The 55,594-nt window shown below is 46.4% G+C and carries 65 protein-coding genes (2 of these 65 only partly in view); 25 read left to right on the top strand and 40 right to left on the bottom strand.

Annotated elements, in window-relative coordinates; all coding sequences use genetic code 11:
- Positions 1-413: the 5' portion of an IMP dehydrogenase gene (gene guaB, locus QZZ54_RS06435; RefSeq protein WP_290700467.1), read on the bottom strand. It extends 1,057 nt beyond the left edge of the window; only the first 413 of its 1,470 coding nucleotides appear in the window; it begins with the start codon at positions 411-413; its stop codon lies beyond the left edge, outside the window.
- 298 nt (positions 414-711) lie between these two features.
- Between guaB and xseA the strand changes: the two genes are divergently transcribed.
- From xseA to QZZ54_RS06415, 4 genes are all read left to right on the top strand, one after another.
- On the top strand, positions 712-2,055 hold the full coding sequence (xseA, locus tag QZZ54_RS06430) for an exodeoxyribonuclease VII large subunit (protein ID WP_290700465.1): 1,344 nt from the start codon (positions 712-714) through the stop codon (positions 2,053-2,055).
- Between the two features lie 9 nt (positions 2,056-2,064).
- A complete protein-coding gene (locus QZZ54_RS06425; protein WP_290700463.1) occupies positions 2,065-2,895 on the top strand; it encodes a peptidoglycan DD-metalloendopeptidase family protein in 831 nt (276 codons plus the stop codon).
- Between the two features lie 50 nt (positions 2,896-2,945).
- Entirely contained in the window at positions 2,946-3,572 is a 627-nt protein-coding gene (locus tag QZZ54_RS06420; protein WP_290700460.1) for an FKBP-type peptidyl-prolyl cis-trans isomerase, read from the top strand.
- A gap of 81 nt (positions 3,573-3,653) precedes the next feature.
- Entirely contained in the window at positions 3,654-4,415 is a 762-nt protein-coding gene (locus QZZ54_RS06415; RefSeq protein ID WP_290700457.1) for an alpha/beta fold hydrolase, read from the top strand.
- Between the two features lie 2 nt (positions 4,416-4,417).
- Here the strand turns inward: QZZ54_RS06415 and QZZ54_RS06410 are convergent, their stop codons facing one another.
- The 7 genes from QZZ54_RS06410 to QZZ54_RS19175 form a co-directional block, all read right to left on the bottom strand.
- Positions 4,418-4,999: a restriction endonuclease gene (locus QZZ54_RS06410; protein ID WP_290700455.1), complete on the bottom strand. Its 582-nt coding sequence runs from the start codon at positions 4,997-4,999 to the stop codon at positions 4,418-4,420.
- A gap of 859 nt (positions 5,000-5,858) precedes the next feature.
- Positions 5,859-6,293, bottom strand: coding sequence for an ATP-dependent zinc protease (locus QZZ54_RS06405; protein ID WP_290700452.1), 435 nt, complete (start codon positions 6,291-6,293; stop codon positions 5,859-5,861).
- A 46-nt stretch (positions 6,294-6,339) separates the two neighbouring features.
- A complete protein-coding gene (locus tag QZZ54_RS06400) occupies positions 6,340-7,380 on the bottom strand; it encodes a succinylglutamate desuccinylase/aspartoacylase family protein (RefSeq protein ID WP_290700449.1) in 1,041 nt (346 codons plus the stop codon).
- A 24-nt stretch (positions 7,381-7,404) separates the two neighbouring features.
- A complete protein-coding gene (gene rimK / locus QZZ54_RS06395; protein ID WP_290700446.1) occupies positions 7,405-8,316 on the bottom strand; it encodes a 30S ribosomal protein S6--L-glutamate ligase in 912 nt (303 codons plus the stop codon).
- A 260-nt stretch (positions 8,317-8,576) separates the two neighbouring features.
- The gene (locus QZZ54_RS06390; RefSeq protein ID WP_290700443.1) at positions 8,577-9,920 is read right to left on the bottom strand and encodes a magnesium transporter; all 1,344 of its coding nucleotides are present in this window, start codon (positions 9,918-9,920) and stop codon (positions 8,577-8,579) included.
- A 218-nt stretch (positions 9,921-10,138) separates the two neighbouring features.
- The gene (locus QZZ54_RS06385; protein ID WP_290700441.1) at positions 10,139-10,366 is read right to left on the bottom strand and encodes a hypothetical protein; all 228 of its coding nucleotides are present in this window, start codon (positions 10,364-10,366) and stop codon (positions 10,139-10,141) included.
- A gap of 150 nt (positions 10,367-10,516) precedes the next feature.
- Positions 10,517-10,780, bottom strand: a complete 264-nt coding sequence (locus tag QZZ54_RS19175; RefSeq protein WP_366645185.1) for a hypothetical protein — start codon at positions 10,778-10,780, stop codon at positions 10,517-10,519.
- A 218-nt stretch (positions 10,781-10,998) separates the two neighbouring features.
- On the opposite strand from QZZ54_RS19175, the gene QZZ54_RS06380 reads away from it, so the two are divergent.
- The 4 genes from QZZ54_RS06380 to merF all read left to right on the top strand — a co-directional run bounded on the left by QZZ54_RS06380 (position 10,999) and on the right by merF (position 13,449).
- Entirely contained in the window at positions 10,999-11,877 is an 879-nt protein-coding gene (locus QZZ54_RS06380) for a LysR family transcriptional regulator (protein ID WP_290700438.1), read from the top strand.
- 630 nt (positions 11,878-12,507) lie between these two features.
- On the top strand, positions 12,508-12,903 hold the full coding sequence (locus tag QZZ54_RS06375) for a MerR family transcriptional regulator (RefSeq protein WP_290700435.1): 396 nt from the start codon (positions 12,508-12,510) through the stop codon (positions 12,901-12,903).
- Between the two features lie 110 nt (positions 12,904-13,013).
- Entirely contained in the window at positions 13,014-13,229 is a 216-nt protein-coding gene (locus QZZ54_RS06370; RefSeq protein WP_290700431.1) for a GDCCVxC domain-containing (seleno)protein, read from the top strand.
- Between the two features lie 19 nt (positions 13,230-13,248).
- Positions 13,249-13,449 carry a mercury resistance system transport protein MerF gene (gene merF, locus QZZ54_RS06365; RefSeq protein WP_290700428.1) on the top strand — a complete coding sequence of 67 codons (201 nt, stop codon included), beginning with the start codon at positions 13,249-13,251 and terminating at the stop codon, positions 13,447-13,449.
- 130 nt (positions 13,450-13,579) lie between these two features.
- Here merF and QZZ54_RS06360 read toward each other — a convergent pair whose 3' ends face one another.
- The 10 genes from QZZ54_RS06360 to bioB form a co-directional block, all read right to left on the bottom strand.
- Entirely contained in the window at positions 13,580-15,094 is a 1,515-nt protein-coding gene (locus tag QZZ54_RS06360; RefSeq protein WP_290700425.1) for an HD domain-containing phosphohydrolase, read from the bottom strand.
- 326 nt (positions 15,095-15,420) lie between these two features.
- Complete coding sequence (locus QZZ54_RS06355; protein ID WP_290700422.1) at positions 15,421-15,666, bottom strand: glutathione S-transferase family protein; 246 nt, start codon at positions 15,664-15,666, stop codon at positions 15,421-15,423.
- Positions 15,667-15,701: 35 nt separating this feature from the next.
- Positions 15,702-16,028 (bottom strand): glutathione S-transferase N-terminal domain-containing protein, encoded by a 327-nt coding sequence (locus QZZ54_RS06350; RefSeq protein WP_290700419.1) that lies wholly within the window; start codon positions 16,026-16,028, stop codon positions 15,702-15,704.
- Between the two features lie 169 nt (positions 16,029-16,197).
- Positions 16,198-17,046, bottom strand: a complete 849-nt coding sequence (locus QZZ54_RS06345; protein ID WP_290700417.1) for a putative metalloprotease CJM1_0395 family protein — start codon at positions 17,044-17,046, stop codon at positions 16,198-16,200.
- 67 nt (positions 17,047-17,113) lie between these two features.
- Positions 17,114-17,359 carry a hypothetical protein gene (locus tag QZZ54_RS06340; RefSeq protein ID WP_290700415.1) on the bottom strand — a complete coding sequence of 82 codons (246 nt, stop codon included), beginning with the start codon at positions 17,357-17,359 and terminating at the stop codon, positions 17,114-17,116.
- A 140-nt stretch (positions 17,360-17,499) separates the two neighbouring features.
- Entirely contained in the window at positions 17,500-18,192 is a 693-nt protein-coding gene (gene bioD, locus QZZ54_RS06335; protein ID WP_290700413.1) for a dethiobiotin synthase, read from the bottom strand.
- A complete protein-coding gene (gene bioC, locus QZZ54_RS06330) occupies positions 18,185-18,970 on the bottom strand; it encodes a malonyl-ACP O-methyltransferase BioC (protein WP_290700410.1) in 786 nt (261 codons plus the stop codon). The genes bioD and bioC overlap by 8 nt, the downstream gene beginning before the upstream one ends.
- Positions 18,970-19,731, bottom strand: a complete 762-nt coding sequence (locus tag QZZ54_RS06325) for an alpha/beta fold hydrolase (protein ID WP_290700408.1) — start codon at positions 19,729-19,731, stop codon at positions 18,970-18,972. The genes bioC and QZZ54_RS06325 overlap by 1 nt, the downstream gene beginning before the upstream one ends.
- Complete coding sequence (bioF, locus tag QZZ54_RS06320) at positions 19,731-20,912, bottom strand: 8-amino-7-oxononanoate synthase (protein ID WP_290700405.1); 1,182 nt, start codon at positions 20,910-20,912, stop codon at positions 19,731-19,733. The genes QZZ54_RS06325 and bioF overlap by 1 nt, the downstream gene beginning before the upstream one ends.
- A 50-nt stretch (positions 20,913-20,962) precedes the next feature.
- Positions 20,963-22,009 carry a biotin synthase BioB gene (gene bioB, locus QZZ54_RS06315; RefSeq protein WP_290700403.1) on the bottom strand — a complete coding sequence of 349 codons (1,047 nt, stop codon included), beginning with the start codon at positions 22,007-22,009 and terminating at the stop codon, positions 20,963-20,965.
- A gap of 84 nt (positions 22,010-22,093) precedes the next feature.
- Between bioB and QZZ54_RS06310 the strand changes: the two genes are divergently transcribed.
- The 5 genes from QZZ54_RS06310 to bioA all read left to right on the top strand — a co-directional run bounded on the left by QZZ54_RS06310 (position 22,094) and on the right by bioA (position 28,173).
- Complete coding sequence (locus QZZ54_RS06310) at positions 22,094-22,822, top strand: ComF family protein (RefSeq protein ID WP_290700400.1); 729 nt, start codon at positions 22,094-22,096, stop codon at positions 22,820-22,822.
- Between the two features lie 111 nt (positions 22,823-22,933).
- The gene (locus QZZ54_RS06305) at positions 22,934-24,664 is read left to right on the top strand and encodes a Na/Pi cotransporter family protein (RefSeq protein WP_290700397.1); all 1,731 of its coding nucleotides are present in this window, start codon (positions 22,934-22,936) and stop codon (positions 24,662-24,664) included.
- 51 nt (positions 24,665-24,715) lie between these two features.
- Entirely contained in the window at positions 24,716-25,432 is a 717-nt protein-coding gene (gene tsaA, locus QZZ54_RS06300; protein ID WP_290700394.1) for a tRNA (N6-threonylcarbamoyladenosine(37)-N6)-methyltransferase TrmO, read from the top strand.
- Between the two features lie 372 nt (positions 25,433-25,804).
- A complete protein-coding gene (locus QZZ54_RS06295) occupies positions 25,805-26,779 on the top strand; it encodes an SLAC1 anion channel family protein (RefSeq protein ID WP_290700391.1) in 975 nt (324 codons plus the stop codon).
- 101 nt (positions 26,780-26,880) lie between these two features.
- A complete protein-coding gene (gene bioA, locus QZZ54_RS06290; protein ID WP_290700388.1) occupies positions 26,881-28,173 on the top strand; it encodes an adenosylmethionine--8-amino-7-oxononanoate transaminase in 1,293 nt (430 codons plus the stop codon).
- 157 nt (positions 28,174-28,330) lie between these two features.
- On the opposite strand, the gene QZZ54_RS06285 is transcribed toward bioA, so the two are convergent.
- Positions 28,331-28,642, bottom strand: a complete 312-nt coding sequence (locus QZZ54_RS06285; RefSeq protein WP_290700385.1) for an EthD family reductase — start codon at positions 28,640-28,642, stop codon at positions 28,331-28,333.
- Positions 28,643-28,827: 185 nt separating this feature from the next.
- Positions 28,828-29,472, bottom strand: coding sequence for a class I SAM-dependent methyltransferase (locus QZZ54_RS06280; protein WP_290700382.1), 645 nt, complete (start codon positions 29,470-29,472; stop codon positions 28,828-28,830).
- A gap of 67 nt (positions 29,473-29,539) precedes the next feature.
- Here QZZ54_RS06280 and QZZ54_RS06275 point away from each other — a divergent pair, with 67 nt between their 5' ends.
- A complete protein-coding gene (locus tag QZZ54_RS06275) occupies positions 29,540-29,974 on the top strand; it encodes a thioesterase family protein (protein ID WP_290700379.1) in 435 nt (144 codons plus the stop codon).
- A gap of 276 nt (positions 29,975-30,250) precedes the next feature.
- Here the strand turns inward: QZZ54_RS06275 and dnaB are convergent, their stop codons facing one another.
- From dnaB to QZZ54_RS06245, 6 genes are all read right to left on the bottom strand, one after another.
- Positions 30,251-31,633 carry a replicative DNA helicase gene (gene dnaB / locus QZZ54_RS06270; RefSeq protein WP_290700376.1) on the bottom strand — a complete coding sequence of 461 codons (1,383 nt, stop codon included), beginning with the start codon at positions 31,631-31,633 and terminating at the stop codon, positions 30,251-30,253.
- Positions 31,634-31,770: 137 nt separating this feature from the next.
- Positions 31,771-32,217, bottom strand: a complete 447-nt coding sequence (gene rplI, locus QZZ54_RS06265; RefSeq protein WP_290700373.1) for a 50S ribosomal protein L9 — start codon at positions 32,215-32,217, stop codon at positions 31,771-31,773.
- Positions 32,218-32,323: 106 nt separating this feature from the next.
- Complete coding sequence (rpsR, locus tag QZZ54_RS06260; RefSeq protein ID WP_290700370.1) at positions 32,324-32,551, bottom strand: 30S ribosomal protein S18; 228 nt, start codon at positions 32,549-32,551, stop codon at positions 32,324-32,326.
- Between the two features lie 32 nt (positions 32,552-32,583).
- Positions 32,584-33,075: a 30S ribosomal protein S6 gene (rpsF, locus tag QZZ54_RS06255; protein WP_290700367.1), complete on the bottom strand. Its 492-nt coding sequence runs from the start codon at positions 33,073-33,075 to the stop codon at positions 32,584-32,586.
- A 204-nt stretch (positions 33,076-33,279) separates the two neighbouring features.
- Positions 33,280-33,747, bottom strand: a complete 468-nt coding sequence (locus QZZ54_RS06250; RefSeq protein ID WP_290700364.1) for a hypothetical protein — start codon at positions 33,745-33,747, stop codon at positions 33,280-33,282.
- 253 nt (positions 33,748-34,000) lie between these two features.
- Positions 34,001-35,005, bottom strand: coding sequence for a helix-turn-helix domain-containing protein (locus tag QZZ54_RS06245; protein WP_290700361.1), 1,005 nt, complete (start codon positions 35,003-35,005; stop codon positions 34,001-34,003).
- Positions 35,006-35,122: 117 nt separating this feature from the next.
- Between QZZ54_RS06245 and QZZ54_RS06240 the strand changes: the two genes are divergently transcribed.
- The gene (locus tag QZZ54_RS06240; RefSeq protein WP_290700358.1) at positions 35,123-35,689 is read left to right on the top strand and encodes a cysteine hydrolase family protein; all 567 of its coding nucleotides are present in this window, start codon (positions 35,123-35,125) and stop codon (positions 35,687-35,689) included.
- 226 nt (positions 35,690-35,915) lie between these two features.
- Here QZZ54_RS06240 and QZZ54_RS06235 read toward each other — a convergent pair whose 3' ends face one another.
- Genes QZZ54_RS06235 through QZZ54_RS06220 form a run of 4 tightly spaced genes read right to left on the bottom strand, consistent with a single transcriptional unit; the run spans position 35,916 to position 38,802 of the window.
- Positions 35,916-36,323 carry an OsmC family protein gene (locus QZZ54_RS06235; protein ID WP_290700355.1) on the bottom strand — a complete coding sequence of 136 codons (408 nt, stop codon included), beginning with the start codon at positions 36,321-36,323 and terminating at the stop codon, positions 35,916-35,918.
- 30 nt (positions 36,324-36,353) lie between these two features.
- Positions 36,354-37,169: an indole-3-glycerol phosphate synthase TrpC gene (gene trpC, locus QZZ54_RS06230; protein ID WP_290700353.1), complete on the bottom strand. Its 816-nt coding sequence runs from the start codon at positions 37,167-37,169 to the stop codon at positions 36,354-36,356.
- The gene (trpD, locus tag QZZ54_RS06225) at positions 37,169-38,194 is read right to left on the bottom strand and encodes an anthranilate phosphoribosyltransferase (RefSeq protein ID WP_290700351.1); all 1,026 of its coding nucleotides are present in this window, start codon (positions 38,192-38,194) and stop codon (positions 37,169-37,171) included. Before trpD ends, trpC begins: the two co-directional genes overlap by 1 nt.
- Before the next feature lie 23 nt (positions 38,195-38,217).
- Positions 38,218-38,802: an aminodeoxychorismate/anthranilate synthase component II gene (locus QZZ54_RS06220; RefSeq protein ID WP_290700349.1), complete on the bottom strand. Its 585-nt coding sequence runs from the start codon at positions 38,800-38,802 to the stop codon at positions 38,218-38,220.
- 532 nt (positions 38,803-39,334) lie between these two features.
- On the opposite strand from QZZ54_RS06220, the gene QZZ54_RS06215 reads away from it, so the two are divergent.
- The 7 genes from QZZ54_RS06215 (at position 39,335) to QZZ54_RS06185 (ending at position 44,990) form a co-directional block, all read left to right on the top strand.
- A complete protein-coding gene (locus QZZ54_RS06215) occupies positions 39,335-39,799 on the top strand; it encodes a YHS domain-containing (seleno)protein (protein WP_290700346.1) in 465 nt (154 codons plus the stop codon).
- Between the two features lie 42 nt (positions 39,800-39,841).
- A complete protein-coding gene (locus QZZ54_RS06210) occupies positions 39,842-40,351 on the top strand; it encodes a hypothetical protein (protein WP_290700343.1) in 510 nt (169 codons plus the stop codon).
- Between the two features lie 83 nt (positions 40,352-40,434).
- A complete protein-coding gene (locus QZZ54_RS06205; protein ID WP_290700340.1) occupies positions 40,435-41,283 on the top strand; it encodes a hypothetical protein in 849 nt (282 codons plus the stop codon).
- An 11-nt stretch (positions 41,284-41,294) separates the two neighbouring features.
- Positions 41,295-42,203: a cyanophycin synthetase gene (locus QZZ54_RS06200; protein WP_290700338.1), complete on the top strand. Its 909-nt coding sequence runs from the start codon at positions 41,295-41,297 to the stop codon at positions 42,201-42,203.
- Entirely contained in the window at positions 42,203-43,561 is a 1,359-nt protein-coding gene (locus QZZ54_RS06195; RefSeq protein WP_290700336.1) for a hypothetical protein, read from the top strand. Before QZZ54_RS06200 ends, QZZ54_RS06195 begins: the two co-directional genes overlap by 1 nt.
- Before the next feature lies 1 nt (position 43,562).
- Positions 43,563-44,123, top strand: coding sequence for a DinB family protein (locus QZZ54_RS06190; protein WP_290700334.1), 561 nt, complete (start codon positions 43,563-43,565; stop codon positions 44,121-44,123).
- A gap of 18 nt (positions 44,124-44,141) precedes the next feature.
- Positions 44,142-44,990: an NRDE family protein gene (locus QZZ54_RS06185; RefSeq protein WP_290700331.1), complete on the top strand. Its 849-nt coding sequence runs from the start codon at positions 44,142-44,144 to the stop codon at positions 44,988-44,990.
- Between the two features lie 33 nt (positions 44,991-45,023).
- Here the strand turns inward: QZZ54_RS06185 and folX are convergent, their stop codons facing one another.
- Positions 45,024-45,401, bottom strand: coding sequence for a dihydroneopterin triphosphate 2'-epimerase (folX, locus tag QZZ54_RS06180; protein WP_290700328.1), 378 nt, complete (start codon positions 45,399-45,401; stop codon positions 45,024-45,026).
- Positions 45,402-45,561: 160 nt separating this feature from the next.
- On the opposite strand from folX, the gene QZZ54_RS06175 reads away from it, so the two are divergent.
- The 3 genes from QZZ54_RS06175 (at position 45,562) to QZZ54_RS06165 (ending at position 47,386) form a co-directional block, all read left to right on the top strand.
- The gene (locus QZZ54_RS06175; protein ID WP_290700325.1) at positions 45,562-46,284 is read left to right on the top strand and encodes an NAD(P)-binding oxidoreductase; all 723 of its coding nucleotides are present in this window, start codon (positions 45,562-45,564) and stop codon (positions 46,282-46,284) included.
- A gap of 120 nt (positions 46,285-46,404) precedes the next feature.
- A complete protein-coding gene (locus QZZ54_RS06170) occupies positions 46,405-46,956 on the top strand; it encodes a VF530 family DNA-binding protein (protein WP_290700322.1) in 552 nt (183 codons plus the stop codon).
- A 16-nt stretch (positions 46,957-46,972) separates the two neighbouring features.
- Positions 46,973-47,386: a group II truncated hemoglobin gene (locus QZZ54_RS06165; RefSeq protein WP_290700319.1), complete on the top strand. Its 414-nt coding sequence runs from the start codon at positions 46,973-46,975 to the stop codon at positions 47,384-47,386.
- A 33-nt stretch (positions 47,387-47,419) separates the two neighbouring features.
- On the opposite strand, the gene QZZ54_RS06160 is transcribed toward QZZ54_RS06165, so the two are convergent.
- The 9 genes in view from QZZ54_RS06160 to cobO are tightly spaced (at most 41 nt apart) and all read right to left on the bottom strand, a layout consistent with a single transcriptional unit that may run on beyond the window.
- Positions 47,420-48,172, bottom strand: a complete 753-nt coding sequence (locus QZZ54_RS06160) for an adenosylcobinamide-GDP ribazoletransferase (RefSeq protein WP_290700316.1) — start codon at positions 48,170-48,172, stop codon at positions 47,420-47,422.
- The gene (locus tag QZZ54_RS06155; protein WP_290700314.1) at positions 48,169-48,741 is read right to left on the bottom strand and encodes a histidine phosphatase family protein; all 573 of its coding nucleotides are present in this window, start codon (positions 48,739-48,741) and stop codon (positions 48,169-48,171) included. Before QZZ54_RS06155 ends, QZZ54_RS06160 begins: the two co-directional genes overlap by 4 nt.
- A gap of 1 nt (position 48,742) precedes the next feature.
- Positions 48,743-49,867 carry a nicotinate-nucleotide--dimethylbenzimidazole phosphoribosyltransferase gene (gene cobT / locus QZZ54_RS06150; protein WP_290700312.1) on the bottom strand — a complete coding sequence of 375 codons (1,125 nt, stop codon included), beginning with the start codon at positions 49,865-49,867 and terminating at the stop codon, positions 48,743-48,745.
- A 41-nt stretch (positions 49,868-49,908) separates the two neighbouring features.
- Positions 49,909-50,430, bottom strand: a complete 522-nt coding sequence (gene cobU / locus QZZ54_RS06145) for a bifunctional adenosylcobinamide kinase/adenosylcobinamide-phosphate guanylyltransferase (protein WP_290700310.1) — start codon at positions 50,428-50,430, stop codon at positions 49,909-49,911.
- Complete coding sequence (locus QZZ54_RS06140) at positions 50,427-51,911, bottom strand: cobyric acid synthase (protein WP_366645212.1); 1,485 nt, start codon at positions 51,909-51,911, stop codon at positions 50,427-50,429. Before QZZ54_RS06140 ends, cobU begins: the two co-directional genes overlap by 4 nt.
- Before the next feature lie 5 nt (positions 51,912-51,916).
- A complete protein-coding gene (gene cobD / locus QZZ54_RS06135) occupies positions 51,917-52,954 on the bottom strand; it encodes a threonine-phosphate decarboxylase CobD (protein ID WP_290700304.1) in 1,038 nt (345 codons plus the stop codon).
- A complete protein-coding gene (locus tag QZZ54_RS06130; protein WP_290700300.1) occupies positions 52,951-53,991 on the bottom strand; it encodes a CobD/CbiB family cobalamin biosynthesis protein in 1,041 nt (346 codons plus the stop codon). Before QZZ54_RS06130 ends, cobD begins: the two co-directional genes overlap by 4 nt.
- Positions 53,988-55,352, bottom strand: coding sequence for a cobyrinate a,c-diamide synthase (locus QZZ54_RS06125; RefSeq protein ID WP_290700297.1), 1,365 nt, complete (start codon positions 55,350-55,352; stop codon positions 53,988-53,990). The genes QZZ54_RS06130 and QZZ54_RS06125 overlap by 4 nt, the downstream gene beginning before the upstream one ends.
- A protein-coding gene (gene cobO, locus QZZ54_RS06120; RefSeq protein ID WP_290700295.1) for a cob(I)yrinic acid a,c-diamide adenosyltransferase crosses the window boundary here: on the bottom strand, positions 55,349-55,594 show its 3' portion. The gene runs 396 nt beyond the window's last position; 246 of the gene's 642 nt are visible here — the last part of the coding sequence; its start codon lies off the right edge, out of view; the stop codon is at positions 55,349-55,351. Before cobO ends, QZZ54_RS06125 begins: the two co-directional genes overlap by 4 nt.

Genomic DNA, 55,594 nt, shown 5'->3' with positions numbered 1-55,594 from the left:
GCATCACGACCGGTAACGATACCGACCAATTCACCATTATCAATAACAGGAAAACCAGAAAAGCCAAGATGAGCCGACATGGCATTCAATTCACCGACGGACGTATCAGGACTACAAGTCACAGGGTCACTGACAACACCTGCCTCATACTTCTTCACCAGGCGAACCTGTTCAGCTTGTTCTTGGACGGTCAGATTCTTATGGATAATACCGATACCACCTTCCTGAGCCATAGCGATGGCCAGACCGGATTCAGTAACAGTATCCATTGCAGCGGAGACCAGAGGGATGTTCAACTCAATGCCTTTAGTCAGGCGTGTCTTCAGCGATACGTCTTTAGGTAAGACCTCGGAGTAACCGGGAACCAGTAGAACATCGTCAAAAGTAAGGGCTTCTTCAGCGATTCGCAACATGAGTGAGACTGCCTGTAATGTCTAAAAAAATAAGACGCGGGATTATAGCCTTTTGTCGAACTATCGACAATCAAAATCCGTCGAGATAATGTGAATAAATTCCAACCACTCTCTCTACTACCAAACAGTATCCAGAGAGCATGCTAAAACGCAGGAAGTTCGCTCAGATCACCGGTAAATTCCAACCATTTTTAATCTATTTACCAATTCTGCCAAACGCAGGTTACAAAGCGATGATCGGTTAGTTTAAGATACCTCTATGCAATCGTATTCTAAGCCCTAAAGTAAGCCCCAAAACATGACCGAACACAGACCGGACAGCAAGGCCTTCAGCGTCAGCGAACTCAACCGCCAGGTTAAATCTCTGCTGGAAAGCTCTTTTCTCACCATCCATGTAGAAGGTGAACTGTCAAATGTCGTCCGTCCCAGCTCCGGGCACTGGTATTTCACCCTGAAAGACAGTGATGCTCAGGTACGTTGCGCCATGTTCCGCAATCGTAATCAGTATCTGAAATATCAACCGAAGAATGGCGATCAGGTGATCGTTCGGGCAAAAGTCAGCCTCTACCCTGGTCGAGGTGACTACCAGCTAATCTGCGACTTTATGGAAGACAGCGGCGTTGGCTCACTACAAAAAGCCTACGACGAGCTGAAATACAAACTCCAACAGCAAGGCCTGTTCGATCCTGCTTTTAAAAAGCCGATCCCAGAAACACCTCGACACCTTGGCATTATTACTTCAGCCACCGGTGCCGCGGTTCACGACATTCTGACCGTCCTTAAACGACGCTTCCCATCGCTGCCGGTTACTCTGTTCCCTACCGCAGTACAGGGCACAGAAGCCGCTGGACAGATCGCCAATGCGATTCGACTGGCCAATGAGGATGGCCGATGCGACGTTCTGATTGTCGGTCGTGGCGGCGGCTCACTTGAAGACCTCTGGCCTTTTAACGAAGAGATCGTTGCCCAGAGCATTTTCCACAGCGAGATTCCAATCATCAGTGCCGTAGGACACGAAGTCGATGTCTCTATTGCCGACTTTGTTGCTGACCTGAGAGCCCCGACACCCTCGGCGGCCGCAGAACTCATCAGCCCAGACCAGCAACAGATACTGATACGTCTGAATCAACTTCAGCAACGGCTCGAACGGGCCTGGCATCGCAGCCAGACCCAGCGCTTGCAAAAATTAGAATGGACCCGAGCAATGCTCCGCCATCCCGGAGACAAACTGAAAGAGCAGGCACAAAAACTGGATGACCTGGAACTGCGGATGCAAAGAGCAGTCAAAACGTCAGTCTTGCAACAAAAAGTCCGCCTCAACGGCGTTCAGCAACGTTATCTGCGGTGTGCCCCAGCACCTCGCATTGATACAGCAATACAGAGAACTACAGAACTAGAGAAGCGGCTGCATACACTGATTCAATCGATCCTGAAGCAGAACAGCCTCAGATTATCCGGCATGGCCGCGACGCTCAACAGCGTCAGTCCGCTGGCAACCCTAGACAGGGGTTACGCTATTGTTCAGGATCAGCAAGGCAAAGTGGTACAGGACATTACCCTGTTATCACCCGAAGATAGCGTTGAAACCCGACTCAGTAACGGCCGTTTTGTTAGCCGGGTCACAAAAATTATAAAGGACTAAGGAAATCCCATGCGCCTCGCCATTTTAGTATTCAGTCTGATTATCAGTATCAACGCTTTTGCCTTTGAACTTCCGGAAGAATCACGGGTACCTGGAGGTATCGCTATGATATCTCTAACCGGGCTTAACACTAAGACCGCCCCCTCAGCCTGGTATCGCGGCAACCGGGTAATGGTCGTATCCAGCCAGAATACCGAGTATGCGCAACAATCTCCCTGGCTAGCGATCATCGGCATTCCGTTATCTGCTAAAGCCTCAGCCGAGCAACTAATGAAAGCCGATGGCCAGCGCTTCCCTTTCCGCATTAAAGATAAAACTTACGAAGAGCAACGACTCACGGTCACCAATAAACGTCATGTGAACCCAAACACGCAAGACCTGGAACGTTATAAACGGGAAAAGAATGAAATGGTTACAGCATTCACATCCTGGACCAGCCCAAAGATCGAAAGCCTTAACTTCAATCTTCCCGCCAGTGGTCGCTTTAGCAGCCCCTTCGGACTCAAACGTTTTTTCAATGAGCAACCTCGTAATCCACACAGCGGTTTGGATATAGCAGGGGGACAAGGCGGTGCGATTAATACTCCCTCCCCGGGCAAAGTCGTCGCCGTTGGAGAGTACTTTTTTAACGGCAACACCGTGATTATTGATCACGGTTATGGCCTAACGACTATGTACTGTCACATGAGCAAGATCGATGTAAAGATCGGCGACCAGCTCAACACGGGAGACCGCATTGGCGCTATCGGTAAGACAGGCCGGGTGACAGGCCCCCACCTTCACTGGAGCGTTAGCCTGAATAACACCCGTGTAGACCCGCTTCTTTTTGTTAAAGAGTAAGGGAATATGATAGGCTTCGCCGTTCTTAAAACCGAAACGACAGAGTAATCATGTCTGAAATAAAATTTGAAACAACTGAACAGATCGCCAGCTACGGTATCGGCCGTCAAATGGGCGATCACTTGGCAACTCAAAGCTTTGAAGGCGTAGAGCTGGAAGCTGTCGTCGCAGGCATCAGAGAATCTTTTGCAGGCGCAGAGCTGAGTATTGAAGGCGATAAGATCCAAGCTGCATTCAACGAAATTCAGGGCCGCATGCAAGAGCAGGCTGAAAAGCTGGCGAAAGAAGCAGCCGCTGAAGGTGAGATGTTCCTGGAAAAGAACGCTCAGCGTGAAGAAGTATTCGTTACCGATTCTGGCCTGCAGTACGAAATCATCAATGCCGGCGAAGAAGGCGGCGAAAGCCCAACACCTGAATCGACTGTACGTACTCATTACCACGGTACATTCACCGACGGTAAAGTATTCGATAGCTCTTATGACCGTGGCCAGCCTGCTGAATTTCCTGTTGGCGGCGTAATCGCTGGCTGGACAGAAGCTCTTCAGCTGATGACTAAAGGTGCCAAGTGGCGTCTGACAGTTCCATATCAGCTAGCATACGGCGCACAGGGCTCTCCAGGCGGCATCCCTCCATACGCTACGCTAGTATTTGATGTAGAGCTGCTAGACCTTCTGTAAGCACTTCATCTGAAAAGATTTGATATGATCAAATAAAGGCCGGTAGCGTTAACGCCCCGGTCTTTTTTATGGAGAGAAATAATGCAACTGAATGTACAGATCTCCGGTAGCGGAGCCCCACTGATCATCATGCACGGTCTGTTTGGCACCCAGTCAAACTGGAGTGGTCAAATCAAAGCCCTGGCAGATCACTTTACTGTCTACGCCATCGATCTGCCCAACCATGGCCGCTCTCCCCATACAAACAGAACCAGTTATCCTCTGATGGCCGATAACATTATTGAGCTGATGGACCAGCACAATCTGGACAGCGCCCATATCCTGGGTCACTCCATGGGCGGCAAAGTCGCCATGCAACTGGCGATGAACAATCCCCAGCGGGTCAGGAAGCTAATCATTGTGGATATCGCCCCCGTTCAGTACCCCAATCATCACGGTGATGTTTTTACCGGTCTCAACGCCGTCGATCTAAACAACCTAAAATCCCGTGGCGATGCTGACAAACAACTAAGTCAGCATGTAGAGGAGCTCAGTGTCAGGCAGTTTCTGCTTACTAACCTTTATCGCACTGAAGCAAAAGACTTCGCCTGGCGAATGAACTTGCCAGTACTGGAAGCCTGCTACGATGAGATCAGCAAAGCACCGACAGGCCCCGCGTTCGAAAATCCGATGCTGTTTATCAAAGGCGAAAATTCAGACTACATCACCACCGATTACCGCGACCAGATACTAAAACTGTTTCCAAAGGCGGATTACCGGCTAATAAGAGAAGCAGGGCATTGGCCACATGCTGAGAAGGCTACGGTTTTTACAAAATTGGTTTTGAATTACCTGAATAAGTAAATTCAGTTAATCTTCGCCTTGCCATCAAACAACATCGCGAGTCTGCTTGACTGAATTATCTCGATGTTATTCTTTTGAGCATAATTGTGTGCAGAGGCTGAAACGTCACCCAGCGTTAAGTAAAGGTAGCCTATTGCCTCTGTTGTTTCACCTGCTGCCACTAACAGCTTCAACGGCTCTATTCCCGTATTCGCCGCTTTAAATCGCTTACTGCACAACAACAGCTTTCGATGACCCCGGACGAGCTCTAAATCCGCACCATTACCTTTAAACGCACTCGACTGGTAACCGCTTTTTATATAGTTAGCCGCTATTTTTTCAGAGATATCCCCTGCCGACATATTTCTCGCTTGCTGAGATACTTCCAACACCCGTTTATGTGAAGGTTGCTGCAATTGCTTAAATCCAGCGAAACCGCCTATTACAAAAAACGGCATTGAAGCGACAATGCTCACAGTCACATATTGCGCATCTGTTGCAGCCAAACTGATCAATAAAATGAATAAACCAATGAGTACGCTATACCACCAAGTGGATCGCAATAACACTGCGAACAACGACCCTTTAGCCATCTTAAACTTCATAAATTAATCACCTTTTAAAATACTGCTGCTCGTTTGATAAAGCAGAGAATATAGAGCTTAAATATGCGAGCGTATACTACTATTCTTCTTACCTAAACCCGCAGTGTGTTCAGTTGCACATCTCCCCCGCACCAAAGCTACTGGTCCACGCCCAATGATAATCTTGCCCATCTAAGTGACCTGTCACATTATGCACTCACCGACAAATACAGCACCGGCCTCAAAGGTCTTAGAGCTAACCTCATTAATGTCGATACCATCTAAAGTCAAATCCGCTGTGAGATAGCCTTCGTGCCGCTGGGCTGTATTTCCCAGTCGCGAAATCGTTGCGCCAGCTGCTATAACTTTTCGTTATTCATTTGTCCTAGCATTGGCTTCTATACGCCTTCATCATCGCTACATCTCTATCTTTATACTTTTCATCACAACGGACACAATGCAAGACTGATCCTAGATTCTGCAGAAAGAGGCGGAGGTTGGGGACTAGAGAAAGAATAAGTGGCTAAAACGCTGCTTCGCGGCTTGCTCGTTGCTCGTTGCTCGTTGCTCGTTGCTCGTTGCTCGAAAAAGCGAAGCGCAAGAGCCCTGAATAGTTTACTGTTCTGAAGTATAAGATTTGTCTCTAGCTATTAAATCTACAACAATCAGTACAGACATTACCGTTTCAATCAACGATCACATCAGCTATCGGTTGAAGCAATTTATGCTCTTTTGGGTTCTTAATTACCCTTTTTGTAAAATCAATGTATTGGGGTAAGTTATCAGTTCATCCTCTCTCTTTATAAGTACATGAAAAAGAGTGATATCCTCAATCACACAATATAACTATATGGCTCAAAATCAGCCATATGTGCTGCTATCAACTATAGTCAGTTAATAAAAATGTTGCCGATGGGTCTACCAGAACCTTGTCACCCATCCCTTCCCGACCAAACAACATTAAATAACTCATATCTGAGCGATCTGTCAGTGTTATCTCTATCGACCACGATTCTTGACCCAATGACACCATTGTTTTAATAACATAACGCTCTTCCACTGTGCCATTCGAAGACTTTATTCGCCTAATATCCTGAATAGGGGCATTACATTCGACCACTTCAGCCACTTTATGAATATTTGGGTGAATCTCAAACTTAACCCAAGGCTTACCTGCCTTCTTGTAGCGGGATAAATTATCAACGTGAAGCGATGAAGTTTTTGCACCTGTATCAATACGCACTTGTAGGTCAAAAATGCCCAGATCAGGAAGGTCGCAATTCTCAATATTGCCGATGATCATTTTATTATTCATGGTCATATGATTCTTATGTAAATTGGGTTGGTTGCCGATCTAATGTTTATAAAGTATCACCTAAGGTATCTTCATCGCTCGGAGTGAAGGTTTCCTGCATAACCCCAATATTCTCAGCAATTTCTGCATCAGACTCTGAGAAAAAGGCAATATGAAACATCGCATCACCTTCCTGTACTAAAGGGATATTTTGTTTGCCAATAATAATCCCAGATTTGTTTGCCGTAATAGTACTAAGAATTTCACCAAAAGGGCTGCCAATCTCCGCTAGCGGCGTTCCCTTCTGGACCTGATCTCCCAAGTTTTTCAGGTTATGCACTATACCGCTGGAGTTAGCCCTTACCCAAGAGCTGTTATTAGCAATGTAAGGCGTGACCGCTTTTCGTCGAGATTTGCGCCGAACTAAACCTAAGTGGGTGATGACATTTAAAATACCCCTTACGCCTGCGCGTATTGATACTTCGTCAAACCTAAGCGCCTGGCCTGCTTCATAAAGTAGTATCCGGGTATCGGACTCAACAGCAGCCTGGCGTAAAGAGCCATCCCTAAGGTCTGCATTTAACAACACAGGCACACCAAAAGCTTCGGCAAGTGATCGGGTCTCAGGATCATTCAAATTTGCTCTTACCTGAGGCAGGTTGGAGCGATGTATTGCACCGGTATGAAGATCAATCCCGTAATCACAGCGCCTAACAATTTCAGCTAAGAACTTGTCCGCCACACGCCCAGCTAAAGAGCCTTGCGCAGAACCAGGAAAACTTCGGTTTAGGTCTCGCCTATCTGGCATATACCTACTTTGATTAAGCACCCCGTATACATTAACCATAGGCACCAGAATCAAGGTTCCGCTACTAATTTTTAATGATTTCGATTGTATTAACCGTCGAATGATCTCTATGCCATTTAATTCATCACCGTGAATAGCTGCTGAAACAAAAACAGTAGGCCCTGGTTTCTTGCTGCGCATTACATGTACGGGAATACAAATATCCGTATCTGTATAAAGCTTAGCAACGGGCATTTCAATCTGTTTGGTCTCACCGGGTTTTATGGTGATACCGCCAATAGTAAGATTGTCAGTATTCATGAGTTATTCCCATTCCGCCCGGAACTAGCCTTTGCCACGAGTACGATTCATATTAGGCTTCGCCGTAGCTTTCGCTTCAATAAAGTCATATATCAGTCCAGCAACATCTTTTTTAGTTGCAGTTTCAATACCTTCGAGCCCGGGAGAGGAGTTAACTTCCATAACCACCGGTCCATTTTTAGATTGTAAAAGATCAACCCCACATACATTTAAGCCCATAATTTTTGCCGCATTAACCGCAGTTGCACGCTCTTCTTTAGAGAGTCGAACGACTTTAGCGGACCCGCCTCGATGTAAGTTTGAGCGAAATTCCCCTTCGGCACCTTGACGCTTCATTGCCGCAACAACTTTGTTACCAACTACGAAGCAGCGAATATCAGCACCGCCTGCCTCTTCAATATATTCCTGCACTAGAATATTGGCTTTTAATCCCATGAACGCCTCAATGACACTTTCTGCAGCCTTACTATTTTCAGCCAGCACTACACCTATGCCTTGAGTTCCTTCAAGAAGCTTAATGACGACCGGAGCCCCACCGACATTTTTAATAAGGTCTTTGATGTTATCTGGCTTGTTGGCGAAACCTGTTCGGGGCAACCCAACATCACTCCGTGATAACAGTTGCAATGAACGCAACTTGTCCCGTGAACGGCTAATAGCTACTGATTCGTTGACTGCAAAGGTACCCATTACTTCAAATTGACGAACAACAGCAGTACCGTAAAAAGTAATCGATGCACCAATTCTTGGAATAACCGCGTCATAATATGGAAGCGCTTCTCCGTGATACCTGACCGCTGGACGACTACGTGTTATATCCATATAGCAATGAAGCGTATCAATAATATCAACTTCATGCCCACGCGCTTCACCAGCCTCTTTCAGACGGCGGGTAGAATAAAGGTTTTTATTTCGAGAAAGAATAGCGATTTTCATGTTGAATCCTTTGTAAATCTATACCGCCGTCTGAAAGCTCAGATAGCGTGTAATATTTTAGTTATAGCTCGTGTCTTAGTGATAAGCAGTAATCAGCTATTCATTTAACGCCAGGTAAACGAGCCGTATATACAGCGCTGAGCCTGAAGTTTAGAGTTCCATTAGCCGCTGTTTAATAGACAAATTAGTGACATCCAGGGAATGAGTCACCTGTACATCAGAGTCAAGCGTTCCACTTTTCTCGAGTTCATATAAGCCACCTAAACCAGCCACAAGGTGCCCAATCCTAAAAATGTCAGAAAACCAAATACATCGGTAACCGTGGTTAAAATAACTGCGCCAGACAGCGCTGGATCAATTTTTAAACGGTCCAGAACCACTGGGATATAAACTCCCGACAATGCAGCAATCACAATATTCAATAAAACAGCAATAGCGATTGTCACTCCAATCACTAGACTTCCAAACCAGTAGTAGGTGATAACTGCTATCAAAACAGACCACCCAACTCCATTAATCACAGCGATACCTAGCTCCTGTTTAGCCAGCGCTAAGGCATTAGCAAACGTTACTTGTCCAGTCGCTATACCTCTGATGATTAATGTTAAAGTCTGAGTTCCTGAAATACCTCCCATTGATGCAACTACAGGCATAAGAACAGCAAGTGCAACAACCTGACTTAAGACACTCTCAAACAAACCAATAGTCCATGAAGCTAAGAAGGCTGTTAACAAGTTGATGCCCAGCCAAACAGCTCTGCTACTCGCCCCTCGCCAAACTGGAACAAACAGATCTGCTGATTCTTTCAATCCTGCTTGCGCCATGAGCCTCGACTCTAGAGCCTCTTTCTGGATCCATAGAGCGGTACGTTGCGTAATTCTGCCGACTAACCGGTTATATTCATCTACCACTGGCAGCGAATCTAGACCGGAATGCTCAAGTTCATCAGCAGCCTCCATTAACAAGGTATCAGCCTTTACCGCTTGCACCTGGCTATCAATCATTCCTCTGATGAAGGTTTTTTCATCCGTTTCAGAAAAAATATAACTTAAGTTAAGTAGCCCTATATACATCCCTAACCGATCAACTACATAAATATGGTCAATAAACTCTACACCGCTTCGCCTGATAGCTAGCATCACATCCTTTAACTTAGAATTTGGTGGTACTGTAATAATTTGATGGTCGACATAACGACCTATCGCAGTTGGATCAAATCGACTGGCATCACGATATAACTCTTTTTCTTTAAGGCTTAAAGACCTAAAAGCTGTATTAATGAGGTCATCAGTCAGGTTATCTGAAAGCTCAATCAAGCTTTCAGCATCCAAACCTGTGAGCAACATATTTAAGCTTTCTGAACTCAGAAAAGAGATGACCACATCTCGAGCTTGGTAACGCATACCTACCAGTACCTGAGCCTTTAGCTCCTCGGGTATCTGCATCCACCTTTGACAGCGTTCATCAATAGGCAAGGCCTCTAATAGAAGGCTCAGTTCGGATGGCTCTAGGTGCTCAATGGCCTGTACAAAAATATCCGCTGGAGACTGCTCTGCTGAATGTATCTGAGATACATAACCTTCAAGCTCTTCATGTTTAACCATATTAAGACCCAAGCATAAAAAAATACCCCAAAGGCAAAACCAATGGGGTGCGTTAAAAACAATATATTCTTGTAAACCGCATGAAATTTAATGACAGGATAAGAAAGCCTGTTAATTATTGGCTGTTAACCCAATCAAGTAAAACAAGTTTTTTTGACTAATAACGAACAGTTTTACTGATCGTCTTCGCTATCCTTATCCAATGAAAATGCACCTAGTTAGTCATCAAAGGTCCACTCTATATTCTTATAAAGCAGCTTGCGCTCAAGCCGCTCTTCAATATCTTTCATCCGCCCTTTTTGTTTAGTTCTTTGTGGTATATCTTCCTCATCCCAATCCCCAAGCTCTTCCTTCGGGTTTTTCTGATGTTTTGAGTTACGCTTCTTTATATGCGGGAGATTTTGTTCTAGCTCCCAGCCTGCTTCATCAGCCATTTTTCCATTCATATACTTGCCCTCAGAAAAGCACAAACGTGTCATTTTTAGTCAGTCATAAGTTTCTAAATCACAACCTCAGCTATCCGCCAGCCCCTTCCGGTAATTGTCGGGGAAGCCGATAAGCCTAAGCGTTCTCAGATGCAGACAAATCGTTTAAAGTCATATGGATCGACGCTCATCGGGGGGACTTACAGCATTTAAACTCAAACTTTCGATGGAATAAGACATTTTAAGACTAACCTTCTGATACTTGTTCAATACATTACAGAAAGCATATGAGTCACTATTTCTACCAGCCAGCTTATAAGCCTTTACACTAGTGACAGAATGCCCTCTGCAAACGGTTTCATGAATGGAAAACAACGTAGTGTCTATTTCTGGTGAGATACGACTCCAATAATGAAGCACCAGAAAAACATTCATTTAAGCAGTTCAGATAATTTTTTAATTTCTTTAAATAAAAGTTAAACTCTTTAATTTACAAGCATTTAGAATAAAAAAAAACGCTCTATCTAGTAGAGCTCCCCCTTCATTTTCAACGCAGATAGATAACAGAGTCCAAGTGAATTATTATGGTGCTTATTAATCATGTAAAATGATCTTTTCTTCTCACCTTAATCAAAATTTTTTATCGATGTGAAATGGATATAAACCTGCTTAGAACGTTTCTTGAGGTGTCTAAGACTAGGCATTTCGGAAAAGCTTCAGAAAACCTTTACCTAACTCAATCCGCTGTTAGCTTCAGAATCAAGCAGCTTGAGGATCTTGTTGGAGTGACACTGTTCTCTCGCCAGAGAAATAACATAATGCTTACATCAGCAGGAGAGCGTCTAATTCCTCATGCAGAGAACATTATTGCTTCATGGCAAGTGGCACTACAAGATATCGGCATTCCAGAAGAGCAAGAAAAACAACTTGTTCTAGGAGGAATATCGAACTTATGGGGTACTTTTCTACAATCAGCAATACCCAAGTTAGCTGAGTCATTTCCGCTAATGTCCATCCGGACTCAAATCAATTCACATCTAGAACTGATCAGGGCACTTATATCTAAACGTTTGGATATCGCAATTGTTCTAGATTCGGCAAATATGAGTGAGCTATCTTCAAAAAAAATTGGCTCTATTGAGCTTATTCTTGTATCACACAAAGACGATCTAAGATTTCAAGATATCAACACCGTTGGCTATGTCTTTGTTGACTGGGGGACTGCTTTCAACCTAAAGCACGCAAAGCTTTTCAAAAAACCTGTAGCACCTATTCTTCACACTGAACAAAGTCAAATTGCTTTGGAATTCATTCTCACAAATGGAGGTGCAGCCTTTTTACCCAAAGCACTAGTACAAACATATTTAGATGAGAAATCATTATTTGTACTTAAAGAGATAAAGCCTGTCAGTCGTTCAGTTTATGCCGTTTTTGCAAAGCAACAGCCAGATCATATACAGCTGGAACCAATCATCAACAAGCTAACTGCAATAGACTTAAAACCAGAAACCTCACTACAACCAATTGAATAATTAAGGCTAATAGTTGCCGACATAACGCCCCAGAGCGCCACAATGGATGATTTTCTCCCCCTCTATCTCAGCAACAGGGATCTAGCCGGGTAGTTCTACGCAGCTCTTAAATAAAGAGATGAGAACCACTCTTATAGTCTATTGGGGAAAGTACAGCTGGCACAAAGTAGATATAGTTGACTGAGATAAGACATACATTTAATCGCGAGAAAATCCACAATCTGATTCTGTTTTCAAACCATCTCATCAAAGATAAAACCTTCAGCGAAGAAAGGGAAAGGGGCAGATCTTGCATTTTTCAGCCTTTCAAATTGGCCGGTTTATAATTGACCTAAGTAATCACTCATTTCTGCTCCAGCATTGGCTTCTATACGCCTTCATCATTTCTACATCCCTATCTTTGTACTTTTTATCACAACGGACACAATGCAAGACTGATCCTAGATTCTGCAGAAAGAGGCGGGCGTTGGGGACTAGAGAAAGAATAAGTGGCTAAAACGCCGCTTCTCGACTTGCTCGTTGTTAGAAAAAGCAAAACGGTTAAATAACGACCTAATTCTCTATAACGGCTAATCACGGTTATAGTTGGTAGTGAATCCACTACCAAACCACATGTGATATATGAAGCCAATGGCCAAATTTACAATCAGTGCCGCTGCAAGAGATGCGGGAGTCGGCGTTGAAACTATCAGGTACTATCAACGCATAGGACTCATACCTCAGCCTCCAAAACCAGCTATTGGCTATCGTTCATACACCCATGAAGACCTCCAGCAACTTAGATTTATTCAACGAGCAAAGCAACTTGGATTCAACCTTGCCGAAATTAAAACACTACTCTCTCTGGAAGAGATGAATTGTGATGAAACCAGACAACTGGCGTCCTGCAAGCTTGACGATGTAACGGGTAAGATCAAAGACCTTCAATCTATTGCAACAACCCTCGAAACACTTATTGCTTCCTGTGAAAGCAACAATGGCAATTCTACTTGCCCCATTATTGAAGCCATCTCTCGAGATAAGTAATTCTCACTTGATTCCGTACCATGGTACGGAGTTTATACTCATGTTTGTAGCTTGGGGCTTACCTACACCGCATCATCTAGTCGGTTAGATTCCCTTAGAGGAGAGTAGTCATGGGAAATATAATTTTAGAGTCAACTATCAACTGTCCGCAGTGTGATCACTCAAAAACTGAAATAATGCCAACCGATGCCTGCCAATGGTTCTATGAATGCGAAGGGTGCGGCGTTCTTCTTAAGCCGCTAAAGGGCGATTGCTGCGTTTATTGTTCTTATGGCACAACGCCATGCCCTCCAATACAGGAAGGAACAAGCTGCTGTTCAAAGTAAGCAGATAAGGAAAAACAGAATGCCTAAATCATTACTCAAGACCGGCGTCATCGGAACAGTTATTGCCGCCATTTGCTGCTTCACCCCCATTCTGGTGATTTTGCTCAGCGCAATAGGCTTGGCCTCGTTTGTTGGCTATCTCGATTATGTGCTTCTGCCCCTGCTTGGAATCTTTATCTGCATAGCGCTCTATGCGTTGATACAGCGATACAACAGTTAGCTGTTCATAGGACAAATCCTCTAACCACCAGCAGCCACAAAGATACGCTTAGCAGCAAGACAAAACCTTTCTTCCCGTCCTACCGAACCACAAGAAAGTCACGTTTTCGATGACGTTCGAGCTACGATAACTAACCCACCCCCTCTTCGTCTTTAAATTGCTGTTCAATCCCGATAAACACCTGTTCGCAGGCAACAAATGCGTCGACAACGCGAGAATCGAAGTGACTACCTGACCCCTCAAGAATAATGCTTTTCGCTTTTTCATGAGAAAATGCGGGCTTGTAGATTCGCTTACTCAGCAAAGCATCGTAGACATCAGCCAATGCCATCAGGCGGCCTGACAGTGGTATTTCATCGCCTTTGAGACCTCGGGGGTAACCAGAACCATCCCATTTCTCATGATGAGTCAGGGCTATTTCACGGGCAAAGCAGAGAAAGTAATTAGAACCCATCTGCCCTTCTGCCACTAACAACGCATCGGCACCCAACTGTGCATGGGTTTTCATTACCTCAAACTCTGCATCCGTCAGTTTTCCGGGCTTTAACAAAATACTGTCCGGTATACCAACCTTGCCAACATCGTGTAGCGGGGCTGATTTATACATCAGCTCAATGGTTTGACTCGTTAACTCAGAGACAAAGTCATGATGGTGGCTTAAATGCTCCGCCAGCACTTTCACATAACGCTGAGTCCTGAGGATATGAGCCCCGGTTTCATTGTCACGGGTTTCTGCCAGCGACGCCAAGGCAAGAATGGATACATCCCGGGTAGTAAGAAGTTCCTGCTGATATGCCTGCAGATGGCCGATCACCGCATTTGTCCCCTGAGCCATATGACCAAACTCATCCTGACTGGCGATAGGAACTCGAACCGATAGATCTCCTTGAGCGGCTGCTGTCAAAACCTGGGTTTCGTGGGTCAGATATATCTTCAGATTTTTTGTGTAGGACAAAATAATACGGATGCTGTATGCCAATATAACAAACATAACTACCAGTACTTCCAGCAAAATACTGTTACGAGCTGAATCTGCGCCCTTGTGAATGCCTTCGGTCAACAGCCAGTCCAAATCCTTGTTGACCACTAAAAAAAGAACCAACGCGGTGCTGACAATAATCGCAATGGCCATCATGTTAAATTTTTGAGCAAATGAGACAAAATGCTGACCTAACTCCAGATCATATCTTTTACGCACCAGCTCTTGAATCAACTGACGCTCTGCTGTTAAAGCCAGATCTACAGCCACAAAAAGACCCAACATCGCCATCCCGACCAGAACTTTTGCATTACTGTGCCAGAGGGAGTCATAGGCAATTAAATTGGTCACGACCAGACCAATACCCGCTGAGATAAAGAGACCGATATCCAACTTGAATTGCTGAACAATCCGACGTTCGTAAGGTAATTTCTGAAGCCTGACCAACAACAGCACCCGGAGTGGATAAGCCAAAGCTATGGGTGCGAAAAGAAGAAACGGTGACAAAGTTTCTAAAAGCGGACAAACCTGATCAGCGTAAATCGTAAAACCGATAGCTGCCAGAAAATAGTGGGCGAATGCTGCGAATCTATCACTTTTCCCCCCTATCTTCGTCGAGCCTTGAAACTGATTACCAAGACTCATCTGCACACTTTGATCCGTCATATGTCCCCTTATCACAGAGACCGATACGTCCTGTAGATAGATAATGTGATGAAGGCCTAAAGGTAAATACAGGCTTTCACCTTGGACCTTAACTTATTGGCCGTAAACTCTTATCTCAACGACCCTGTCACTAGCCTTGATAGCTAACTAGCAAGTTAGCATCTAAAAACACAGGAGTATCCTGAACCGCTACTCACTATGAGATGAAGAAGTCATTCAAACGGTATCAATAGTGACCTGGACAGCCAGTTCAGACAAAAAACAGACTGAATCCAAAACAAAAAAAGCCCTGATTTTATTCGAGCTACGAGCGACTAAGTTGCACTCTATTCATAATACGACTTTATCTTAGGATCATTCGCCACCCGCTCGAGATGGGTTAACAAGGCTGGAGCCATGTCCGGCACCAGTGACGCAGGAATATGATCCAACATACCGGAGCACAGCCACTGGGTGAAGACGAATACCTTCAGATCGGCAATAGTTAAACGGTTATCCGCGAAGTATTCACCGCCCTGCTTTGCCAAACGGGCATCCAGCCATTTGAGAATCTGAGTGATCGGCCCTGCCACTATCCGGTCACGGGCATTTTTTAACGCTTCGCCTTCTAAAAAAGAGTCCCGCCTAGTTTATGAGTAACATCTTCAATGGCGTCCATCACCTCATCGCACAATAGTGCCTGATAAGCATCTTCTGGATAGAGACAGGCCTGCTTAGCGAAATAGCGCCCCAGGGCGTTACATTGGGTAATTTGCTCTCCCTCCAGCTCAACAACAGGGACCTGGCCGAACGGAGTCCCCTTACGCACCTCAGCAAATTCATTGAACGAGAAACGGTCATCCTCGAAATCCTGCCCCATGCAGTGTAAAACCAGCCGAATAGGCTCTCCGCGCCCGCCATTCATATCAAAATAGGTAACTTTAATTTTGGTCATGGAAATTTCCTGTTTAGCGACGAATAGGCTCTACCGCAGCTCTTAAACAGAGAGTTAAGAACCATTCTTATCGTCTATTGGGGAAAGTACAACTGGAACAAAGTAGATATAGTTGACTGAGATAAGACGTTAATTTAATCACGAGAAAATTCACAATCTGATTCTGTTTTCAAACCGTCTCATCAAAGATAAAACCTTCAGCGAAGAGTTTCTTAAACACCCCGGCATCGATCAGTTTCTGATTGATCTCAGCAAATTTTTCATTCACCGCCTCCAGCTGCTGACTGAAGTCCTGGAGCTTTTCAGCCTGTGAGTCATTCTCTTCCTGCTGGTCTTTTATCCTGCTCTGCAATTCTTCAGATCGACGAGTCTCACGAAGCTGATCGGCCTCTCTTTGGGTCCCGGCGTTTTCATCCGATTCTCGACTCTGTTGCGCCAGCTCTGCGCGGGCTTCGGATGCCATCACTGCCGCGCGGGCAGCGATCGCCCGATCCTGTGGCGAAGGGTCTGCCACCGCCAGAGCTGCTCTGAGAATAACTTCAGCTTTTTCTAACGTTGCTTCCGGGTCGTTAGGTATGGGGGAGGTATCGATGCTGACCTCTCCACCCACGGCATACAATCTACCATCAGGTCCTCGTTCGTACTCAAAAGAAGGGGCTCCAGCATACTGGCCACCTGCAGCAGCGTGACTAAGTTCATGCTGGCGCACTTCCTGATCACGAGCAGCCAGTTCACGTATCAGCTGCTGCTCTTCACTCTGAGGGTTTGTTTCGGATGACTTTCTCGACTCACTACGCTGATCGCGGCTGAGCTGTTGTTCTTCTGTGTAGGGGTCTATTGATGCGCCAGCACCGGAGGGTGAAACCGGTTTTATCACTGGAGAAGCCTGGAGTATTTCAGAAGAGGATAGTGAAGAAGGTAATACCGTGCCTGATACCGCGGGCTGGTTCCGGCCAGCAGTATTAAGTGACTCATTTGTATTCAGAGTAAGCGCATTGGCAGTTATCTGTAACTGCATCACTCTCACCTCCTGTACGCTACTTCCGACTCCTTACCTGGAAATAGTAGTCTGATAAAGCCGTACCCTAAGCACGAATATCAATTAGTGTACCTAAAGTCTCATCCACAGACTGCACCACTTTAGTGGATGCCGCAACGGCATTCTTTTCAACGGCGAGCTCACCTAAGGCCTGATTCAGGTCTTTACCGGTGCCTTCTTCAGGTGTATCAGTTTTACCTGCTCCGGCGATATCAGACGCCGCTTTCTGTACACCATCGAGTCCCCGATTGATGCCCAAAACACCTGTATTTAATGCTGATGTAACATTCATAAAACACACCTGCTACTTACATGATTGCCTGTTTCTTTTCTTAAACTGACCTAAATTTCAGGTCACAGACACTCAACAATATGAACTTAGAGACAAAACTTATTAGGGACTATTATAGCGCAATCTGCAAAACAGTTCATTTATTGACCACTAAGTAGCGACTCCAAATCAATGTATTTGGCCACATTTACAGCAGAACAGTCCTCAATATGGGGAATTTCAGCCAATAACGGTGCTGAAAGCATAGACTTGAGGGTTTCTAGGTTCTCGTTATAGCAACTCATTTGAGGTTCTGCCCGGTTGGCCACCCATCCAGCTAATCGCAAACCGTCTTTTACAATCGCTTCGACCGTCAGCAATGTATGACTGATACATCCCAGTTTCATTCCCACCACAAGAATAACCGGAGTCCGCAACATTTTTGGCAGATCTGCCAGCGTCTGACGACTATTCAGTGGAACACGCCACCCACCGGCTCCTTCAATTATCATAAAGTCAGCCGATTGCATCATCACCCCCCGACATAGCGCAGCCATCCGATCAGCATCCAGTCGACGACCAACTTGAGTTGCCGCAATATGAGGCGCAATAGCAGGCTCTAGTGCGATCGGATTAACCTGCTCATAGGGCAACGAGATCGACGACGTTTGCTGCAACAACAAGGCATCGCTATTACGCAGACCATCCGGCGTCTGCTCACAACCCGCTGCAATCGGTTTGTGAGCAATGGTTGATAAGCCGCGCTGATTTGCTGCTTCCAGTAACCCTGCTGATACAACCGTTTTACCCACATCAGTATCAGTGCCTGCAACGAAAAAGGTACGCTTAGCCATTTATATAGTCACCATAAAAAACTTGATAGGTTGCAGGTAGCTTCCCCTCTGCCCCTCGAAATTGTTCGTAAGCCTGTTTAAAAGCAGAGATCCGCGCTTTACCAGTCAATCCATTCTGTCGTCCGGCACTGATATTATGCGCACCTATCCCTTTCAATTCAGTCGTCAGTTCACGCAACTGATCGTAAAGCAGTACCTCACGCCCCTCTCTCAGGCTAACTTCTTGCAGGTGCTCAGTCGCCTGCGCCTGAAGGGTTTCAAAGCTGATAAAACGATTAACATGCTGAAACTTATCCACCGCTGACCAGGCATCTCGCAATTCAAACAGCGTTTCAGGGCCCAGGGTACTGAACAAGAAACGCCCTCCGGGCTTAAGCACCCGGGCAACCTCACTGAACAGAGAAGGCAGATTCTCACACCACTGAATAGCCAAACTAGAGAAGATCAAATCAACGGAGCTATCTGCCAGAGGAATATTTTCTGCATCACCGCAAAGCCATAAAGTATTAGCCGTGGCACGGGTCTGCCTGGCGTACTCCAGCATTCCCTGGGCCAGGTCGAAACAGATCAATTGCTCTGGCCGCAGTTGCTCTATCAGCAAAGGCGCAAAATAACCGGTGCCACACCCAAGATCCATCACTACTGGAGCGGATCTTTGATCCAGACTTTCCAATAGATTATGGCCAATTCTACGCTGTAGTTGAGCAACGCTGTCATAACTCACCGCCGCCCGACTAAAGGATTCAGCAATCTGCGGTTTAAGAAACTGAGCACTCATCAATACTGTATCCGGATTTTATCAGCGAGCACCGTAGGCTCAGAAAGAAACCCTACATGGGACTGACCTGCCAACAACTGAACCTGTGCCGTTGGCTGAAGCTGATTCAGTGCATCAGCCATTGCTGCGGGCGCCAGAGTATCCAGTTCACAGAGAAGGTGGAGACTAGTCGCTTGAGAATTCCGATATAGATCCCGATAGTCACCGCGTAGTAACGACAAACTGTCGATTAACCCCTGAGTTGTTGGATCAACTTCAGAGATTATTTTTTTCAAAATCTTAAGATCTGATCGGGCGACCGCACTGCCTTTCACCTGAAGCATATTAAAGCGTTGCAGAGTTTTAGCAGGAAAGCCTGCCAAATCATTTTCAAACTGACGGTAAATCGTTTCATCCATACCGTACGACCAATCGCTGCGTTCAACAAAGCAAGGACTACTGCCTAACGTAATCAGCCCTGAGACTCTCTCAGGGTAATGTTGAGCAAATGCCATGGCGATGATGCCACCAAGAGACCAACCCAGCCAGAGCGCAGACTCAGGCGCCGCTTCCACCAGCGATCGGATGACAGCATCGAGGTCATAAGGCTGGGGTAAAAAATTAGCGCTCTGCCCCAGGCCCGGCAGATCGATGAGTGTAATTCGGTAGTCCGCTTCAAGCTCGGGTATCAACGTTTGCCAGATGCCACTGTGCATACCCCAACCATGAATAAGCACCAGCGGCTTTCCCTCGGGATTGCCATGTTGTTCAGAGTACAGCATCAGACGCTCTCACCCCCCAACACCTCAGTCATCACTACCGACAATGCATCTAGCAGACGGTCCAGCTGTTCATCGGTATGGGTAGCGCTGAGCGTTACCCGCAAACGGGCAGCCCCCTGGGGTACCGTTGGCGGTCTTATTGCGCCGATAAAAATCCCTTTTGCTTCAAGCGCAGCACTGATAGCCATCGCCCGATCAGCCTCACCCACCATAATCGGTTGAATGGGTGTCGGTGAATCCATTAATGGCAGACCCAACTGCTCACAGCCGTTTCTGAAACGTACAATCAGATGATTTAGTTTTTCCCGGCGCCATTCGTCCTGCTGCACCAGCTTCAGGCTGGCTCGGGTGGCTTCGGCAATGGCCGGTGACATACTGGTGGTATAGATGTAGGTGCGAGCATGCTGCACCAGAGTTTCAATCAGCTCTTCAGAACCGGCAACAAAAGCACCCGAAGTACCAAAGGCCTTACCCAGGGTACCCATTAAGACTTGAACCTGGTCGCTACCAAGACTGAAATGATCTACCGTGCCTCGGCCCTGCTTACCGATACAACCTAAACCGTGGGCATCATCAACCATCACCCAGGCATTATGATCAGCGGCAGTTTTACAGATCGCTGGCAGTTCAGCCAGGTCACCATCCATACTGAAAACGCCATCACAGACGACTAATTTTCGACGGGCTTCGGTGCGTTGTAAGCGAGAGGTGAGATTGTCTGAATCGTTATGTAGAAAGCGCTGAAAACGGGCCCCACTGAGTAAACCTGCATCCAGCAGGGAAGCATGATTAACTCTGTCCTGAAATACCGCATCGCGCTTATCTATCAGCGCGTTAATTGCGCCTATATTAGCCATATAGCCGGTTGAAAATAGCAGCGCCCGTGGACGTCCGGTAAACTCCGCCAACTCCTCCTCCAACGCATGGTGAGCCTGACTATGGCCATTCACCAGATGCGAGGCACCACCGCCGACACCATAGAGGTCAGCGCCGTTTTTCAAAGCGGCAATAACATCAGGGTGGTTTGCCAACCCCAGATAGTCATTAGAACAGAATGCCAGACAGGCCTTGCCGTCAACAATCACTTCTGGCGATTGCGGGCTTTGCAATATACGTCGCTGACGATACAGAGACTGCTCTTTACGCGCCTGTAATTCAGCGCCCAGCTGATCAAAAGACATGGTCAGGTCCTTTAATGGGCCATCAGTGACAGCCCGGCGGGTAAGATGAATCAGACTTCGTAAAAAACAGTGCTGTCTTTCTGCTTTTGCAGATCACTGAAAATCGCCTGTTCCTGTGTTTCATCAGCGTCAGAGATACGCTGCTCAGGATTAATACCCAAACGCTTAAACAGCTGAAGATCACGATGGGTTTCAGGGTTCGGCGTCGTCAACAAACACTCGCCATAAAAAATTGAGTTCGCGCCGGCCAAAAAGGTTAGCGCCTGCATCTCATCACTCATGCTTTCACGACCAGCAGATAAGCGTACGTGGGATTGAGGCATCATAATCCGGGCAACAGCAATATTGCGGACGAACTCAAGATGATCCAGATCCTCCACGTTTTCCATCGGCGTTCCTGCTACTTTTACCAACATGTTGATCGGTACACTTTCCGGCTGTTTCGGCATATTAGCCAACTGTTGCAACAAGCCGATGCGATCGGTAGCAGTTTCACCCATGCCCAGAATGCCGCCGGAGCAAATCTTCATACCAGATTCACGTACATGGTGCAGAGTATCTAGGCGGTCCTGGTAGGTACGGGTGGTGATTATATTTCCGTAGAACTCTGGCGAGGTATCAAGATTGTGGTTGTAATAATCAAGCCCGGCCTCAGATAGCTGATCCGCTTTACCCTCATCCAACATGCCCAGTGTCATACAGGTTTCTAATCCCAACGCTTTGACACCTTTGACCATCTCGATCACATAGGGCATATCTTTATCGGCCGGATGCTTCCAGGCAGCGCCCATGCAGAAACGGGTAGACCCGGTCTCTTTGGCTTTTTTAGCCTTCTCCATGACGGCATCAACCTGCATCAGCCGCTCTTTCTCAAGACCGGTATTGTAGTGACCGCTCTGAGGGCAGTATTTACAATCTTCCGGGCAAGCACCAGTTTTGATCGACAACAACGTACTAACCTGTACTTCATTCGGATTGAAAAACTGGCGATGTACAACCTGCGCCTGAAATAACAGATCATTAAATGGCAGATCAAATAACGCCTGCACTTCCTGTTCTGTCCAGTCGTGTTTGGTCTCAGTCTGGTTTTGTTGCATCGCCGCGTCTATCCTGTGTTAGTGCCGAAAGATAAGGATTTTCTAAAGGCCTAATTTTAATACGACAGAAGGATCTGTCAACCAATGATTACACAATTGAAAAACAACTGGTTATTATTTAATCAATCTAGCCAATGTATTCTCTGTGAACTGAACCCTGCTAACGCAACACAGCTCTGTCATTCCTGCCTTACAGACCTCCCTTGGATAAGCCACGCCTGCCTACGCTGCGGCATTCCTTTAAATACTCGTGATCCATCCCCGCTAATGTGCCCCTCTTGCCAGAAAAAACCACCCCCATTTGAACAAGCGATTGCTCCATTTGAATATCGCTTCCCTATCGACCAACTGATCCAGCTGGCAAAGTTTAGCAATCAGTCACATTACCTTAATCCCTTAGCAGAACTTCTCTGCTCACACATTTTGAGTCTTGAGATAGCCACTCAGATGCCCGAATTGATTATCCCAGTGCCGATGCACCGAAAGCGTTTGTTGGAACGACAATATAATCAGGCCGCTCTTTTGGGACGCCAAGTGGCCAAAAAACTGCACATCCCCTTTGATACAAAGCTGGTGATTAAAACCTCGGACACCCCCCATCAGGCAGACCTGGATCGCAAAGCCCGACAAAAAAACCTGCGCAACAGTTTCCAATGCTCTCAGAAACCACCCTCATCTGTTGCAGTTATCGATGATGTGATGACAACCGGCACTACAGCAGCAGAAATAAGCAGAGCATTGAAACACGCTGGATGTCAGAAAGTTTATATATGGACTATCGCTCATACCGCAAAACAGTTGCATTTACGTTGATTTGCCGCTTTTATTACTATTGAATCAGAAACTTAAGCCTGAGCCCTTGCAACCGCAAGCTTAAGTAATAAGAATAAAAAACGCCCCCGCAACGCTTTCTGAGGAGTACGCATGGACCTGAGCAACATCGGCAACCTTATCGGAGGCTTAGGCCTATTCCTGCTTGGCATGCAACTGATGACCAATGGCTTAAAACGAGCTGCCGGCCAAACCCTGCGAAAAGCACTGGAAGCCGCCACCAAATCACGTCTGCGAGGGCTCATATCCGGTACTGCTATTACGGCTTTGGTTCAGTCTTCCAGTGCCGTCACCGTCGCGACTATCGGTTTCGTGAATGCCGGCCTGCTTAATCTCGGACAGTCAGTAGCCGTTATCTATGGTTGTAACATCGGCACCACAATGACCGGCTGGCTAGTCGCCACTATCGGTTTTAAATTTAAGATCAGCGCCTTTGCTTTACCGATGATAGGACTCGGAGTTGTGATGAGCCTGGTCGGCGGTGAAAAACGCTATGCTCATCTGGGTACCAGTCTGACTGGTTTCGGTTTGTTCTTTATCGGCCTGTCATTTCTCAAAGGCACCTTTACCGGGCTGGAAAACAGCATTCCTTTTGAAGCGATTGGTGCCACCGGTTATGGTCTGGCGCTATTCGTCCTAGCCGGTTTTATGATGACGGTATTAATCCAGTCATCCAGTGCCGCCATGGCGATTACCTTGTCGATGGCCGCTACCGGGGCCATCCCCTTGGCTGCCGCAGGTGCACTGGTCATTGGCGCCAACCTTGGCACCACCTCTACCGCCGCGCTATCGGTTATCGGGGCAACCTCTAATGCAAAACGGATCGCCTGCGCCCATGTGTTTTTCAATTTAATTACCGGCACAGTAGGGCTACTCCTTCTGCTCGGCTTGAGTGGCATCATTAATAATTCAGATCTGGCCCAGAGCTTTGACCTGGTTATTCTGTTAGCGCTGTTTCATACCCTGTTCAACGGCGTTGGCGTATTGATAATGTGGCCCTTAACCACACCGATGGTTGCGTTTCTGAATACCCGATTCCGCCGTGGTGACGAAGACCAGGCTAAAGCCCGCTACCTGGACAAGAATATTCTTGAGACTCCGCCGCTGGCTATTGACGCCATGACACGAGAGCTAGGGCGGGTAAGCCGGATGACATCGACACTGGCCAAGCAAGCAATAAGCGCAGAAGTATCAGACAGCGCTCCTATCAAGGCACAGGCGATCACCATCAACAAACTGATCGTAGAGATCGGCAAGTTCAATCAGAAACTGGCACAACAACAACTCAGCGAAGAAAGCTCCCAAATTCTACCTAGCGCCATGCGAGTAGCCCGCTACTTTAATGAGATGGCCCGACTCTCCAGCCTGATTGTGGAATACAGCGAACGCTTTGATCAGATCAATGACAGCAGCACTCAGAAAGACATCTACGAACTGAAAAAAATAACCAATAAGATGCTAGACGCCGCCGTTGTTGAAGACGAACTATACGCATCGTCCTCTGAAACACGTGAGGTATTGCATAAATTAGAAAATAAATACCAGAAAATCAAACAGCATGTACTGGATGCCATGATCGCCGGACGCCTCAGTCCTGATGAGGGAACAAACCTACTTGATTCACTCAGCCATATTCACCGACTGGGTGAACAGGCGGAAAAAAGCTCCCGTTACTGGAGTAGTTTAAGTCCAGTAGAACATCGTTCACCTGTCGTCGAACGGCACGAGAGTCAGAAACACAAACAAGAGCAAGAGACCCCTGAAGATAAGCCAGAGGAGAAACAAACTGAGAAGTCACCTGATGTGCCACTGGCAGTTAATTAAAACAAGGGGCAGAATGACCTGCTCAATTTCCACAGTTACCGGGTTTAAATGATGTCCTCCAGTATAACGTTTGAACCAATAGCGGTTATCCACAGCGGATATAAAGAAAAGTTTGGCATTCCCCGACAACCGGGTCTGGCGAACTCAATGACCGCCACCATTGAGCTACTCCCCCCCTACAACAGCCTTGATGCCGTTAGAGGTCTGGAACAATGTAGCCATATCTGGCTACTGTTTATATTCAGTGCCTGTGTCGGCAAAGGCTGGTCACCGTTGGTACGACCACCCCGTCTCGGAGGAAATGATAAGTTAGGCGTACTGGCATCCCGCTCACCTTTCCGGCCAAATCCCATCGGCCTATCACCGGTAAAGCTCGAAAGAATACGTTCGGAAGGCTCCCGAATCTTACTGGATATAAAAGGTGCAGACCTGTTGGATCAAACTCCAATTATCGACATTAAGCCCTACCTCCCCTACGCAGATATTATTCCCGAAGCAGAATTCAGCCTGGCCAGCTCCATAGAACCCCTAGACCTACCGGTCAATTTCAGTCCCGCTGCAGAACAACAATTAGCCGAACACAGCAGACGCCTGAATCAACCATTGAAACAACAGATCAGTGAAGTATTACTCTGTGACCCCCGCCCCGCCTACCATAAGAACAAACCTGAGAAGCGGGAATATGGCATTCGCTTACACGACCTGAATATCCGCTGGGACGTTAGCGATACCTCGGTACAAGTAAGCCTGATAGAGATAGATTCTTAAAAACCATACGCAAACGTTAGACAAAAAAAAGCAGCGCTAAGCGCTGCCAAAGAGGGTACTGAATATCAGTACTAGAGAGCCTTGCAGTTAAACCTTTACTTAAATCGCCGTTCTTCAATAATGCTTTACCCCTTTCAGCCACAGGAAACGTTCTCGCTATTCCCTAGTCGGGCTTCTCCGTTGAAGTTGTGACCACTATAAGATTACTATCTGAAATTAAGCTGAAAGGATGAATAAAATTTCATTAGATTTTAATTTACGAATAACTTACTATATTAGAATTATCTAATTAATATGGAAAATAGATAATTCTGCCGACGTTTCTAATAGCGTATTATTTAGACTTAATTGTATTCACCGAGATTAAACTTCATGAACAAGCTGTCTGATCAAACCTCAGCTTTAAAGCTGGAATACTTCCCTATCACCTTTTTTTCAATGATTATGGGGATGACCGGGTTGACGCTTGTCTGGGAAAAAGCAGTCAGTGTTTTTGATGCCCCTCCCATCATCGGTCATATACTACTGACACTAACAGCCTGCCTTTTTTTGATTCTGGTGTTGCTCTACCTTCTGAAAATAATGCTAAAAACCCCCGCAGCATTAGAAGAATTTCAGCACCCTATTAAACTCAGTTTCTTTCCCACTTTCAGCATCAGTTTGATTTTGCTAAGCGTCGCTACTCTGGGAATTTCAAAACAGCTATCCCTCTTTATCTGGGCCAGCGGTAGTGCACTGCATCTGCTGTTTACCATCTACGTTCTGAACCAATGGATCTATCACCCAAAATTTCAGATAGCGCATATGACTCCTGCCTGGTTCATTCCGGTTGTCGGTAATATTCTTGTGCCAATCGCTGGCGTTGAGCACGGCTATACCGAGGTTAGCTGGTTCTTTTTCTCAATTGGCCTGATCTACTGGATTGTGTTAAAAACGCTGGTACTGAACCGGATGATTTTTCACGACCCACTGCCCGGCAAATTACTACCAACACTGTTTATCCTGATTGCTCCTCCTGCGGCCGGCTTTCTCTCCTACATGAAGCTCAACGGTGAACTGGATAACTTTGCCCGGGTTCTGTTTTATGCGGCGATGTTTTTGATAATACTTCTACTAAGCCAACTGCCGAGGTTCTCCCGGATCAAGTTCTTTATGTCCTGGTGGGCCTACTCATTCCCGCTGGCAGCTTCTGCAGTTGCCGCTCAGGTAATGTATACATCTCTGGGGCAACCCTTTTTCTATTACCTGGCAATGGCCCTGGTAGGCCTGTCCAGCGCTGTTATCTCTCTATTACTCTCTCGTACGCTGCTAGCCGTCATACGCAATGAAATCTGTCAGCCAGAGTAAATAGCTTTAGCTGATTTGCTTTCTTACTAAAACCGGGCTGTAATAACCCGGTTTTTTTATTCAGTGCATTTTTACAACGGCATTATTTACGGGGCATTAGTATGAGCATTTCCAGCGAACAGGTCCGCTTTGACCAGCAGCATATCTGGCATCCATACTCTTCAATGATTAACCCACCCGCTGCTTATCCAGTGGTCTCAGCCGAAGGGGTACGCCTAACGCTGGAAGATGGCACTGAACTGATCGACGGCATGGCGTCCTGGTGGTCAGTAATCCACGGTTACAACAACCCCGCCCTGAATGCAGCAGCACATGCGCAGATAGATAAAGTCTCTCATCTGATGTTTGGTGGCCTGACCCATCAACCAGCAATCGATCTATGCCAACAACTAGTCGATATGACCGCCGAGCCACTGCAGAAGGTTTTCCTGGCAGATTCCGGCTCTGTTGCTGTTGAAGTCGCTTTAAAAATGGCGATTCAATACTGGCACGCCAAAGGCAAACCTGAAAAGCATAAATTACTCACCATCCGTAACGGCTATCATGGTGACACCTTCGGTGCGATGTCAGTCTGTGATCCGATAACAGGCATGCATGAGATATTTAGCGGAGTCCTGCCGCAACAGTTTTTTGCCCCTGCGCCTCAAGTCAAATTTGACCAACCCTGGGATGAAAATGATTGCGCTGAACTTGAACAGCTAATTATTGAACACCATAGCGAAATCGCCGCACTCATATTGGAACCAATAGTCCAGGGCGCTGGCGGGATGCGCTTTTACCACCCTCAATACCTGAAAAAAGCCCGCGTACTCTGTGATCAATATAACCTGTTACTCATTGCTGACGAGATAGCCACCGGCTTTGGCCGCAGCGGCAAATTATTTGCCTGTGACCACGCAGGCATCACCCCCGACATACTCTGCTTGGGTAAGGCGATCACTGGTGGCTATATGACTCTGGCAGCCACAATGACTACCACGGAGATTGGTGAAACAATCTCCGCTGGCGGTGCAGGGTGCTTTATGCACGGCCCAACCTTTATGGGTAATCCCCTTGCCTGTGCGGTTGCCAATGCCAGCTTGAAGCTACTGCGGGAATCCGATTGGCAAAGTAATATTGCCCGTATTGAACGGCAACTAAAGCAAGGACTGGCTGCCTGCGCAGAATTGGATTCAGTGGCAGAGGTTCGCTGCCTCGGTGCTATCGGCGTTGTCGAGATGAATGAACCTGTGGTTACCGCAGATATCCAACCCCTGTTTGTTGAGCGGGGTATCTGGATACGTCCATTTGGCAAACTGGTCTACGTTATGCCACCGTACGTCATGTCCGATGAGGATTTGCAGACACTAACGACTGGAATGTTTGACGTTATTCGGGAATATGCGAATAAATAGCTCGTGGCTCAGAATTATCAGCCCCTGCAAAACCAACACAACAACTTTCTTACAAACTACTTAACTCAAAAAGCCTTCCATACAAAATATAGAAGGCTTTTATCGAGCTACGGGCTAGTCACGTTATTTGTGACAGTCGAGCTACGAGCAACGGGTCTTAAAGCTTTATTTCACTGATCTGAATAACTGGCTGAGCGTCAGTGAAGTTAGGCAGGTCTGACAATATCTGCTTAGCGTTAGGACCAAATGCTTTCTGGAAAGCCTCAACTGACTCATACGTCATATGCCCCATGGCAACGAAAGCAGGCGCTTCGCCAGGTGCTCCTCCTGCCATACCATAATCTACAGCACTATCTTTTAGTGCATCACCTAACAACTCTGCAACCATCGGCATATGCGTATTACAGTAATAATCAATATCGAATTTAACATCTGAAGAATTCGGGTACATTACACTTACTTTAATCATCTTTTATCCTTGTTCTTACTAATAATCACTAAACGAATTCAGAAATCGACAACAATCTAGCTCATCGCTTTTTACTTCAAAACAGATATAAAGCTCTCGTTTCTTTTTCAAGCGCCACAGAAAATTGTTCGGTAACCATAGCTTAACCAGCTCTGACTCACCACTAACAAGCAATGCTATCGCCTTTAGTGGCTGCTGTTAACCGCAACCCCTGTAACTAGTTGCCGAACCAACACCGGAAAAGACAGATGCTCATAGCGCTGATGCTCCAGAAGTTCAAACCCCGCCTGTTGGATATACTCTGCCGTTTCTCGATTTAGCTGACAGCCTCCTGCACAACGATGCCAGTATGGATTGAGACGATGTTGCCACCGCTGTACTTTCTCACTGTCTGCTAACACATGCTCAAAAAACAATAGACTACCGCCAGGCTTTAATACCCGCCCTATCTCAGATAATACCTGCTTGGGGTCTGGTACTGAACAAAGCACCAGAAAGCAGACAACAGTATCGCAGCTGTTATCTGACAGAGGGATCGCCATCGCGTCAGCCACTAGCAGTTCAATTTTATCTTGCTGCTCTGTTGAGAGACCCCTTAATACTTTCCTGGCTTTGGCTACAACACCGGTATCGGGCTCTAGCGCCAATAACTTAGTAACCTGTTTCTGGTAACAGGAAAAGCTGGTACCCGTGCCCGCACCTACTTCAAGTACCACACCCTGGGCACGGGCAAGTAGTTGATCCCGTTCCGGCGCAACAACCTTCGATACCCGGTCCAGGAGCCAGGGGAATAGCCAGCGATAATACGGATTTATTCTGCGTAGACTCATCTCTGTGCATCCACTATTATTGTCATACAACAATGCAAATTTCTTTTATTTTTCAGGAGCTTTACCTATGGCACGTATCAAAATTGACATGCCCGACAATTATAGCTTCAGCACTGAAATGCCGGTGCGCATTAGCGATATTAACTACGGCGGACACCTTGGTAACGATGCCGTTCTGGCCATGGTACATGAAGCCAGAGTACGTTTTCTTAATTCATACAATTATGGTGAGCTGGATATCGAAGGTGCCGGTATTATTATGACCGATTCGGCAATCGTCTATAAAGCAGAAGGCTTTCATGCCGACATGGTGCAGATCGATATTGCTGTTGGTGATTTTAATAAATACGGTTGCGATATTTACTACCTGTTAAGCAACAAAAAGACCGCAGTCGAGATCGCCCATGCCAAAACCGGCATCATATTCTTCGACTACAACGAACGTAAAGTCATTCCAGTACCCGAAGAGTTTCGCAACCGAATTGTAAAAATTGCTGAATAACTGCACATTAATCATACAACTCACTTCCTCAACCGATTGAAATATAGTCAGAAAAAAAGCACTGAATGGTTTTTAACCCATTAGCTTAAAGCCCCGTAGCATGGGCTTTAATAGCGGTTATCCCAGAGTTACACACAGCTTTGTAGCACTATTTCTGTTTATAACTAAGAGCCAAAGTTAATGTGTATAAAGCATCTCCCGTTGACTCTACTTAAATGCAAAAAAACCGCCAAAATGGCGGTTTTTTTTTGCAGGGGATCTCAAGTAAATCCCTGCTTATTCATACTCCTGATACGCCATAGGTGCCAGATTTTCAAACTTGGTAAACTGGCCAATAAATGCCAAGCGGTTACTACCGATTGGGCCGTTACGCTGCTTACCAATAATAATCTCGGCAATACCTTTATCCGGAGAGTCTTCGTTATACACCTCATCCCTATAGATAAACATAATCACGTCGGCATCCTGCTCTATCGCACCTGATTCTCGCAAGTCCGAGTTAACCGGACGCTTATTCGGCCGCTGCTCCAGGGCACGGTTAAGCTGTGACAGCGCGATTACCGGACACTTCAATTCCTTTGCCAGGGCTTTCAGGGAGCGTGAGATCTCAGAGATCTCGGCGGTACGGCCTTCACTATTGCCTCCTTTAAGCTGCATCAGCTGAAGGTAGTCGACCATGATCATGGCAATATCACCATGTTCGCGCACTATACGACGGGCCCGGTTACGCATCTCTGTCGGGCTTATACCCGCCGTATCATCAATAAACAGCGGTTTATCCCGGAGCATATTCACGGCAGTCGTTAGGCGTGGCCAATCATCTTCTTCCAACTTTCCCGAACGAACTTTTGTCTGGTTTATCCGGCCCAGGGAGGAAAGCATACGCGTTACCAGCTGATCGGCTGGCATCTCAAGACTAAACACTAATACCGGCTTATCCTGTGCCATCAAGGCATTCTCAACCAGGTTCATCGCGAAGGTGGTTTTACCCATCGATGGACGCGCTGCAACGATTATTAGGTCGGAAGGCTGCATGCCTCCGGTAGCCTTATCTAGTTCATCAAAGCCGGTGGTGACACCCGTCAGCGCGCCTTCGGAGTTAAACAGCTCATCGATCTTATCCACCGCCATTTTAAGCAGTGGATTAACGGCGATTGGGCCACCCTCATTGGGACGATCCTCAGCAATCTGGAAGATTTTCTGTTCCGCCTCACTGAGAATATCCTCACTAGGACGCCCTTCTGGCATAAAGGCACTATCAGCAATTTCATTGGCGACCTGAATCATCCGCCGCAGCATCGCACGATCCCGTACGATCTCTGAATAAGCTCGAATATTCGATGCACTTGGTGTGTTACGGGCCAGCTCGACCAGATAATCCAACCCACCCGCTGCATCAAGGTTACCCGTGCGGTCCAGCTCTTCCGAAATAGTGACCACATCGACCGGCTGCATATTAGCAACTAGCTTCTCGATAATTCTATAGATCAGTCTGTGATCATGGCGGTAGAACTGATCCTCCAGCACGATCTCTGAAACAGTATCCCAGGCATTATTATCCAGCATCAATCCACCGAGCACTGACTGCTCAGCTTCTTGTGAATGGGGCGGGACTTTTACACCCTCCATATCTGCTGAATCGGGATCCAGATAATCCATAAAACCTTACCTCGACAAAAACGGGGAGCCGTTGATAAACTCAACAGGCCTAAAAACGAAAAAAGCACTGCGCAGTATAATACTACGCAGTGCTTCTTAACTCACCTGATCTGATTAAATCAAATCAAAAGTAATGCTTAGTCGCCAACTACAATGATGCCGACGTGAGCAGTTACTTCAGGGTGTAGCTGGATAGCAACTTCGAACTCACCAGTGTGACGCAAAGCGCCTTCTGGAAGACGAATTTCACTCTTAGTCACTTCGATGCCTGCTGCAGTAATCGCATCAGCGATATCAACAGTACCGATAGAACCGAACAACTTACCTTCGTCACCAGCTTTAGCAACGATAGACAGTTCGATTTCATTCAGCTGGTCAGCACGAGCCTGAGCAGTGCCCAGTTTTTCAGAAGCAGCAGCTTCTAACTCAGTACGACGTGCTTCAAACGTTTCTAGGTTACCAGCGTTAGCAGGAACAGCTTTACCGAAAGGGATCAGGTAATTACGACCATAACCACGCTTAACGGAAACCTTGTCACCCAGGCTACCCAGTTTGCCAATTTTCTCGAGCAGAATAACTTCCATCTCGCAAACCTCTATATTTACTCTTGCCCACTGATGTCTGACACCGATGGGCTGAAACTTGTTTAATCACCTGCACACTCAAAAAAGCGTAACAGGTTAACCGTAATTACTGGTGGCTGTCAGTGTATGGCAGCAGCGCGACATAACGTGCACGCTTGATAGCAGTTGCCAGCTGACGCTGGTAACGAGCTTTAGTACCAGTGATACGGCTAGGAACGATTTTACCAGTTTCACTAACGTAACCTTTCAGGGTATCCAGATCTTTGTAATCGATCTCAGTAACACCTTCAGCGGTAAAACGGCAGAATTTTCTACGACGGAAAAAACGAGCCATGGTATATCTCCTCTAAATAAATGTTAGACCGATTACTCGGCAGCAGCTTCTTTAGCAGCAGGCGCTTCAGCAACTGGTGCTTCTACAGCTGGAGTTTCTACAGCTGGTGCTTCAGCAACGGGTGCTTCTGCAGCTGGAGTTTCAGCAACTGGCGCAGCTGGCTTTTCAGAACGATCATCGCGACGTGGACGACGCTCTTCACGGCCTTCGGCAGCTTTAATAGGAGATACATCTGTAACTGCATCTTTGCGACGTACAACCATGTTACGGATAACCGCATCGTTGTAACGGAAGATGTTAGTTAGCTCGTCAAGAGTTTCCTGAGCACATTCAACGTTCATCAGAACGTAGTGAGCTTTATGGATCTTGTTAATTGGGTAAGCCAGATGACGACGACCCCAATCTTCCAGACGATGAATTTGACCTTCAGATTCTTCAATCAGCTTGGTATAACGCTCGACCATAGCTGGAACCTGTTCACTCTGATTCGGATGAACCAGAAAAACGATTTCGTAATGACGCATTCTTGCTCCTTACGGTTTATACAGCCTTCAGCCGAATCGAAAAACGGTAGAAAGCAAGGAGTTAAAGTTAGTTTCCTCAGTGGCTTAGCCAAAGGGAGGCAGAATTATACGCGAATAATCGTAAAACACAAATCTGATAGAGGGTATCAGGCCAAGAGAAAGAACATTCAAGACAGGCGTTGACCCTATTCTACTTTGAACGCTCTATTTTACCGTCTGACTCATCTTGGCACAGAACAGTTTCCGGCTATGTTTATCCGGATCTTTGCGAATCGAAGCCCAACAACTATTAGTATCTTTGAAGGAAGTAAACTTATGGCTCTTACGCAGATCAATCAGATAAACCTGTTTATAGAAATCGTGATCATTCCAATGACTGACCTTCAAGTCAGTTTCAAGACAAGTATATCGAGGCACTATATTCACCCCTTTACGTTCAATCTGAATGTAATGGCGGAAGTAATTTTTACCCCGCTCATTGCCTCGTATCTGAAAACGGACAAAATCCTGACACTGTTCCAGAGTGGTAACTCGTTTATCCTCCAGAAGCACGGCCTTAGTTACGGGTGTGCCTTTATAAGTAAAACCACCCAACAAATAGATCCGAGACTGATCCGCAAGTAACGGCTGAGCGACAAACAGCACCCCTATTAACATCCATTTGCGAAACATTGTCATCCTCCTGAGAAACAGCCCAGCTGCTTTAAGAAAAAGATTATATACAAAAACACTAATATAGACACAAAGTATTTTCTCTGCCCTCTATAGAGTAATAAGGCCAATGGATTCAATAGATTAACGAAAACCTAAGAGCCGTACTCCGCTATTAGGGAAGCTTAATCACTAACTGTTGTAAAAAAACACCTCCTTATGGGACCTCTTAAATCTCACACTAACGAAATACACCGCTGAGGCATGATTAACATCATTTTACTGAGCTAAATCGCCCCCGAAATTCCCGTGGCGTCAGACCGACAATCTTAATAAACACTTTTCTGAAAGCACTGACATCGTCATAGCCTACATTAAGCGAAATCACCTCGATGCTATCCGATGACCCCTCTAAAGCCTCACACGCTTTACTAATCCGTAGATTCTGCATGTACTCCTTGGGCTTGTATCCGGTCGCCTGAACAAAGCGACGAAGAAAAGTACGTTCAGTTAAATAGCTATCAGTTGCGAGCTGTTTCACCGTAACCGAAGTATGACTATAGCTTTGCAGATAGTGCTGACTCTTAAGTATCGCTTTATCACCATGATCAAATGGGGGAATAAAACAGCGATAGTAGCGTTGCTGACGAGGTGCCGTATCAACCACTAACCGCTTTCCTAACAACCTCATCAATGCAGGACTGCCAAACTGTGCAACCAGTTCTAAGCCCATATCCAGCCAGGCCATCAGACCACCCGCGGTAATCAGATCACCATCATTAATCAGTATTTTATTCTCATCCACCAGCACCTCAGGAAAGTTATTAGCCAGACGCTCAGCCAGTATCCAGTGTGTCGTTGCCGGGCGCTGATTTAACAGACCTGTCTGCGCCAGAATAAAGGCTCCGGCACAAACAGAACAAAGGATAGAACCTGATGCATGCATTACTTTAAGCCAAGGGGTAATCAGATGCTGTTCATCGGTGTAGAAACTACCGGTGATACATGGAGGTATAATAATCACCTGTGGAATACGATCAAACTGACTATCAGCGCGACATTCTAGATCAGTGCCACTTAACTCAGAATCGCTTAACTCGGAATCGCTTAACTCGGAATCGCTTAACTCGGAATTTTCTAACACCTTTATATTAAAAGACAGCTCCACCTGCTGCTCCTGGCTTAAACGACTGGCCAGATCAAATAGCTCCCGCAGCCCTTCTACCGCCGATTTCATAGCCCCTGGATACTGCAAAATTACAACATTAATACTTTTCATAGAGCTCACAAAAGCTGTCAGTTATTGCCTGAAATATGTCAAATACGACTCCAGTATAAAACCAAGAGTCGATAGATAATAGCCATACCAACAGACATTGACCCAAGAGTAATAGATATGACTCAAACACAATCACACACAGCTCTGCTGTTAATCGACTTTCAGAACGACTATTTTCCAAACGGCAAGTGGGAGCTGGAGAACATTCAACTCGCTGCAGAAAGCGGAGCCAAATTACTCTCCGCCTTTCGTGAACTGAGCATGCCTATCGTACACGTTCGCCATGAGTTTAAATCAGCTGACGCACCGTTCTTTCTCCCAGGATCTGTAGGAGCAGAAATCCACACCAGCGTTGCAGCCCAGGGCAATGAAGCCGTCGTTTTAAAACATTCTGCTAACAGCTTTAAAGAGACAAACCTGAAAGAGATGCTAGATGCGCTAAAGGTAGAAAACCTGATTATCGCCGGAGCGATGAGTCATATGTGTATTGATGCTGGCGTTCGTGCGGCTGCAGATCTGGGTTACAACGTAACCGTTGCTCAGGATGCTTGCGCCACCCGCTCGCAGGAGTTTAATGGTGTAACGGTACCCGCCGAACAAGTACACGCCTCATTTATGGCTGCACTGGCGTTTGCATATGCCCGGGTTGAAGATACAGAAGTTCTGTTGGATGAAATAAAATAATTCGTGGCTCGTGGCTCGTGGCTCGTGGCTCGTGGCTCGTGGCTCGTGGCTCGTGGCTCGTGGCTCGTGGCTCAGAATTCTCAGCCCCTGCACAACCAACACAACAACTTTCTTACAAACTACTTAACTCAAAAAGCCTTCTATACCTAGTATAGAAGGCTTTTATCGAGCGACGAGCAAGTCACGTTCTTTGTGACGTTCGAACAACGAGCTACGGCCGCAATTCTTACTCGACCTCAACGATCTCAAAGCTATGGGTAATCTCTACACCACCTTTTTCCAGCATTAGAGAAGCAGAACAGTACTGCTCAGCAGAGAGCTTCACTGCACGTTCTACTTTCTTCTCGTTCAGGCCTCTGCCTGAAACAATAAACTTGACGTGAATCTTAGTAAAAACCGCCGGTACAGCATCGGCCCGCTCTGCATCAATTTCAGCAACGCAATCAACCACGTCTTGACGGGTTTTCTTCAGAATACCTATCACGTCGTAAGAGGTGCAGCCACCCAAGCCTAACAGCAACAACTCCATCGGACGAGGGCCTTGCTTCAGCTCACCATCAAGGGTGATATCAAAACCGGAACCGGTCGTTCCTTTGAAACGAACATCGCCGTCCCATTTTACTTTTGCTTGCATAGTCTCTGTATCTTCTTAATTGAAACTTTATTATTTAAATAGCTCAGCTAATTTGGCACCCGGATCTTCAGCCCGCATAAAGGTTTCACCCACCAAAAAACTATCAACATTGTGTTCACGCATCGCAATAACATCTTCGCGACCCAAAATACCACTTTCAGTAATAACAATACGATCTTCGGGAACCATATCCAACAGATCAAAAGTATGACTCAGTGACAGTTCGAAGCTGTGCAGATCACGGTTATTAATACCAACCAAGCGATTACCCAGCGGCAAAGAACGCTCTAGCTCAGCCTTATTATGAACTTCGATCAGTACATCCATACCCAACTCAATTGCCAGCGCATTGAGATCAGCCATCTGCTGGTCGCCGAGTGCAGCCACAATCAACAAGATACAATCAGCACCGATAGCACGAGCTTCATACACCTGATAAGGATCAACAATAAAATCTTTACGTATAACCGGCAAAGAACAGGCGGCTCGAGCTTCCATTAGATAAGCCTCACTCCCCTGAAAGTAATCCGCATCGGTCAGCACCGACAAACAGCTAGCACCGCCTGCTTCGTATGACTGGGCAATATCTGCCGGAATAAAAGAATCTCGAATCACCCCTTTAGACGGGCTGGCTTTCTTTGCCTCAGCAATAATCGCTGAACGACCTTCAGCCAAAGCCTTAGCCATACTCACGACAAAACCACGAGGGTCTGTAGCACCGCCCTGCTGTTCAGCAATCTGTGTTTTAAGATCATCGATACTTACTTTTGCCTGACGCTCGGCAACTTCTTCGTGCTTGCGGGCAATTATTTTCTTCAGAATAGTCGGGGTATCAGGATTGTTCATTATTCGCCCTTAAAAGCTTGAGTAAAGTCTGCCAGTTGCTTCATTTTGGCAGCCGCTGCGCCACTCAGTATTGTTTCTTTCGCTTTGGCCACACCGGCCTTCAGATCTTCAGCCAGATCAGCGGCATAAAGTGCTGCACCCGCATTCAGTGCAATCATATCGACCGCTTTCATGTTATCACCGGCAAAAGCCGCTTCAATCAGAGCCCGACTCTCAGCAGAGCTACTAACCTGCAGACCATCTAGCGATTGCACTTCCAGCCCAGCGTCGACAGCATTAATTGTGTATTCGCTGATCGCACCATCTTTCAGTTCAGCAACATAGCTATCCGTCGCCAGACTTAACTCATCCAAGCCATCACAGGCATGCACCACCAGCGCGTGTTTGGCACCCAATGCCAACAAGGCTTCAGCCATTGGAAGGCAAAGGGACTTATCAAAAACACCCAGAAGATAGTGCTTAGCAGAAGCAGGATTAGTCAGCGGACCCAGAATATTAAACAGAGTGCGCAGGCCCATCTCTTTACGCGGGCCAATCGCATACTTCATCGCACTGTGGTGTTGCGGCGCAAACATGAAGCCGACACCCACTTCATCAATACAGCGGCCCACCTGTTCAGGCGTAATAGCCAGGTTAACACCCGCCGCCTCAAGCAAATCTGCCGCGCCAGAGCTGGAAGATACTGAACGATTACCATGCTTTGCAACGTTGCCCCCCGCCGCCGCTACGACAAAAGAAGACGCACTGGAAACGTTAAACAGGTTAGAGTCATCGCCACCGGTACCAACAATATCTACCGCATTTTCAGCTTTAACACTGACAGGGATCGCCAGCGCACGCATACCTTCCGCCGCACCGGTAATTTCAGCGACAGCTTCACCTTTCATCCGCAGGGCGATCAGTAATCCACCGATCTGCGCATCGGTCGCATTTCCCGTCATGATCTGATTCATTACGGCTTTCATCTGTTCTGCCGTCAGATCCTGACGATCAACGATTATCGTCAGCGCTTGTTGAATATCCATCGCGTGATTACCTGCTTCAATAATTATTTTTTACGCTTAATAAAATTAGCCAAAAGATCATGACCCTGTTGAGTCAGGATAGATTCCGGGTGAAACTGAACACCTTCGATATCCAGCTCTTTATGTCGCACACCCATGATCTCATCAATTGAGCCGTCTTCGGTCTGAGTCCAGGCGGTCATTTCAAGGCAATCCGGCAGCGTCTCTTTATCAATCACCAGTGAGTGATAACGGGTGACAGACACTGGATTTTCCAGCCCTTCAAAAACACCGGTATTATTGTGATAAACCGGTGAGACTTTACCGTGCATGACTTGGCGGGCACGGACAATTTTTCCGCCGAATGCCTGCCCCATACTCTGATGGCCAAGACAGATGCCAAAGATCGGTAATTTGCCGGCAAAGTGATCAATCGCAGCAACAGAGATACCCGCTTCATTCGGGGTACAGGGGCCTGGCGAGATAACCAGTTGCTCCGGATTCAGCGCTTCGATCTGCTCAATTGTGATCTCATCATTACGATGGACCTGAACATCAGCACCTAACTCTCCCAGATACTGTACGACGTTATAAGTAAACGAGTCGTAGTTATCTATCATTAACAACATATTGGACCGACCTGTTGGATTCAGAACATTAAACGAAATAGCCGGTAATATTACCGCAAGCGTGGGCAGGATCATATATCGAGAAAAAGCCTTAACGAAATAATATTATTAATGGGCCTAAAAATAAGTCCTGATGGAGCTCTCATCCCCTTTCTCAGGGTTAATTTCTGAGAAAACTCGCAACCAAGGGAGAGCTTTACGTGATGTGTAAACCTTATAATAAGTAATCACGCAGAACATATTATTTCCCTGCGGTCTCATAGATCTGCAGATCTCGAACAGGATTTGTTCGCAGGTTCCGTCACAATGAGCTGTTTATGACTATTATATATTCGACTAAGATTCTTAGTTTGCTAACCTAAACATCAGATATTTAGTCATTTTTCACCCGGTGTTTCAGTTTAATTTCATGTTAGCTGGATATAGTGAGCTCAAATAAAGCGCACAACTAATCAGGCATCTGCAAAGCCGGTCAGTTTCATAAATAGAAAGAATGTATAGCGCGATTAACTAAGAACAAGGGTAGCTAGAAATGAATACCATCGTTAACCAAAAAAACGCGTTTGGCTCACTGCTTACACTCCTGCTGGTGATGTTTTCTTTCCAGGCTCAGGCGAAGGATCCAATATATACATCCTTCTTTAGTGATGTCGCTGTTTCAGGCTATGACACTGTCGCCTATTTCACTGACAGTAAAGCCACCAAAGGCAGCAGTAAATATACAACCGAATATCAGGGCGCTCGTTGGCAGTTCAAGAATGCTGACAATCTGGCGGCCTTTAAGGCAACTCCTGAAAAGTACGCACCTCAGTATGGCGGTTATTGCGCCTGGGCCGTTGCCAATAATGATACCGCTTCTGGTGATCCGCAGCAGTGGACCATTGAAGACGGCAAGCTTTACCTAAACTATGACGCCAGCATTCAGGCCAAATGGCTGAAAGACAAACCCAACCTGATTGAACAAGCTGACAACAACTGGCCTGCGGTTATCCGATAAGCCGACAACCTGTTACTCACAAATTATCTTTAAGGATTTGCCATGAAATCTCGAATCATCTCTATCGCCAGCTGGGTTATCATTCTCTGGATCACAAAAGTGTTCTTAAGTTCATTGCCCTATAAGTTCACCGGCCATCCGGATACCCAACATATTTTCGCCACTATCGGCGGTTGGATGAGCAATACAATTTCTACGGGACTGGGTAACTGGTTCACTCAATACGGCGCATACGCTGTTGGCTCTGCCGAACTGATTGTTTCTCTAATTCTGTTGTCGCCAGTATTTTTCTTCATTCTTAAAAAGCTAAATCTGATTAGCAAAACGCCTGATCGAGAAGTTATTCACAGCATTGGTGGTGTTATGGCGTCATCGGTTATGTTGGGGGCCGTCTTTTTCCATCTGGCAACACCATTAGGAATAGTCGTACTGCATAACGGACAGAGTGATAACGGCTCGCTATTCTTTGCAGCGGTATCAATTCTAATTCTAGGTATTACAATGGCTCTGGTTAACTTTACCCACTGGCGCTCACTGAAATCTGCCAGCTGAACAGAGTTACTTAAAAGTAGCCATTTTAAATTAAATACCGGTCCACTGGTCATACATTACTTGCTGAGAACTAACGGGCTTTTATGATTATTCGAATAGTACTAGTAATTTCATACATTGCTTCCTGCATCAGGTTGGGAGCTAAGCCTTGGCGCTACTTTCAGCTCAATGCTGACTATTTCAATAAAGCGAAAGGGCTCTATTCCAAGCAGGATATAAATGACCTGATTCCAGAAAAGTGGCGCTTATCTCAGTGGATAGATAAGCAGGCTACAGAGGCTACAGACAGCCTGAACATTACAGCTGAGTCTTATCCTCTTTTTGTGAAGCCTGAATGGGGACAAAACTCGCAAGGCATACTACGAGCTGATAATGCGGAAGAGTTAACCAATATACGCGCTCAGCGTGATACCAAACAGCCGATGCAGTATCTGATTCAGGAAGCGGCAAAAGGAAAGATTGAGTTTGAAATTTTTGCCATTCCCTGTGACCTGTCAGCTGATCGTCACAGCATGCTATCGGTGACTCAAGTAATCAATCACAGCGCTGATGATTACCCGATAAATGGTATCTACAACCAACAAACCGAGTATATGGATATCACCCCGACGCTGAGCCAGGAACAACTTGATCAGCTCTGGGGTTATATCAAAGCGATAGGCCGCTTCAGAATATCTCGGGTAGGCGTACGCGCTGATTCAGTAGAACAACTGATCGCCGGTGATTTTAAAGTGATTGAGATCAACCTGTTCCTGCCAATGCCATTGGTATTATTGACCTCAAACACCAGCACTCGTAACAAGTACAAAACCGCTCTGAAATGCACTTGGTTATTGGCTAAAAACACTAAAACGTTGCCAAGTATTAAAAAAGAACCGGTTATATTTTTTAAAAAGCTCGCTTTTATCCGGCGCACCAACCGTACTGATTAAGGACACATTTGATGCAAGCAATTAAAAAAGCGGTCTACAGCTGGATCAGCCAGAAGTATATGAATGGCTGTAGCAGCTATAACAACCTTGAAGTCAGAAAGAGTTGTCGCTCTAAAGAGCAAGCGCGGGCCGTGTTTGATCAGGGTAATGTTCCCCACGCTAAAGGGCTGATTTTTTTTAACCCATTCAAAGCCCACAGTTTTGCTAAGGAATACGGTTTTCCACTGGTAATTAAGCCTAACGTGAGCGGCTATTCCCGGGGCAGTTACTTTCCGATCAATAATTACCGCGAACTGTGGAAAGCGATCTTCCTGGCTAAGATCTGGTGGCCGACAACGGTAGTAGAGCAGTATTTGAAGGGCTGCAACTATCGGGTTGTAGCCATTAAAGGTGAGTTGATGTCTGTCATCGAACGTTACCCACCAACGGTAACCGGCGATGGCACACAAAGCATCAGCGCGCTGATTGATGAAGAGAATGCGGTACGCACAGCGATGAAGCTGTATCCGACTATCTACCCGATTCAGAAGAATGAACAGACGATTAACTTTCTGAAAAAGCAGAACCTTAGCATGGACTCTGTCCCCGCTGCGGGTGATGTAATCACCCTGTTCTACCGTATATCACTGGCACCTGGCGGTACTGTCAGAACAGTGGAAAAAAGTACTATTCCTGAAGACAACAAGCAGCTATTTCTCGATGTTCTGGAAATGTTCGACGCTAACATTCTGGGTATCGACGTCATTTTTGAAAAAGGGATAGAGCATTCATATAAAGATCAAAAGTGTATCTTTCTCGAGGTTAACTCCCGCCCTTATCTGAAGATGCATGACTATCCACGCTTTGGTGAAAAAGAGGACTTAGCACCTTATTTTCAAAAGCTTGATCAACTCGACATCAGTAACGCAGATACCTACTGATGAACAGTATCGCGCGTAACTTCTTCCAGTTTGCCGGGGCACACTCCCTGCTAATCGGCCTGTTGCCGTTCTTTATACCGGTGCTACTGTTACAGCGGGGTAACTCGATAGAGGCTATCGCGCTGTTTATCGCATTAACCGGCCTGAGTTTTATTTTTTCACTCAAACTCTGGGAAAAGGTCTATCAAAAAGCGAACTGGCGCCTAATTACCGCAACCTCTTTTATGACAGAGATCAGCCTGGTCACAGCACTGCTGTATACGGACGGCATCCTGTTACTGGTTGTAGCGGCGCTGCTGAATGGCGCATACAACTGTTTCTACTGGACCACCCAGCGGGTGTTATTCAGCACCATGACCTCCGCCCCTGTTCAGCCATCCGACACTGAAACCCACGAGCAGCCATCAGCAAACCATCAAACCGGCCGCCACTTTGGTAACTTCCAGATCGTCGTCGTAATATTGTTGAAGCTGGGCATTCTTATTAGCGCATTCTTGCTCGGAGCCGGGTACGAATTTCAATTACTGATACTCAGCACCGCTATTTCTGTCAGCGCTATGCTGTGGTTTTTACGTGCAAGTAATAATGCAACGTTCGCGACAATCAACGGGACATTAAGCAGGTCACTCAGCAGCAAAAATGGCTTAACGGCATCTGATACAACAGACCGTAATTATCAGAGCACAGGCAACTGTCAGTCTATTTTTAAATTCAAAGATAAACATAACTCAGCGGTCGTCTTTTATCTCGACGGCGTATTTCTGTTTCTGGAAAGCTATTTCTGGATCATCTCCCTGTATTACATCACCCAGGAAAACATTAAACAGCTAGGCCTTATCGTCGTGCTACTGACGGTGCTCTTGTCGGTTATATTCTTCCTACTGAAGAACCGAATTGATGCGATAGACCGTAACAAAGTCTATGTCGTTGCCGTAGTCTTCTATGCTGTTTCCTGGTTGCTGCGCAGCATGCTGGATACCAGCCTGCCTGACTACTGGGTCTACCCAGCGATTTTGGTCATCGCCTTCCTGACCACCTTCTTCCGGTTAAGCTTTAACAAACGTTTCTTCGACAACGCCCGCCAGCTTCGCCCGCTCAATTACCTACTGGCGAAAAGCTATCTGTCACAAACCGGTATCGTGATTTTTTTCAGTCTGATCGCCCTGCTAGCATCTTACTTTGAAGATGTTCAATCAGCGCTGGCATCAACCTACCTGATACTCACGCCTATCGCATTGATATACTTGGTCTACAGCGTACCTAAAGAAGCGGAAAACAGATCAACCACTGAAGAAAACACCATTAGCTCAGTAACAGCACCCACCCAGAATTTACAGTTTAGTAAAACGGAAAATTAGCATGGATAAAATGATCAGCAGTACTGTGAATATCCTGGATCAACTGCAGGATTTTATCAGCGGCCTTGATGCTGCAACCTATCAGGCAAGCCACAAGCCGCTGTTTGACAGCAGCATTGGTCAACACCTGCGCCATATCCTCGATATGTTTCAGGCCCTGATTCAGAACAGCGATGCGCCGGTAATTAACTACGACGTTCGCCAGCGTGGTATCCCACTGGAAACCATACAGCAGGAAGGCATTGATGCATTACAAAGTGTGCGTCAGTGGCTGACCAGCTTAGATGCTGCTGACCTTCAGCGTAGCGTTTCAATACTCACTGAAGTGGATATTGATGAAGAGTTCAGCGTTCAGTTCACATCGTCTTTTGGCCGAGAACTGGCATTTGCGTCAACCCATGCGATCCATCATCTGGCGCTCATGGCCACTATCGCAAAAGTGTTAGGCTGCCAGGTTAATGCTCAGTACGGCACAGCTCCCGCTACCGCCACTTATCTGCGTTCTTTAGCTGCAGAAGCGGAAACTTCTGCACAATCTGAACAGTCCGCACAGCCGGCATAAGCGCTAAGGAATTGCCGTATGTGCACAGTAAGCTGGTTAGTGGATACCGATGGTTATCAGTTATTCTTCAATCGTGATGAACAACGCAGTCGCAGCCGAGCGCTGGCACCCCAAGCGTTTAAGAAACAAGACAGCAAAGTATTAATGCCGGTCGACCCCGATGGTGGTGGCAGCTGGATCTCGGTGAATGACCATGGCCTGAGCTTGTGTCTGCTGAACTTCTATCAAGGAAAGATGCCAGTAGGCGTATTAAAAAGCCGTGGGCAGTTACTCAAGTCTCTATCGGACTTATCAACACAACCTGAAATCGCTACTGAACTGAGTAAAATAAATCTACACCAGTACGCCCCATTCACCCTGCTAACATTGGCATTAGATCAACAGCCCCAGGGCTTTCAATGGGATGGTAAGACACTGGAAACACTCAGCATTAAAAGTCCGATGACATCCTCATCGGTTGCCTTTGATTCTGTATATACAGCCCGTCATAACAACTTCGCCTTATTAGGCCAAGCACCGGATGCCGATCAATTGCTGGCTTTCCATCAAAGCCATCAGCCTTTTAATCAGACAGGCAAGCATAGCCTGTCGGATAAATATCAGCGCGAAGAAAATGGCCTGACAATTCAGGGAGAACTGTCGGTTTGCATGCACCGGGATGATGCGAAGACCGTCAGTTTCAGCCACATCCAGGTGACCGAGAAAAAAGCTACCTTTAGCTATCTGGATGGATCACCCTGTACACACCAGATAACAAGTATTGAGGCACTAAGAGAGACCGCAAACCAAAGCTGCCTGCACCGGGCACAAACCAGCTTTAACCCGATCACATCTAATCAGCAAGAGGCCGTCAGCCTAGAGCTCTGATCTCCTCTGTAGCTATATACGCGTTGCTATACCTCAGTGATCCTGGCAGCAGTGTTTTTCTAAGGTCAGTGATACCGAGTCGGCAAATCGCAAAGCGTGAGGTTTATCAATCGTCACACTCGCAAAGCTGACCCAGGGATGCGCAGTGGCAATATCCAGTACATCGCCTACCAACTTTTCCAGTAGTAAAAAGTGCCCTTCCTCTACGTGCTGGATAATCTCTTTACACACCACTTTATAGTTCAGCGCCTTCTCCACATCATCGGAAATAGCCGCTTTCTCAGCCGGGTAGTGAATCTCGATGTTAATCACCACATCTTGCAGCTTTTCCCGTTCTTCCGGGTTAAACCCAATATACGTACGCAGACGAAGATTAGTGATACGGATTATGGCATTACTGACACTCGGCATTGGCAGTCCTTTTATGTTTTTGTGGCTCAGTTATTTTTGTAGTTTATCAGAAGAAGCCGTCAGAACATCGCTTACAATAAAAGCATATCGGACGGTCATCAAACTCGTGCATAATACTTTAAATGAGATTCATTCAAATTAGCTTTATCGGGATAACCGTATGACAACCCTCGTAGTAGGTGCAAGTGGCGAAACCGGTCGATTGCTAGTTGAACAACTACTTAATCGAGGTGAGTCGGTAAGAGTTATCGTCCGTTCAGACGCTAACCTGCCAGAGACTATCAAAAACCATACTGGCCTGAGCATCACTCAGGCCAGTATCACAGAGATGAGCGATACCGCTTTAGCTGAATTGGTAGCGGGCTGTGATGCGGTAGCCTCCTGCCTGGGGCATACTTTGAGCTTCAAGGGAGTCTATGGACAGCCCCGCCGGCTGGTGACCGATACCGTCCGTCGAATCTGCACTGTCATACAAAAAAACGCCTCAGAACAACCCGTTAAGTATGTGCTGATGAATACCACAGGCAATAAAAACCAGGATCTTAGTGAGCACACCTCTTTTCGTCACAACGCGGTGATTGGACTGTTACGTTTATTGCTCCCACCCCATGTGGATAACGAAAAAGCGGCCGATTTTCTGCGAACTAAGATTGGTCAGAATAACCCTGCAATCGAGTGGGTCGCTGTCCGCCCCGATGGGTTAATTGATAACCCCGACGTAAGCGAATACGATCTGCACCCATCTCCAACGCGAGACCCCATATTTGATTCAGGACAGACCAGTCGGATCAATGTTGCTCACTTTATGGCTGAGCTGATGACTAATACTGAGACATGGGCACCCTGGAAAGGACAGATGCCTGTGATCTATAATCGCAACTAAACTTTTAATGATGAGATCGGTTCCAATCGACACTCTGCTATATTTTGTATGTGCAGTGACAGGTATGATGGCGCATCGTACACTTTATTAGATTTTCTAGACCTTTTTCCGGACATGACTATGAATGATGAGATCAATTACAAAAACAACCCGCTACATGGCCTGGGTTTAAAGGAACTATTGACTCAAATAGTCGACCATTACGGTTTTGAAATTCTTTACGCCTATCTGAATATCAACTGTTTTAAGACCAACCCCAGCATAGAGTCCAGTGTGAAATTCCTGAAGAAAACCGATTGGGCGCGGGAAAAGGTAGAGCAGTTCTACCTATATAAATTTAAAAACCTGCCACGAGTTTCATCCGAGCAGTTTGCGCTGTCACCCAGAGATCGCGTTATGCCTGAGGGACAAACCCCACGAGACCCGGTTGAGCTAAGCCTTGAAGATGCCGAAGTAGAGCGCGAGCAGAAAGCTAAGAAAGCCTCTGAATTCAACAAGAACAATCGAAGCAATTCAGGCAAAAGCTATGGTGCGAAACGCGGTGGTTATTCCAGCAGACAGGAAGACGCCCGTGATAAACAAGATCGTTGGAAGTCTGAACGCAAAACATCCGACTCTCAAAGCACTTCATCTGACAACGATGATGATCCATGGGCGAAGTGGAAGAAATAAGGCCACTGACCTATTTATGAATACCCCCAGCAACAGATACGGCGAAGGCGACAACTCCTATAAAGCAGCTGGCGAACTGGCCGGCCTGACGCTACTGGTCAACGACTTCTACGACATTATGGATGATATTCCGGAATCTAAACGAATCCGGGATATGCACCCTAGCGACCTGAGTGAATCCAGAAAGAAGCTAATCTATTTCCTGTCAGGCTGGCTCGGCGGCCCAAGACGCTACGCTGAAACCTTCGGCCCTATCAGTATTCCCGCCTCACACAGCCACCTGGACATCGGCCATAGCGAGAGCGACGCCTGGATACTCTGCATGCAAAAAGCAGTCGACCTGCAACCGTATGACGAATCTTTCAAAGAATATCTGATCACCCAGCTACGGGTGCCAGCAGAAAGAATAAGAATGGTCTGTAACCGCTGATAGGTAATGACCGTCTAATTCCCTGCTTCTATTTCAAGTTGAAAAAGTACTGCCAGCAACGGTAAGTAAGGTCACTTCCAGTAATTCAATTAAGGCTCCTGCCGTATCACCGGTAGTACCTTTTAAGCGCGATAACATCATTTTACGCGCGATCCAAAATACAATGACCACTGCCAATAACCATAGAAGACTTATCCACCCCAGCACTACTATTCCTACCAGACCCATACAATAAATACGCTGTCGCGGCATATTAACTATCATAGAGGAGGCGATTCCTTGCGGTCTCACATAAGGCGTACCAGCCAACAAAACAATAGCTCCCAGCCGGGCAAATAGTGGAGCGATCAATAGCGGCAATAAAGTAACTGTTTCCAGTAACGTTATGAGCGCTGACCACTTCAACAAGAGCAATAACACCAATGCCAGAACACCTATCGCCCCAGCGCAAGGATCTTTCATGATACGCAGCGTGCGTTCAGGATCGCCTAATCCGCCCATCCACCCATCAGCACTGTCAGCTAAACCATCGAGGTGTAAGCCTCCCGTAAGCACCACCCAGCCAATCAATACTAAGGATGCCTGCAGATACAGTGATTGATCGTTAAGCAGCCAGCTAAGTGCACACAAAACACCACCAATCACAGCACCCGCAAGCGGGTAGTAGAGTAGTGAGTGCGCCTGTATACGTGAATCTGGATACATTCGTAAGCGAATAGGCAGCTGCGTCAAAAACTGCATGGCCACACACAGAGCTTGCCACTGTTCAGAGATAAAAAACTTCATGCCCGCTGCCACATAAGCCGGTGTAGTTCACCATGTTTAGCCTCAACACCAAACATGTCAGATGCAGGCCTATTCTTATTCAAACAAGTCAGCGCTTTAATTACACCTCCATGTGTAATCAAAAGCACTTTGTTATTTTCACTGGCCAGCCTAGTATTTAGAAAGATCTGTAAGCGTTGAAAGAACTCAGTTATCAGCTCCCCTTCGGGGGGAGGAAACTGTTCTGGCGAGTGCCAAAAGCCTGCTAATTCATCTGCCCATTGCAACATAATGCCTGCGGCGGTCATGCCATCCCACAGACCAAAATCGTATTCTTGAATTAATGAATCCGTGCATAGGAATACTGTATCTGACTCTTGTGATCCAACCCAACGTTCAGCAAACGCCTTACAACGGACTAACGGAGAAGTAATTACAACATCGTAATCCGCAATATTGATAGCTTGCATAGCGCTTTCCATTTGCCACCATCCATGGTCGGTTAACTCGGCATCAGTACGCCCCAGATAACACTGACCTTTTACCGTCTCTCCGTGTCTCAATGCATCGATAGTAAGTGGCTGCTTCATCTTACTTTGCTACTTCGTCAGTCGTGACTGTTGAAGAAGACACCGCCGCTTCTGCAAATGTAGACATTTCATGATGTAAAGAACAGGCGAGTCTGATAAGCGGTACAGCAATAGCAGCACCACTTCCTTCCCCTAAACGAAACTCTAGATTCAATAGCGGCTGCTGCTTAGCAAAGCCGTCCAGTAATAACAGATAACCGGGTTCAGCTGAACTGTGAGCTAAGATGAACCAGTCAGACACCCTAGGATTAATACGACACGCTACCAAGGCCGCTACTGTACAGATAAAACCATCAACAACAGCAGGCACGCCTTCTTGCGCACAAGCAAGATAAGCGCCGGTAAGGGCCGCAATTTCAAAACCACCTAATAGCTGTAACGCAATTAACGGATCTTTTTCGCTATTATCCAAAGTCTTTTCATGTAGTTTTAGGGCCTGAGCAATAATCATTGCTTTACGCGAAACACCTTTAGCATCTAATCCTGTACCAGGCCCTGCTAGCTTTTCAGGGGAGGTATTCAGCAGCACCGAGGCGATTGCAGTAGCCGATGTGGTATTGGCTATCCCCATTTCTCCGGCAAGAAATAGATCAAGTTTCTGCCCTTGTGCTAGCTGTTTTTCTATCGACGTTAATACTGCCTGGCGTCCAACATTTACCGCTTGCGCAAGCTGGGTTTCAGTCATAGCAGGCCGACGTAGAAAACTGGCAGTCTGCGGAGCAATGGCACAATTAACAACATTAGCCAGCCCTTCGGTGGGCGACACTGTACCCAAGTTATAAACAGTCATAGGAGCATTCAAGAAACGTGCTGCTACACAAATGGCTGCACCGCCATGGGAAAAGTTTTTAACCATTTCAGCAGTGACCGATTGGGGAAATACCGACACCCCCTCTTCTGCAATACCGTGATCGGCTGCAAAGATAGCGATGGAAATATTGTCAGCTGTAGGAAATAAAACGCCCTGCATAGCAGCCAGACGGATGGCCAAGTTTTCTAATTTACCCAAAGAGCCCGCCGGTTTAGTGAGCTGCTTTTGATGCTCAACAGCCGCATACATCGTCATCATATCTAACGGTTTAATAGAGGAGCTTAACCACGCGATCGATGGGATATGACTATTCATGTACTGCGCCTGCCTTTCGATTGAATGCATTATAATTTGTATTAATGATCACTAGACATAGGTTTAATAACGACGGGAATTCCCGCTACCATCAAAACAACCTGGTCTGCCAACGCCGCAACTTCCTGGTGCAACCAACCAGCCTCATCACAATAACGACGTGTTAGTTCACCCATAGGCACGACTCCCATACCGGTTTCATTACTCACCAATATAATGTCGCCTTTTGCGTTATTTAAAGCATCAAGCAACTGCTGTTTATAGCCTGCTATGTTTTTATCTGCACAGAGTAAATTTGTAAGCCAGAGCGTTAAACAGTCTATTAACAAACAGTTATGTGAATAACTTTCATTATTAATAACATTGCTTATTTCTAATGGTTCTTCAAAAGTTGGCCACTCACCCGGGCGCTGCTGTTTATGCTGCTCTATGCGCCCTTGCATCTCATCATCATAGGCTTGTGCCGTTGCTATATAGATAACATCTGAGTCATTATTTTTAGCTAGGCTTTCTGCATAACTGCTTTTTCCTGAGCGCGCGCCGCCAATAATAAAATAGATCATTCAGCACTCTCCCGAACAATAGGAGCATCTAATAAACGGTAAATAGCCTTCATATCCAAATGCGTTTCAATCGAGTCAGCTAACCTATCAAGATCTCTATCTTTACGGTCGCGATAGTCAAAATCAGCGGCCGTTTTGAGTCCTGCCCATTGCAATACTTGATTCACAACACCTGATGATTCAAATAAACCATGTAAATAAGTTCCAGCAATTTGACCATCGCTCGAAATTGCACCTTCAGCTGTATCATCTGAAAGACGTATCATTGGTGCTGACAGCGCATCACCGGTTGAAATACCACAATGGATTTCATAACCAGCAACCGCGATAGCCTCTTTACCATCAAGACTAAAAGTACCAATTTGATTGGATAACTTTTTTTCTGGATAAAGACGAGTATCCATTGTTAGTAAGGCTAACCCTTCGGAGCAACCCGCCACCCCTTCAATCCCATGGGGGTCGTCAATTGAATGACCCAGCATTTGGAAGCCGCCACATACGCCTAACACTTTCCCACCATAACGAAGGTGCTTATTGATTTGAGTATCCCAACCTTGCTTTCGTAGCCATTCCAAATCACTTCGCACCGATTTTGAACCTGGCAAAATGATAAGGTCAGCCGCAGGTATTAGCTGCTCAGGCCCAACGTAGGTTAGCTTAATGGATGGATGCAAACGTAAAGGATCAAAATCGGTATGGTTGCTAATATGAGGGAGCACCGGGACAACCACATGCAGTGCTTGTTCTGAATACTCAGGTTGCTGGAATGCAACAGCATCTTCAGCTTCAAGGTGAAATCCATGTAAATAAGGAAGGACGCCCAGCACAGGTTTGCCCGTGTATTCCTCTAACCAATCCAGCCCCGACTGTAATAGTGCAATATCACCCCGGAAGCGGTTAATTACAAAACCTTTAACCCGGGCTTGCTCAGATTCTGATAACAGCGCTAAGGTGCCAACAATATGTGCAAACACGCCACCCTTATCGATATCAGCAATGATTATGACCGGACAATCCTCCCGCTCAGCAAAACCCATGTTGGCAATATCATTTTCACGTAAGTTAATTTCAGCGGGAGAGCCTGCCCCTTCCACAATGACATAGTCGTATACAGAACGCAGTCGTTGATGCGATAACTCAACGGCATTCCAGGCCACTTGTTTATAATCGTGATAAACGGTTGCTTCCATATTACTCAGAGGCCTTCCATGAATAATGACCTGTGCGCCGGTATCACTGTTAGGCTTTAACAAGACAGGATTCATATCAGTGTGCGGCGCTAAGCCACACGCATATGCCTGTACGGCCTGAGCACGGCCAACCTCTCCGCCATCGGCAGTGACCGCACTATTTAAAGCCATATTCTGAGGTTTAAAAGGCGCGACCGATAAGGCCTTACGCCATAACACACGGCATAACCCTGCCACTAAAGTGCTTTTACCGGCATCAGAGGTTGTCCCCTGTACCATCAATGTACCAATGCTTTTCATCTTTTTAACTCACTTAGCGCCTGTTCAAGCTGCCGCCATGCCATCTCATTTTTGGGTAGCCCTAAACGAAATGCCTGTAGATGTTCAAAATTACGAATAAGAATGCCGCGCTCTGCAAAGTACTGATAAGCACAAAAAGCAGCTTGCCTCTGAGTAGTCGAAAGTTGCACGGTGCAAAAAAGAGGTGTTGATACAAATTCAAACTCATATTTAGCTAATAGATCACAGAGTCGCCGGCTATCCTGTACCAGACGCTGTCGCATCAATAACTGCCAATTATCATCTTGCAGCGCAACGGCTCCCGCCCAGCGAGCCACGCTCGATACAGACCAGGTTGTTAGTTGTTCTGCTAATACTGATAACAAAGCCGGTTCAGTCCACACAAAACCTAAGCGAATACCAGCTAAACCAAAAAACTTACCCACAGAGCGCAACACGATCAGCCCATGTACAGAATCTTGAGTAATCATTGATAACTCATCACTTTCAGGAAAAGCATCAATGAATGCTTCATCAATAATCAGCCAGCCGCTATTCTGCTGAAGTATCTTTAACCAACACATCAACTGAGTTTGATGTGGAAACTCTGCTGTCGGATTATTTGGACGAATAACAATCACTACATCCAAATGCGCAATCTGAGCGCCTAACGCCTCAACACTAAGCTCTTGAACATCGTGCCCATGGCGCCTCCAGTGGTGAGCATATTCAGCATACGCGGGGGATAAGATCCCAACGCGTGAATGAGACCTCAAACTTGGCAGAGCCTCAATCGCCGCCTGACTGCCAGCCACCGCAAGTAGGTGCGATGAACCATAATAGGTAGCCGCGACGTTCAAAAGGTTGTCACCTGCGTCTGGTAATTTCTGCCACACGTCTTGAGGGACTGTTGGTAACGGATAACTATGCGGATTAATACCGGTAGAAAGGTCAACCCAGCTCTCAATAGGAATACCAAACTGCTGCGACGCCTCGTGCAAACGCCCGCCATGAAACGGTGATTTAAGGTTACTAATTCGCTTAGTTATCGTCATAGCATTCCTCCATTATTGAGGAAGAAAAACCATAAAAGCTCGGCACTACTGATCAAAAAAATCCAGAGTATTAAACTACGTGATACCAGCCGCATGGCCCGTTGTATGTCAGCCGCTTTGGGAAGCGCTCCAGTGCCCAGCAAAGGCTTATCATGCCAAATACCCTGATAACGCGTAGGGCCTCCCAACAATATTCCCAGGCCACCTGCCCCCGCTGCAATAACAGGCCCGCCATTGGGGCTAGCATGCGCAGACGCTTGTTTTTTCCAGCACATCAGGGCATTAGTATAATTAGATAAAATGGCATAACTTAACGCTGTGCAGCGTGCGGGGAAATAATTAAGTAGGTCATCTAGTTTTGCAGCAGCCCAGCCAAAATGGCAATAACGCTCAGTACGATACCCCCACATAGCATCTAAGGTGTTCACTAAACGATAAAAGATAGCTCCCGCCCCCCCGGCAATCACAAACCAAAAAATAGCGCCAAAAATAGCATCACTGCCATTTTCTAAAACAGACTCAATTGCTGAAACTTCGATATTAAGCGCGTCAGGATCACGACTTACTATCATCGCTGTATGGTGGCGCGCGCTTGCATCATCTAGGCGAAATAGAGCGTCGGCAATAGGTTGAATGTGATCCCATAAACTACGATGGCCGATTGCAAGGTACAAGAGGAGTGCATTTAACAGACTATATACGCCAAATGATTCCCACATCTCAGGTAGCCAATAATGCAGGATAAGCGGAAGGGGTAAACACACAAGAGCAACGGCCACCGCACCCAATAACTTAAGCTTTACTGCAGACCGTTTCATTACCGATGCATCTATTAACAACTCAGCTGAAGGCTCTACTAAAAGCTCAATTGAATCAGGCCCATGCGAGTGCAGCTTTTGTGAGTTAACTTTTTGTAAGTTAAATACGCGCTCCACTTTTTTCGCGATCCAACCAAAACCAATGAGAGGATGCCAGCGTTTAGGCTCCCCTGCTAACCAGTCGATTAGTACGCCTAGTATGATGGTTGCGCTGATCATTCAGGCTTAAAAAGAGCAGTACAAGCATCCACTGCTGATGGGAAATAGTGATGAATGTAACTAGCGTATAGGTTTCCTTTTCTATACACCGCTTCAGATGTTCGCGCATAGTTAGGGCACAAGCCCTGATAGTCCGCTATTTCGTCTGTTTCAAAAGAGGAGTGGTGGTAGGTATGCCCGCGGATTGTACCTTCTGGTAAAGCTACGCTTTGCATAGCCAAGGCGGTTAATCGAGGCTGCATTGTCACCTTACCTGTAAGAAGCCCCAACATGGATTCAGTGTTTCCAGTTAGATCAGTGAGTGACTCAGCGAGATAGAGCATGCCGCCACACTCAGCAACAAGAGGTTTATTCGCATTAACATGCGCTTTAATGGCCCTTTTCATTGCATCATTAGCTGCAAGCTTTTGCGCAAACAACTCGGGATAACCACCCGGTAGATAGACACTATCCACATCCGGCAAAGCCTGATCCTGCAACGGCGAAAAGAACACCACTTGAGCACCTAACTGTTTTAGCAAGGTGATGTTCGCTGGATAGACAAACGAAAATGCTTCATCTTTTGCGATACCAATACGAACGCCAGCCAAAGTAGGACTTAACTCACGTAGCAAATCATCCTTGTTATTAGTGGCGTCTGTAGGCAGTGGATTAGCTTCAAAGCATACCGCAGGTGGCAGCTCACTTGCCCCTGTTGCTGAAATCATTTTTGCAGCTGTATTCAGACGCTCATCAAGATCATTAATTTCATTGCTTTGCAGTAGACCTAAGTGCCTGCTTGGAAGCTCAACACCTTTAGAGCGTTTGATGCCACCATACCAATGAATAGACTCTGGCAAACTATCACGTAGTATTTCGGCATGCCGATCACTGCCAAGGCGGTTCGCTAATACACCAGAAAACGGCAAGTCATCTTGATATGTCGCTAAGCCATGAGCAATAGCGGCGAAGGTTTGCGCCATTGCAGAACCATCGATGACAGCCAATACAGGTACATCAAACAAGCGGGCTAAATCGGCGCCTGAAGGTTCGCCATCGAATAACCCCATGACACCCTCAATCAATATCAGGTCAGCACGCTTTGCTGCATCATGTAACAAAGCACGGCTTTGGACCTCGCCTACCATCCACAAATCTAATGCATTAACAGGTTCGCCCGAGGCAATTTCCAAAATCATAGGATCAAGAAAATCAGGCCCTGTTTTAAAAACAATTACTTTACGCCCAGCATTACGATGCAGCCGCGCTAATGCTGCCGTCACTGTGGTCTTTCCTTGGCCTGATGCGGGTGCGCTAATAAATAACGCAGGGCATGAAATAGCATCGTTCGAAGGTGAGAACTTAAGTAATTGATCACTCACAGTTCAACACCTTTTTGCGCCTTAATACCCGCCTGATAAGCATGTTTTACAACCTGCATTTCGGTTACCGTATCTGCAATATCTATTAATGCTGGCGGGGCACCACGGCCAGTAATAACCACATGCTGATTCACAGGACGGCTTTCAACTGCCTTAATAACCACCTGCAAATCAACATACTTATATTTAAGCGCAATGTTCAACTCATCGAGCACAACCAAAGAAACATTCTCATCATTGAG

The organism is Amphritea sp., assembly GCF_016744155.1.
Classification (GTDB): domain Bacteria; phylum Pseudomonadota; class Gammaproteobacteria; order Pseudomonadales; family Balneatricaceae; genus Amphritea.
Note: the sequence above shows the minus strand (reverse complement) of the source record. Positions and strands in the feature narration are given on the sequence as shown.

Excerpts from the sequence above, each read along its gene's own strand:
- xseA (WP_290700465.1), top strand. The coding sequence starts at position 712 with ATGACCGAACACAGACCGGACAGCAAGGCCTTCAGCGTCAGCGAACTC.
- QZZ54_RS06425 (WP_290700463.1), top strand. The coding sequence starts at position 2,065 with ATGCGCCTCGCCATTTTAGTATTCAGTCTGATTATCAGTATCAACGCT.
- QZZ54_RS06420 (WP_290700460.1), top strand. The coding sequence starts at position 2,946 with ATGTCTGAAATAAAATTTGAAACAACTGAACAGATCGCCAGCTACGGT.
- QZZ54_RS06415 (WP_290700457.1), top strand. The coding sequence starts at position 3,654 with ATGCAACTGAATGTACAGATCTCCGGTAGCGGAGCCCCACTGATCATC.
- QZZ54_RS06410 (WP_290700455.1), bottom strand. The coding sequence starts at position 4,999 with ATGAAGTTTAAGATGGCTAAAGGGTCGTTGTTCGCAGTGTTATTGCGA.
- QZZ54_RS06405 (WP_290700452.1), bottom strand. The coding sequence starts at position 6,293 with ATGAATAATAAAATGATCATCGGCAATATTGAGAATTGCGACCTTCCT.
- QZZ54_RS06400 (WP_290700449.1), bottom strand. The coding sequence starts at position 7,380 with ATGAATACTGACAATCTTACTATTGGCGGTATCACCATAAAACCCGGT.
- rimK (WP_290700446.1), bottom strand. The coding sequence starts at position 8,316 with ATGAAAATCGCTATTCTTTCTCGAAATAAAAACCTTTATTCTACCCGC.
- QZZ54_RS06390 (WP_290700443.1), bottom strand. The coding sequence starts at position 9,920 with ATGGTTAAACATGAAGAGCTTGAAGGTTATGTATCTCAGATACATTCA.
- QZZ54_RS06385 (WP_290700441.1), bottom strand. The coding sequence starts at position 10,366 with ATGAATGGAAAAATGGCTGATGAAGCAGGCTGGGAGCTAGAACAAAAT.
- QZZ54_RS19175 (WP_366645185.1), bottom strand. The coding sequence starts at position 10,780 with ATGAATGTTTTTCTGGTGCTTCATTATTGGAGTCGTATCTCACCAGAA.
- QZZ54_RS06380 (WP_290700438.1), top strand. The coding sequence starts at position 10,999 with ATGGATATAAACCTGCTTAGAACGTTTCTTGAGGTGTCTAAGACTAGG.
- QZZ54_RS06375 (WP_290700435.1), top strand. The coding sequence starts at position 12,508 with ATGGCCAAATTTACAATCAGTGCCGCTGCAAGAGATGCGGGAGTCGGC.
- QZZ54_RS06370 (WP_290700431.1), top strand. The coding sequence starts at position 13,014 with ATGGGAAATATAATTTTAGAGTCAACTATCAACTGTCCGCAGTGTGAT.
- merF (WP_290700428.1), top strand. The coding sequence starts at position 13,249 with ATGCCTAAATCATTACTCAAGACCGGCGTCATCGGAACAGTTATTGCC.
- QZZ54_RS06360 (WP_290700425.1), bottom strand. The coding sequence starts at position 15,094 with ATGACGGATCAAAGTGTGCAGATGAGTCTTGGTAATCAGTTTCAAGGC.
- QZZ54_RS06350 (WP_290700419.1), bottom strand. The coding sequence starts at position 16,028 with ATGACCAAAATTAAAGTTACCTATTTTGATATGAATGGCGGGCGCGGA.
- QZZ54_RS06345 (WP_290700417.1), bottom strand. The coding sequence starts at position 17,046 with ATGCAGTTACAGATAACTGCCAATGCGCTTACTCTGAATACAAATGAG.
- QZZ54_RS06340 (WP_290700415.1), bottom strand. The coding sequence starts at position 17,359 with ATGAATGTTACATCAGCATTAAATACAGGTGTTTTGGGCATCAATCGG.
- bioD (WP_290700413.1), bottom strand. The coding sequence starts at position 18,192 with ATGGCTAAGCGTACCTTTTTCGTTGCAGGCACTGATACTGATGTGGGT.
- bioC (WP_290700410.1), bottom strand. The coding sequence starts at position 18,970 with ATGAGTGCTCAGTTTCTTAAACCGCAGATTGCTGAATCCTTTAGTCGG.
- QZZ54_RS06325 (WP_290700408.1), bottom strand. The coding sequence starts at position 19,731 with ATGCTGTACTCTGAACAACATGGCAATCCCGAGGGAAAGCCGCTGGTG.
- bioF (WP_290700405.1), bottom strand. The coding sequence starts at position 20,912 with ATGTCTTTTGATCAGCTGGGCGCTGAATTACAGGCGCGTAAAGAGCAG.
- bioB (WP_290700403.1), bottom strand. The coding sequence starts at position 22,009 with ATGCAACAAAACCAGACTGAGACCAAACACGACTGGACAGAACAGGAA.
- QZZ54_RS06310 (WP_290700400.1), top strand. The coding sequence starts at position 22,094 with ATGATTACACAATTGAAAAACAACTGGTTATTATTTAATCAATCTAGC.
- QZZ54_RS06305 (WP_290700397.1), top strand. The coding sequence starts at position 22,934 with ATGGACCTGAGCAACATCGGCAACCTTATCGGAGGCTTAGGCCTATTC.
- tsaA (WP_290700394.1), top strand. The coding sequence starts at position 24,716 with ATGTCCTCCAGTATAACGTTTGAACCAATAGCGGTTATCCACAGCGGA.
- QZZ54_RS06295 (WP_290700391.1), top strand. The coding sequence starts at position 25,805 with ATGAACAAGCTGTCTGATCAAACCTCAGCTTTAAAGCTGGAATACTTC.
- bioA (WP_290700388.1), top strand. The coding sequence starts at position 26,881 with ATGAGCATTTCCAGCGAACAGGTCCGCTTTGACCAGCAGCATATCTGG.
- QZZ54_RS06285 (WP_290700385.1), bottom strand. The coding sequence starts at position 28,642 with ATGATTAAAGTAAGTGTAATGTACCCGAATTCTTCAGATGTTAAATTC.
- QZZ54_RS06280 (WP_290700382.1), bottom strand. The coding sequence starts at position 29,472 with ATGAGTCTACGCAGAATAAATCCGTATTATCGCTGGCTATTCCCCTGG.
- QZZ54_RS06275 (WP_290700379.1), top strand. The coding sequence starts at position 29,540 with ATGGCACGTATCAAAATTGACATGCCCGACAATTATAGCTTCAGCACT.
- dnaB (WP_290700376.1), bottom strand. The coding sequence starts at position 31,633 with ATGGATTATCTGGATCCCGATTCAGCAGATATGGAGGGTGTAAAAGTC.
- rplI (WP_290700373.1), bottom strand. The coding sequence starts at position 32,217 with ATGGAAGTTATTCTGCTCGAGAAAATTGGCAAACTGGGTAGCCTGGGT.
- rpsR (WP_290700370.1), bottom strand. The coding sequence starts at position 32,551 with ATGGCTCGTTTTTTCCGTCGTAGAAAATTCTGCCGTTTTACCGCTGAA.
- rpsF (WP_290700367.1), bottom strand. The coding sequence starts at position 33,075 with ATGCGTCATTACGAAATCGTTTTTCTGGTTCATCCGAATCAGAGTGAA.
- QZZ54_RS06250 (WP_290700364.1), bottom strand. The coding sequence starts at position 33,747 with ATGTTTCGCAAATGGATGTTAATAGGGGTGCTGTTTGTCGCTCAGCCG.
- QZZ54_RS06245 (WP_290700361.1), bottom strand. The coding sequence starts at position 35,005 with ATGAAAAGTATTAATGTTGTAATTTTGCAGTATCCAGGGGCTATGAAA.
- QZZ54_RS06240 (WP_290700358.1), top strand. The coding sequence starts at position 35,123 with ATGACTCAAACACAATCACACACAGCTCTGCTGTTAATCGACTTTCAG.
- QZZ54_RS06235 (WP_290700355.1), bottom strand. The coding sequence starts at position 36,323 with ATGCAAGCAAAAGTAAAATGGGACGGCGATGTTCGTTTCAAAGGAACG.
- trpC (WP_290700353.1), bottom strand. The coding sequence starts at position 37,169 with ATGAACAATCCTGATACCCCGACTATTCTGAAGAAAATAATTGCCCGC.
- trpD (WP_290700351.1), bottom strand. The coding sequence starts at position 38,194 with ATGGATATTCAACAAGCGCTGACGATAATCGTTGATCGTCAGGATCTG.
- QZZ54_RS06220 (WP_290700349.1), bottom strand. The coding sequence starts at position 38,802 with ATGTTGTTAATGATAGATAACTACGACTCGTTTACTTATAACGTCGTA.
- QZZ54_RS06215 (WP_290700346.1), top strand. The coding sequence starts at position 39,335 with ATGAATACCATCGTTAACCAAAAAAACGCGTTTGGCTCACTGCTTACA.
- QZZ54_RS06210 (WP_290700343.1), top strand. The coding sequence starts at position 39,842 with ATGAAATCTCGAATCATCTCTATCGCCAGCTGGGTTATCATTCTCTGG.
- QZZ54_RS06205 (WP_290700340.1), top strand. The coding sequence starts at position 40,435 with ATGATTATTCGAATAGTACTAGTAATTTCATACATTGCTTCCTGCATC.
- QZZ54_RS06200 (WP_290700338.1), top strand. The coding sequence starts at position 41,295 with ATGCAAGCAATTAAAAAAGCGGTCTACAGCTGGATCAGCCAGAAGTAT.
- QZZ54_RS06195 (WP_290700336.1), top strand. The coding sequence starts at position 42,203 with ATGAACAGTATCGCGCGTAACTTCTTCCAGTTTGCCGGGGCACACTCC.
- QZZ54_RS06190 (WP_290700334.1), top strand. The coding sequence starts at position 43,563 with ATGGATAAAATGATCAGCAGTACTGTGAATATCCTGGATCAACTGCAG.
- QZZ54_RS06185 (WP_290700331.1), top strand. The coding sequence starts at position 44,142 with ATGTGCACAGTAAGCTGGTTAGTGGATACCGATGGTTATCAGTTATTC.
- folX (WP_290700328.1), bottom strand. The coding sequence starts at position 45,401 with ATGCCGAGTGTCAGTAATGCCATAATCCGTATCACTAATCTTCGTCTG.
- QZZ54_RS06175 (WP_290700325.1), top strand. The coding sequence starts at position 45,562 with ATGACAACCCTCGTAGTAGGTGCAAGTGGCGAAACCGGTCGATTGCTA.
- QZZ54_RS06170 (WP_290700322.1), top strand. The coding sequence starts at position 46,405 with ATGAATGATGAGATCAATTACAAAAACAACCCGCTACATGGCCTGGGT.
- QZZ54_RS06165 (WP_290700319.1), top strand. The coding sequence starts at position 46,973 with ATGAATACCCCCAGCAACAGATACGGCGAAGGCGACAACTCCTATAAA.
- QZZ54_RS06160 (WP_290700316.1), bottom strand. The coding sequence starts at position 48,172 with ATGAAGTTTTTTATCTCTGAACAGTGGCAAGCTCTGTGTGTGGCCATG.
- QZZ54_RS06155 (WP_290700314.1), bottom strand. The coding sequence starts at position 48,741 with ATGAAGCAGCCACTTACTATCGATGCATTGAGACACGGAGAGACGGTA.
- cobT (WP_290700312.1), bottom strand. The coding sequence starts at position 49,867 with ATGAATAGTCATATCCCATCGATCGCGTGGTTAAGCTCCTCTATTAAA.
- cobU (WP_290700310.1), bottom strand. The coding sequence starts at position 50,430 with ATGATCTATTTTATTATTGGCGGCGCGCGCTCAGGAAAAAGCAGTTAT.
- cobD (WP_290700304.1), bottom strand. The coding sequence starts at position 52,954 with ATGACGATAACTAAGCGAATTAGTAACCTTAAATCACCGTTTCATGGC.
- QZZ54_RS06130 (WP_290700300.1), bottom strand. The coding sequence starts at position 53,991 with ATGATCAGCGCAACCATCATACTAGGCGTACTAATCGACTGGTTAGCA.